The sequence below is a fragment of the Streptomyces sp. NPDC102274 genome (genome assembly GCF_044766385.1).
Taxonomy (GTDB): Bacteria; Actinomycetota; Actinomycetes; order Streptomycetales; family Streptomycetaceae; genus Streptomyces.
Genome location: NZ_JBIWLW010000011.1, coordinates 115344 through 173014, shown reverse-complemented (window position 1 = coordinate 173014; position 57671 = coordinate 115344). Strand labels below are relative to the sequence as shown.

Annotated in this window: 47 protein-coding genes (2 of these 47 cut by a window edge); 28 read left to right on the top strand and 19 right to left on the bottom strand. The window is 70.5% G+C overall.

Annotation, left to right across the window (positions count from 1 at the left end):
• Positions 1-1628, bottom strand: partial view of a BTAD domain-containing putative transcriptional regulator gene (locus ACIRQP_RS17735; protein ID WP_403890406.1) — the 5' portion only. The gene continues 403 nt to the left of window position 1, outside the view; the window shows 1628 of its 2031 coding nt (coding positions 1-1628); the start codon lies at positions 1626-1628; its stop codon lies off the left edge, out of view.
• 155 nt (positions 1629-1783) lie between these two features.
• On the opposite strand from ACIRQP_RS17735, the gene ACIRQP_RS17730 reads away from it, so the two are divergent.
• Positions 1784-2662, top strand: coding sequence for an alpha/beta fold hydrolase (locus ACIRQP_RS17730; RefSeq protein WP_403890403.1), 879 nt, complete (start codon positions 1784-1786; stop codon positions 2660-2662).
• Positions 2663-2817: 155 nt separating this feature from the next.
• On the opposite strand, the gene ACIRQP_RS17725 is transcribed toward ACIRQP_RS17730, so the two are convergent.
• Positions 2818-3606 (bottom strand): SAM-dependent methyltransferase, encoded by a 789-nt coding sequence (locus ACIRQP_RS17725; protein ID WP_403890401.1) that lies wholly within the window; start codon positions 3604-3606, stop codon positions 2818-2820.
• A 486-nt stretch (positions 3607-4092) separates the two neighbouring features.
• Between ACIRQP_RS17725 and ACIRQP_RS17720 the strand changes: the two genes are divergently transcribed.
• Complete coding sequence (locus tag ACIRQP_RS17720; RefSeq protein WP_403890399.1) at positions 4093-5457, top strand: hypothetical protein; 1365 nt, start codon at positions 4093-4095, stop codon at positions 5455-5457.
• A 234-nt stretch (positions 5458-5691) separates the two neighbouring features.
• Positions 5692-6381, top strand: coding sequence for an HAD family hydrolase (locus tag ACIRQP_RS17715; protein WP_403890396.1), 690 nt, complete (start codon positions 5692-5694; stop codon positions 6379-6381).
• Positions 6382-6548: 167 nt separating this feature from the next.
• Here ACIRQP_RS17715 and ACIRQP_RS17710 read toward each other — a convergent pair whose 3' ends face one another.
• Both ACIRQP_RS17710 and ACIRQP_RS17705 read right to left on the bottom strand, forming a co-directional pair.
• Positions 6549-7466 (bottom strand): ArsR/SmtB family transcription factor, encoded by a 918-nt coding sequence (locus ACIRQP_RS17710; protein ID WP_403890393.1) that lies wholly within the window; start codon positions 7464-7466, stop codon positions 6549-6551.
• A 72-nt stretch (positions 7467-7538) separates the two neighbouring features.
• Positions 7539-7802 carry a hypothetical protein gene (locus tag ACIRQP_RS17705; RefSeq protein WP_403890390.1) on the bottom strand — a complete coding sequence of 88 codons (264 nt, stop codon included), beginning with the start codon at positions 7800-7802 and terminating at the stop codon, positions 7539-7541.
• 236 nt (positions 7803-8038) lie between these two features.
• Here ACIRQP_RS17705 and ACIRQP_RS17700 point away from each other — a divergent pair, with 236 nt between their 5' ends.
• Positions 8039-8863: a thioesterase II family protein gene (locus ACIRQP_RS17700; protein WP_403890388.1), complete on the top strand. Its 825-nt coding sequence runs from the start codon at positions 8039-8041 to the stop codon at positions 8861-8863.
• Here the strand turns inward: ACIRQP_RS17700 and ACIRQP_RS17695 are convergent.
• A complete protein-coding gene (locus ACIRQP_RS17695; RefSeq protein WP_403890670.1) occupies positions 8829-9485 on the bottom strand; it encodes an ATP-binding cassette domain-containing protein in 657 nt (218 codons plus the stop codon). The two genes, ACIRQP_RS17700 and ACIRQP_RS17695, sit on opposite strands and share 35 nt — an antisense overlap.
• Before the next feature lie 591 nt (positions 9486-10076).
• Between ACIRQP_RS17695 and ACIRQP_RS17690 the strand changes: the two genes are divergently transcribed.
• The 6 genes from ACIRQP_RS17690 to ACIRQP_RS17665 all read left to right on the top strand — a co-directional run bounded on the left by ACIRQP_RS17690 (position 10077) and on the right by ACIRQP_RS17665 (position 18546).
• On the top strand, positions 10077-11246 hold the full coding sequence (locus ACIRQP_RS17690; RefSeq protein ID WP_403890385.1) for a LacI family DNA-binding transcriptional regulator: 1170 nt from the start codon (positions 10077-10079) through the stop codon (positions 11244-11246).
• A complete protein-coding gene (locus ACIRQP_RS17685; RefSeq protein WP_403890382.1) occupies positions 11243-12805 on the top strand; it encodes a sugar ABC transporter ATP-binding protein in 1563 nt (520 codons plus the stop codon). The genes ACIRQP_RS17690 and ACIRQP_RS17685 overlap by 4 nt, the downstream gene beginning before the upstream one ends.
• Positions 12795-14771, top strand: a complete 1977-nt coding sequence (locus ACIRQP_RS17680) for a substrate-binding domain-containing protein (protein WP_403890379.1) — start codon at positions 12795-12797, stop codon at positions 14769-14771. Before ACIRQP_RS17685 ends, ACIRQP_RS17680 begins: the two co-directional genes overlap by 11 nt.
• Before the next feature lie 75 nt (positions 14772-14846).
• Positions 14847-15842: a ribokinase gene (locus ACIRQP_RS17675; RefSeq protein WP_403890668.1), complete on the top strand. Its 996-nt coding sequence runs from the start codon at positions 14847-14849 to the stop codon at positions 15840-15842.
• Positions 15839-16225 carry a D-ribose pyranase gene (gene rbsD / locus ACIRQP_RS17670; protein WP_403890376.1) on the top strand — a complete coding sequence of 129 codons (387 nt, stop codon included), beginning with the start codon at positions 15839-15841 and terminating at the stop codon, positions 16223-16225. Before ACIRQP_RS17675 ends, rbsD begins: the two co-directional genes overlap by 4 nt.
• Before the next feature lie 101 nt (positions 16226-16326).
• Positions 16327-18546, top strand: a complete 2220-nt coding sequence (locus ACIRQP_RS17665) for an NADP-dependent isocitrate dehydrogenase (protein WP_403890374.1) — start codon at positions 16327-16329, stop codon at positions 18544-18546.
• Between the two features lie 171 nt (positions 18547-18717).
• Here ACIRQP_RS17665 and ACIRQP_RS17660 read toward each other — a convergent pair whose 3' ends face one another.
• Positions 18718-19719, bottom strand: a complete 1002-nt coding sequence (locus ACIRQP_RS17660) for a hypothetical protein (RefSeq protein ID WP_403890371.1) — start codon at positions 19717-19719, stop codon at positions 18718-18720.
• Positions 19720-19901: 182 nt separating this feature from the next.
• Between ACIRQP_RS17660 and ACIRQP_RS17655 the strand changes: the two genes are divergently transcribed.
• A complete protein-coding gene (locus ACIRQP_RS17655; RefSeq protein ID WP_403890368.1) occupies positions 19902-20192 on the top strand; it encodes a heavy-metal-associated domain-containing protein in 291 nt (96 codons plus the stop codon).
• A 151-nt stretch (positions 20193-20343) separates the two neighbouring features.
• On the opposite strand, the gene ACIRQP_RS17650 is transcribed toward ACIRQP_RS17655, so the two are convergent.
• The 5 genes from ACIRQP_RS17650 to ACIRQP_RS17630 all read right to left on the bottom strand — a co-directional run bounded on the left by ACIRQP_RS17650 (position 20344) and on the right by ACIRQP_RS17630 (position 26941).
• A complete protein-coding gene (locus ACIRQP_RS17650) occupies positions 20344-22059 on the bottom strand; it encodes a hypothetical protein (RefSeq protein ID WP_403890365.1) in 1716 nt (571 codons plus the stop codon).
• A gap of 64 nt (positions 22060-22123) precedes the next feature.
• The gene (locus tag ACIRQP_RS17645; RefSeq protein ID WP_403890363.1) at positions 22124-23944 is read right to left on the bottom strand and encodes a flavin-containing monooxygenase; all 1821 of its coding nucleotides are present in this window, start codon (positions 23942-23944) and stop codon (positions 22124-22126) included.
• 133 nt (positions 23945-24077) lie between these two features.
• Complete coding sequence (locus ACIRQP_RS17640; RefSeq protein ID WP_403890360.1) at positions 24078-25319, bottom strand: cytochrome P450; 1242 nt, start codon at positions 25317-25319, stop codon at positions 24078-24080.
• 271 nt (positions 25320-25590) lie between these two features.
• Positions 25591-26319, bottom strand: a complete 729-nt coding sequence (locus tag ACIRQP_RS17635) for a response regulator transcription factor (RefSeq protein ID WP_403890665.1) — start codon at positions 26317-26319, stop codon at positions 25591-25593.
• 106 nt (positions 26320-26425) lie between these two features.
• Entirely contained in the window at positions 26426-26941 is a 516-nt protein-coding gene (locus tag ACIRQP_RS17630) for a MarR family winged helix-turn-helix transcriptional regulator (RefSeq protein ID WP_403890357.1), read from the bottom strand.
• A gap of 156 nt (positions 26942-27097) precedes the next feature.
• On the opposite strand from ACIRQP_RS17630, the gene ACIRQP_RS17625 reads away from it, so the two are divergent.
• Positions 27098-27862 (top strand): SDR family NAD(P)-dependent oxidoreductase, encoded by a 765-nt coding sequence (locus ACIRQP_RS17625; protein WP_403890355.1) that lies wholly within the window; start codon positions 27098-27100, stop codon positions 27860-27862.
• 116 nt (positions 27863-27978) lie between these two features.
• Here the strand turns inward: ACIRQP_RS17625 and ACIRQP_RS17620 are convergent, their stop codons facing one another.
• Positions 27979-28416: a nitroreductase/quinone reductase family protein gene (locus tag ACIRQP_RS17620; protein WP_403890352.1), complete on the bottom strand. Its 438-nt coding sequence runs from the start codon at positions 28414-28416 to the stop codon at positions 27979-27981.
• 322 nt (positions 28417-28738) lie between these two features.
• On the opposite strand from ACIRQP_RS17620, the gene ACIRQP_RS17615 reads away from it, so the two are divergent.
• Positions 28739-31759, top strand: coding sequence for a family 16 glycoside hydrolase (locus ACIRQP_RS17615; protein ID WP_403890350.1), 3021 nt, complete (start codon positions 28739-28741; stop codon positions 31757-31759).
• Positions 31760-31876: 117 nt separating this feature from the next.
• Here the strand turns inward: ACIRQP_RS17615 and ACIRQP_RS17610 are convergent, their stop codons facing one another.
• Positions 31877-33076, bottom strand: coding sequence for an ROK family protein (locus ACIRQP_RS17610; RefSeq protein WP_403890347.1), 1200 nt, complete (start codon positions 33074-33076; stop codon positions 31877-31879).
• 165 nt (positions 33077-33241) lie between these two features.
• On the opposite strand from ACIRQP_RS17610, the gene ACIRQP_RS17605 reads away from it, so the two are divergent.
• From ACIRQP_RS17605 to ACIRQP_RS17580, 6 genes are read left to right on the top strand one after another with little or no spacing between them, the layout of a single operon-like run.
• The gene (locus ACIRQP_RS17605; protein WP_403890344.1) at positions 33242-34732 is read left to right on the top strand and encodes a sugar ABC transporter ATP-binding protein; all 1491 of its coding nucleotides are present in this window, start codon (positions 33242-33244) and stop codon (positions 34730-34732) included.
• A gap of 20 nt (positions 34733-34752) precedes the next feature.
• Positions 34753-35745, top strand: coding sequence for an ABC transporter permease (locus tag ACIRQP_RS17600; RefSeq protein WP_403890662.1), 993 nt, complete (start codon positions 34753-34755; stop codon positions 35743-35745).
• Entirely contained in the window at positions 35742-36749 is a 1008-nt protein-coding gene (locus tag ACIRQP_RS17595; RefSeq protein ID WP_403890341.1) for an ABC transporter permease, read from the top strand. Before ACIRQP_RS17600 ends, ACIRQP_RS17595 begins: the two co-directional genes overlap by 4 nt.
• A complete protein-coding gene (locus ACIRQP_RS17590; protein WP_403890338.1) occupies positions 36746-37987 on the top strand; it encodes an ABC transporter substrate-binding protein in 1242 nt (413 codons plus the stop codon). The genes ACIRQP_RS17595 and ACIRQP_RS17590 overlap by 4 nt, the downstream gene beginning before the upstream one ends.
• Positions 37984-38850 carry a sugar phosphate isomerase/epimerase family protein gene (locus ACIRQP_RS17585; RefSeq protein ID WP_403890335.1) on the top strand — a complete coding sequence of 289 codons (867 nt, stop codon included), beginning with the start codon at positions 37984-37986 and terminating at the stop codon, positions 38848-38850. The genes ACIRQP_RS17590 and ACIRQP_RS17585 overlap by 4 nt, the downstream gene beginning before the upstream one ends.
• Before the next feature lie 56 nt (positions 38851-38906).
• The gene (locus ACIRQP_RS17580; RefSeq protein ID WP_403890332.1) at positions 38907-42026 is read left to right on the top strand and encodes a ThuA domain-containing protein; all 3120 of its coding nucleotides are present in this window, start codon (positions 38907-38909) and stop codon (positions 42024-42026) included.
• 380 nt (positions 42027-42406) lie between these two features.
• Here ACIRQP_RS17580 and ACIRQP_RS17575 read toward each other — a convergent pair whose 3' ends face one another.
• Positions 42407-42877: a GNAT family N-acetyltransferase gene (locus ACIRQP_RS17575; RefSeq protein WP_403890329.1), complete on the bottom strand. Its 471-nt coding sequence runs from the start codon at positions 42875-42877 to the stop codon at positions 42407-42409.
• 114 nt (positions 42878-42991) lie between these two features.
• Here ACIRQP_RS17575 and ACIRQP_RS17570 point away from each other — a divergent pair, with 114 nt between their 5' ends.
• Together ACIRQP_RS17570 and ACIRQP_RS17565 are read left to right on the top strand one after the other, a co-directional pair.
• Positions 42992-43168, top strand: coding sequence for a hypothetical protein (locus ACIRQP_RS17570; protein ID WP_403890326.1), 177 nt, complete (start codon positions 42992-42994; stop codon positions 43166-43168).
• Positions 43165-44118, top strand: coding sequence for an HAAS signaling domain-containing protein (locus tag ACIRQP_RS17565; RefSeq protein WP_403890323.1), 954 nt, complete (start codon positions 43165-43167; stop codon positions 44116-44118). Before ACIRQP_RS17570 ends, ACIRQP_RS17565 begins: the two co-directional genes overlap by 4 nt.
• A 79-nt stretch (positions 44119-44197) precedes the next feature.
• On the opposite strand, the gene ACIRQP_RS17560 is transcribed toward ACIRQP_RS17565, so the two are convergent.
• Entirely contained in the window at positions 44198-44881 is a 684-nt protein-coding gene (locus ACIRQP_RS17560) for a hypothetical protein (protein ID WP_403890321.1), read from the bottom strand.
• 182 nt (positions 44882-45063) lie between these two features.
• On the bottom strand, positions 45064-45486 hold the full coding sequence (locus ACIRQP_RS17555) for a YjbQ family protein (RefSeq protein WP_403890319.1): 423 nt from the start codon (positions 45484-45486) through the stop codon (positions 45064-45066).
• A gap of 90 nt (positions 45487-45576) precedes the next feature.
• Between ACIRQP_RS17555 and ACIRQP_RS17550 the strand changes: the two genes are divergently transcribed.
• The 3 genes from ACIRQP_RS17550 (at position 45577) to ACIRQP_RS17540 (ending at position 48158) form a co-directional block, all read left to right on the top strand.
• Complete coding sequence (locus tag ACIRQP_RS17550) at positions 45577-45660, top strand: putative leader peptide (RefSeq protein ID WP_349817350.1); 84 nt, start codon at positions 45577-45579, stop codon at positions 45658-45660.
• A 134-nt stretch (positions 45661-45794) separates the two neighbouring features.
• Entirely contained in the window at positions 45795-47003 is a 1209-nt protein-coding gene (locus tag ACIRQP_RS17545; RefSeq protein WP_403890316.1) for an LLM class flavin-dependent oxidoreductase, read from the top strand.
• An 81-nt stretch (positions 47004-47084) separates the two neighbouring features.
• The gene (locus ACIRQP_RS17540) at positions 47085-48158 is read left to right on the top strand and encodes an NAD(P)-binding domain-containing protein (RefSeq protein ID WP_403890659.1); all 1074 of its coding nucleotides are present in this window, start codon (positions 47085-47087) and stop codon (positions 48156-48158) included.
• Between the two features lie 51 nt (positions 48159-48209).
• Here ACIRQP_RS17540 and mltG read toward each other — a convergent pair whose 3' ends face one another.
• Positions 48210-49046 (bottom strand): endolytic transglycosylase MltG, encoded by an 837-nt coding sequence (mltG, locus tag ACIRQP_RS17535; protein WP_403890314.1) that lies wholly within the window; start codon positions 49044-49046, stop codon positions 48210-48212.
• Positions 49047-49300: 254 nt separating this feature from the next.
• Positions 49301-51142, bottom strand: a complete 1842-nt coding sequence (locus ACIRQP_RS17530; RefSeq protein ID WP_403890311.1) for an ABC transporter ATP-binding protein — start codon at positions 51140-51142, stop codon at positions 49301-49303.
• Positions 51143-51268: 126 nt separating this feature from the next.
• Between ACIRQP_RS17530 and ACIRQP_RS17525 the strand changes: the two genes are divergently transcribed.
• The 4 genes from ACIRQP_RS17525 (at position 51269) to ACIRQP_RS17510 (ending at position 57124) form a co-directional block, all read left to right on the top strand.
• Positions 51269-51712 (top strand): MarR family winged helix-turn-helix transcriptional regulator, encoded by a 444-nt coding sequence (locus ACIRQP_RS17525; RefSeq protein WP_403890308.1) that lies wholly within the window; start codon positions 51269-51271, stop codon positions 51710-51712.
• 147 nt (positions 51713-51859) lie between these two features.
• Positions 51860-53338, top strand: a complete 1479-nt coding sequence (locus tag ACIRQP_RS17520; protein WP_403890304.1) for a Gfo/Idh/MocA family protein — start codon at positions 51860-51862, stop codon at positions 53336-53338.
• 187 nt (positions 53339-53525) lie between these two features.
• Complete coding sequence (locus ACIRQP_RS17515) at positions 53526-55346, top strand: ABC transporter transmembrane domain-containing protein (protein ID WP_403890301.1); 1821 nt, start codon at positions 53526-53528, stop codon at positions 55344-55346.
• Positions 55343-57124 (top strand): ABC transporter ATP-binding protein, encoded by a 1782-nt coding sequence (locus ACIRQP_RS17510; protein ID WP_403890299.1) that lies wholly within the window; start codon positions 55343-55345, stop codon positions 57122-57124. Before ACIRQP_RS17515 ends, ACIRQP_RS17510 begins: the two co-directional genes overlap by 4 nt.
• A 118-nt stretch (positions 57125-57242) precedes the next feature.
• On the opposite strand, the gene ACIRQP_RS17505 is transcribed toward ACIRQP_RS17510, so the two are convergent.
• Positions 57243-57671, bottom strand: the 3' end of a protein-coding gene (locus ACIRQP_RS17505; protein WP_403890296.1) for an MFS transporter. Its footprint extends 1176 nt past the window's final position; the window shows 429 of its 1605 coding nt (coding positions 1177-1605); its start codon lies beyond the right edge, outside the window; its stop codon occupies positions 57243-57245.

The window sequence follows — 57671 nt, the reverse complement described above, 5'->3', positions numbered from 1 at the left end:
ATGCCGGCTCCGTCGAGGCGCGCCGCGGCGTCCCGATAGGCCGCCTCCACCTCGGCCGTCGGCGCCCGGCCGGTCTCGGCGAGCCGCAGCGCGCGGTACCACTGGGTGAAGACGCCCACGAGCGGCAGCTCATGGCGCTCGGCCAGCCGGTCGGCTGCGGCGGCGTGCCCGTCGGCTCCCGGGAAGTCGGCGAGCGCGCCACGCGCCTGGAGGCGGATGAGGTGTCCGAGGACCTCGTAGGTGACCAGATCGTGGCGGGCGGCCAGCGCGACCAGTTCGGCGCCGATTTCGTCCCGGCGCGGGGCCAGACCCGCGCGGTGGAAGGTCTGCATGAACACGCCGTTGAGCGCGAAGGCCAGCAGTGCGGGATCGTCCAGGCGGCGTGCGATCAGCTCCGCCTGCCGGGCGGCCCGGAGGCCGCGTACCGTGCGGGTGCTCCCCGCTCGACGAGGGGCATGGGGCGGGGTGCCGCGCGACTCCAGCGCGATCGTGGTGAGCAGCCGGGCCCGCGCCCCCTCGTGGCCGCCAGGAGGGAGCGCGGTCAGGGTGCGCTCGGCCGCGGCCACGACGGTCGCCGACTGCTCCGGGTCGTCCGCGCGCGTCCAGATCGCGGGGACGTCGTACGCGCCGATCACCCGGGCGGTCAGGGCCGGGTCGCCCAGCTCCTCCGCCGCCGCGATGGCCGCCATCCGGTGCAGGCGGGCCGCCTCCAGGCCACCGCCCCCGGTCACCGCGAGACCGCGCAGCAGGCCCACCGTCGACTCCAGGCGGGCACGGGCACCGGAGGCGACGGTACGGTCGTAGGCGGCTGCCGCCCGCGCCCACACCTGTCCCGCCGCCCCGTCCCCGGGGCCGCCCGGCCCGGCCGAGGGGGCGAGGTGAGGGGCGTGGGCGAGGATGTCCGCTTCCAGACGGCGCAGCCCCGGGCCCGGGTCCACGCCCAGCTGCTCCACCAGAAGCGCGCGTGCCCGGCGTAGCACCGCGAGCGCGTCGCCCTGTCGGCCGGTCCGGTAGAGCGCGAGTGCCAGCAGCCGCCAGGCGTCCTCGCGCCAAGGGTGTTCGGCGACATGCGCGTCCAGATCCGGCACCGCCTCGGCCGCCAGTCCCAGGGACAACAGGGCCTCGGCCCGCCGCTCGACGGCGTGCAGCCGCAGCTCGGCCAGCCGGGAGCGCTCGGCGCGGGCCCAGGCCGCGTCGGCGAACTCCGCGTACGCGGGCCCTCGCCACCACCCCAGCGCCTCTTCCAGCCGCGCCAGCGCGTCCCTGGGCGGCAGCGTCGCGGCGGCGGTCACCGCCCGCTCGAAGCGCCAGGCGTCCACCCCGTCCGAATCCGCGCGCAGCGCGTACCCCGGCCCCTCCGTGACCAGCAGCCGGGCCGGGGTACGGGGCGGGCGCTCCGGCTCCAGCGCGCGGCGCAGCGCGGCCACGAAGGTGCGTACGGCCCCCACCGCGCCCGGGGGCGGATCCGCCCACAGATCCTCGACCAGGCGGGTGACCGGGACGACGCGGCGGCGGGCGACGATCAGCCGGGCCAGCACCGCGCGGTGCCGCGGCCCCTTCAGCGCGATCGCGCCCCCGGCACCGTCCCAGGCCGTCACCGGCCCCAGCACCCCGAACCGGACCCGCACCCGTGACCACTCCTTCTCCCGGGCGTGGCTTCGCCCCCGACCACGCTATAGCGCGCTGATCGGATGCTCATTCGCGCCCGGCAGGCTGAAGGCACCTGTTCACACCGGTCGACCGAGTCAACGCGGCCGACCGGATCACGGAAAGAGGCGGAACCATGACGCCTGCCATCGCCGGCTTCGACTACCGGCGCGTTCCCGTCGCCGACGGCGTGTCACTGAACGCGGCCGTCGCGGGCACGGGCCGTCCGGTCGTGCTGCTGCACGGCTTCCCCCAGACCCATCTGATGTGGCGGCACGTCGCCGCCGACCTCGCGGCCGACCACACCGTGATCTGCCCCGACCTGCGCGGCTACGGTGCCAGCGACAAACCGGCCGAGGCCGGCGGCGCCACCTACTCCAAGCGCACCATGGCCGCCGACATCGTCGCCCTCGCCCGCGAGCTGGGGCATGAGCGCTTCGCGCTGGCCGGGCACGACCGGGGCGCGCTGGTCGCCTTCCGCGCCGCACTCGACCACCCCTCGGTGATCACCCACCTGGCCTGCCTCGATGTGCTGCCGACCCTGGACATGTGGGAGGTGATGCACGGCACCACCGCGGCCGTCGGCTTCCACCTCTATCTGATGGCCCAGCCGCCGGGCCTGCCCGAGCAGATGATCACCGCCTGCGCGGACGCCTTCTTCGGCCACTTCCTGGACAGCTGGACCAAGGACCCGCGGGCGATCCCCGCTGACATCCGCGCCGCGTATCTGGACGCCTGCCGCGCCGCGGTGCCCTCGATCGTCGCCGACTACCGCGCCTCCGCGGGCGCCGACGTCGACCACGACCGTGCGGACCGGGACGCGGGCAACCGGCTGCGGATGCCGGTCGCCGCCCTCCAGCAGGACTGGGGCGCGGCCCTCGGCTACGACGCCCAGGCCCTGTGGCGGGCGTGGGCCGCCGATCTGCGCCATGTCTCCGTCACCTACGGCCACTTCATGGCCGAGGAAGCCCCCGCCGACATCGCCGAGGCCCTGCGCGACCTGCTCGCCCGCTGAGGAGGCGAGGGCCGGGACGACGGCGCCCTCGGCCGGGCGGCGAGATGCCGTCGACGAGCGGGGGCACGGGGGCACGGGGCCGCCGAAGGGTGCCGCCGGAAAACGGTGCCGCCGTGCCCGGCTGCCGACTGCCGGGCACGGCGGGCACGGCGGCGCTACCGCACGCGCGCCACTCCGACGTAGAAGCCGCTCTCCTCGCGCTCCGGCGCCGCCGTGTCCCGGTACCACTCGGGCGCCCTGACCAGGCCCGGGTCCAGGAGGTCGGTCCCCTCGAAGAACCGCTCCACCTCGGCACGGTTGCGGGGGCACAGGGAGATGCCGCCCTTCCGGTACGTCCCGGTGACTTTGCTCGCCTGCTCGGGATCGAGGAAATCGGCGGTGCCGTGCGACACGATCAGGACGCTGCCGGAGGGGAGCGCGTCCACCAGGGTGCGGGCGATGCCGTACGGGTCGTCCTCGTCCGGGACGAAGTGCAGCAGCGCGATGAGCGACAGGGCCACGGGACGGCTGAAATCCAGGAACGCACGGGCGTGTTCGAGGATCTCCTCCGGCCGGCGGACATCCGCCTCCAGGTAGTCGGTGGCCCCCTGCGGACCGCTGACGAGCAGAGCCTCCGCGTGGCGTAGAACAATCGGGTCGTTGTCGGTGTAGACGATCCGGGACGCCGGGACGATCCCCTGCACGACCTGGTGCAGATTCGGTTCGGTGGGGATACCCGTACCGATGTCGAGGTACTGATCGATACCCTCGCGAGCCGCCCAGGCTACCGCGCGGTGCATGAACTCCCGGTTGATCTGGGCGCCGCGCTGCGCGCCCGAAGCCAGTTTCTCCGCCATCTCACGGTCGACGGGGTAGTGGTCCTTGCCACCAAGAAAATAGTCATAGACACGAGCCGGGTGCGGCTTACTCGTGTCGATTTGGGGCTTGGGCCTGCCGACCGTCACGGGGACGCTCCTGTATGAGGGGTGGCGGAGATAGGGACGGATGGTGCGGTACCCGCGCGTGTGTGCGGGCGAACTGACAGCCTATGGGACGAAGTTGGCGGCTCTCCATCGCGATATACCTTTGTGCGGGGCGAGTTGGCTGGTCCCGCTCGGCCCCCGCCCGGCGACTCACCCCGACGGCCGGCCGGAACCGCGGCGTCAGCCGGGCACAGATCGCGGCGGCGTGGCTGAGGTACGACCCTGTTGTCGTCGCACCCCTGGTGGCCAGGATCGGCATCGGGCCGGCCGGCTCCTGACAGACGGGAGACCGGCGGACGGGGGCCGAACTCCCGGCACACAATCACACCGGCCTCAACCACTCCGGGTCCACCGCACAACCACTCCGAAGAGTGATCGCGCGTCGGTTATCGCCGTCCCCGAGGTTTCACCCGGGGTGAGTACTGCCAGAGATCAGGTGACTACTTACCGTAGAGACGAGGAACAGTGTTGGCCCGGAACAAGGACGACGGCTCCCACACCCTGCTGAGCATGCTGCACAACTCGCTGACCGACACGCGCAGGGAGCTGCGGGCGTCCCTCGCCGAGGGGTTCGACCGGCTCCGGATGGCGGGCGACGAGGCGCACCGGGCCACCCAGGAGGCCATCGCCTCCGGGCTGAATGAGCTGCGTACGGAGCTCCGGGAGACGAGGGAGGGCCTGGCGCGCGGCAGGGACGAGCTGGGGCAGACCGTCGAGACCGCGGTGGAGATCCTGCAGGACGAGGTCCAGCAGGTGAAGGAGGCGGTCGAGGGTCTCCGCCCCGGGTCGGCCGGTGACCCGTCCCTGCCCTTCGGGACGCCCGGCGGACCATTGTTGCCGCCCGGGGCGCCGGGTGTGGCCGGTATGCCCGGGGTTCCGGGTATGCCGAGCGTTCCCAGCCAGCGCGAGGAGGACGACGCCCGGACCGTACTCTCGGGGCCGCCCGAGCCGTCGGCAGCGCCCGAGCTCTCACCCGAGCTGTCGCCCGAATCTTCGCCGCCGCCCGAGCACGGAGCGCTGTCCGAGCCTTCGGTACTCCCCGGGAGCATCCTGTCGGAGGGGTCCTGGCCAGGGCTGACGGAACGGGTGACGCCCTCACTCCTGGGCGTGCTGCGCCAGGAGTTCGGCCCGTTGCTGGAGCACCTCGAAGAGACCCGTGGCGAGCTGGCGGCGGTCCGTGCGGACATCACCGCGCTGACCTCCCGCATGGACGACGCGGAGGAGTCGCGGCACACGGACCGGGACCCCGCGCGACAGGTAGCGCCCATGAATCCCGTGATTCCCGCGCATCCCGCGCATCCCGCGACTTCAGCGAACCCCGCGACTTCAGCGATCTCCGTGACCCCCGTGACCCCCGTGACCGAGGAGCACGGTGAGCTGCTGAAGCGCGCCGCCCGGGTGTCGTCGGCGTCCCTGGTCTGCCACCGCGACATCTGGGAGTTCATCACCGGCCAGGCGGGCCGTCACTCCCACTTCCGGATGCCTCCGCGGATCACCGACCGGGGCGACGACCGGATCGCCGCCGCGCTGTCCGGCCGCTCGCTGATCGCCGTGCTGATCTCCCTGTTCACCACCGGGCAGACCACGGACGCGGGTGATGGTGACTGGGCGCTGGCCACCACCCTGTACGAACGCATCGGCACCGGTCTGGACACCCTCGCCGCCACGGGCGCCACCGTCACCATCACGCTGGACGACCGTGACCCCGGCGGCGGAGACGGCGACGCCGACGGCAGCGGCGGCGGCGGCAGCGAAGTGACCGAGGGGATCAGCTTGCCTTCGCCCTCGTCGCCCGAAGGCCCCGGGCTGATGGCCCAGGCCGGTCCCACGTAACGGGGCCATTGGTACAGGCGCGGGCCGTACACCGCCGACGGCAGCGGGCCGGCGGCGGACGACGACGATGGACGCACACGACACCCGCATCCTGGGGACCGTCCGGGGGACGCTCCAGGCCGGACGGACTGGCTGGAACGCGAGAGAGTGATCACCGGCTGCTGCCGCTGGTCGAGTCGGTGGGCCGGGCCGTCGGTGAGCGACGCCGACGGAGCGCTTGGCATGCTGGAGCGTATGAGCACTTCCCCAACACTTGCGGTCATCTTCGATCTCGACGGAACACTCATCGACAGCGAGCCCCATTACTACGAGGCCGGACGGCTGCTCCTGGCCCAGTACGGAGTGTCCGGCTACAGCTGGGAGCACCACAGCCGGTTCATCGGGATCGGCACCCGCGAGACGCTGGAGGCGCTGCGCGCGGAGTACGGGATCGACGTGCCGGTGGACACCCTGCTCGCCGAGAAGAACCGGCTCTATCTGGAGCGGGTGCGCACCTCGACGGAGGCGTTCCCGCAGATGCGGAAGCTGGTGGAACGGCTGCACACCGAGGGCGTACCCATGGCCGTGGCGTCCGGATCGTCCGGGGTTGCCATCGATCTGGCGCTCGCCGTCACCGGACTCGACGGGTATTTCGCCACGACTGTTTCGGCCGAGGAGGTCGCGCGCGGCAAGCCGGAGCCGGATGTCTTCCTGGAGGCGGCGCGTCGGCTGGGAGCCGAACCCGCCCGCTGCGTGGTGCTTGAGGACGCCTCGCCCGGTGTGACGGCCGCGCGGGCCGCCGGGATGCGATGTGTCGCGGTCCCCTGTGCCCCCGCGCCCGGCGCGCCGCTCGATCCGGCGTTCGGTACGGCGGGGCTGCTCTTCCCCGGCGGACAGAGCGAGTTCACGGCGCAGGCCGCGTACGCGTGGATCGTCGGGGAGTAAGGCCCGCTGACCCCACTGCCTTCGCCGACTCCGCTGATTCCGCTGGTCCCACTGCCTTCGCCGACTCCGCTGGTCCTGCTGGTCCTGCTGGTCCCGTTGATCGCCTGGCGGACTGCGCGCCGTCGGCCGACGCACCGAACCGGCACCACCGACCCGGGCCTCGGGTCTCAGCTCCGGTCCGCCATATCGCCGTTGAGCAGCGCGACGCCGAGCGGGGTGATGGTGTGCTGCACCTTGTTGAAGGTACGCAGGGTGGTGATCAGACCGGCCGTGCGCAGGACCGAAGTGTGCTGGCTGGCCGCCGCCGAGGAGATCCCGACGCTCTCGCCGACCTCGGTGGTGGTGCAGCTGCTGGTGACGGCCTCCAGGACCGACGCGCGCGTACGCCCCACCAGCGCGTGCAGGGCGTGGTCGGTGCCGCCCTTGGATTCCCACAGCGAGTCGGCCCATTCGGGGTTGGCCCGGGTGGGGTAGATCAACGTCACCGGGCGCCCGTCGGATCCGCCGCCGGAGAGCACCGGGGGCCGACCCGCGAGGAAGAGTGAGGGCGCCAGCGCGAGGCCGCCCGACTCCAGCTTCAAGTCGTCGCCGTTCCCCGGGACTTCGAGGATCGGGGCGTCCCAGCGGATGGCCGGATGGAGGGTGGAGAGCAGTTTGCCGACTCCGTCACTGAGCATGATCTGACCGCGCGCGGTGCGATCGGCGTGCAGCCGTTTGGAGATGGCTTTCCAGTACGGGGCTATCGCGATGCGGTGGAACTCCTCGAGATCCTGGACGACCTGGGGTCTCTCCCGGGAGTCGGACAGCTCCACGAGGCCGCCGTCCTCCGTGGCGCTACGCGCGTCAAGTCCCAGCCTTCGCACTACTTGGTCGATGTCCGGGATGGGACGGACCACTTGGGCGAGCCTCACCAGGGCGCGGATATTGCCGGAGTTGCCCAGCTTCTTGCGCCATGGCTTGAACACCGGTCCGCCGCCGCCCAGGCTCAGTTCCTCCAGGGCGAAGAGAGACTCGCGTACTTGATCGACCTGCGGAAGAACTCTGGTTTGCGACAGGCTCTCAGGCGTAAAATATATGCGACGCATACTCCCCCGCAGGATGCGTGCGCACTGTCGACCCGGACTCGGATTCACCGGCGACGAGCCGCTCCCACCGTTTCAACTCGCAAGTGCCGTCTCCGGGTCCTTCGAGTCGGAGAAGTTCAGGGACTTGGCGAGGATCTTCTCGCACGCGTCTCCGCGGCTCTTGGCGTTCTCCGGCCCTTCGCACGCGGCCATACCGAGCACCGCCGGTACGACGACGAGAGCGGCGAGCACCGCCCTGACCGTGGTCCGCCGCGGTCCGCGCCGCCGCCGCTCCGGGCCGGGGTCACGACCGGCGCGCGTGCCGCCGATGGCTGTCCTCTGGGCTGTGTCCGCCATGGAAGTGCTCCCACTCGTGCCCGTCGTATCGCGGTCGAGCCGCGCCGTCTGCCTCCATCGTGTCGGTCGCCAGGGTTCAGGTCAGTACACCGCGTACCCGGACCGGGGTGGGACCTGCACCACCATCACGGGTTCAGCGCGCCGCGTGGACGCCCTGACCCCCGTCCCCAGCAGGGAAGTTACGTCCAGGCTTAAAGGCGTGCCGCAACGCCGCCCGGCGGTGGGACCATGCGGCCATGTCCCGGCCCCGACCCCATCCAGACCCCGGCGAAGGTGACTTATCGTGTCTCAGAACCGACCTTCCGCACCTCGGCGCGCACCACGCTGGGTGGTGTCCTCCACCGCGGCCCGCGGCGGAGCTACGACTCTTCTGCTTCCCGTACGCCGGCGGCGGCTCCAGCATCTTCCGGTCCTGGGCAGGCCACTTGGACGGGAGTGTGGAGGTGTGTCCGGTACTGCTCCCCGGCCGTGAGGAGCGGTACAGCGAGCCGCCGCTCACCCGGGTGACGGATCTGGTGCCGCTGCTGGCCGACCGGCTGGCCGGCTGGTTCGACAAGCCGTTCGCGTTCTTCGGCCACAGCATGGGCGGAGAGATCGCGTTCGCGCTCGCCGACTATCTGTGCGCGCGGGGGCCGGTACGCCCCGGACATGTCTTCGTCTCGGGATGCGTACCGCTCCCGGGCCCCGTCCAGCGGCATACGCTGCCCGACCCCGAACTGCTGTCGGAGATACGGGAGATGAACGGAGCTCCGGCGGAGTTCCTGAACACCCCCGAGCTGATCGAACTGATGCTGCCCACACTGCGGGCGGACTTCACCCTGGCGGAGACCGCGCTGCCGGACCCCGCCGCGGTGCTTCCGGTGCCGCTGACCGCCTTCGCCGGTACGGACGATCCGGAAGCCGGTCCACGGCAGGTCAAGGCGTGGTCGCGCCATGCCGGCGGGCCGTTCGAGATGCACGAGCTGGCGGGCGATCACTTCTTCCTGCATGACGCGGGCCCGCTGCTGGACATCGTCGGACGGGTGCTCAGCTCGGGCTCGGGTCGGCGCAACCCGGGCTGAGGTCCGCACAGTCCTGGCCCGGGTCCGTACAGTCCCGGCCCGGGTCCACATAGTCCCGGCCCGGGTCCGGGCAGCTACGGCCGGAGCGCTCCAGACAGTCGCTGATCACCTCGGGACCGGCCCCGGCGACCATGTCGACGACGCCCCCGTCCCGCAGGAACACCACGGCGTCGGCGCACGCGGCCACCGCCGGCGCCGAGGTCGACATCACCGCCGCGACGCCATGCCCCAGCACGGCCTGGCGCAGCGCCACGCAGGACTCCTCCGACGCCTCGTCGGCGAGCAGCAGACGCGGCCCGAGCGCGACCGCCGCCGCGACGGAGCCCGCCCCGCCGGGCTCGGGCACCCAGGACACCAGCGGACGGCTCCCGTCCCCGCTCCCGGGCCCGCGCCGCACCACACCGGAGGATGGCTGGATCTCTCCGGAAAGACACTTCAGCAGCGTGGTCTTACCGGGGCTGCCCTCGCCCATTACCGCGAGAAACACCCCTTCTCTCACGACCAGACTGACATTCCGCAAGGCATAAACGACCCGGGGTCTCGTGTCGTAAACCTTCGTAACGTTTTCGAGGGCGACAACTTCGGACACGCGTTCGGCTGATGGACTCGAATCCACGTGCATCATCGAAACTCTCCCCTTTATCGCGCTATCACGGAGAAATGAACCGCCCCCCGCACCCGCCCGCCGGCGCATCACATGCAGCGAAGGTACCGAGGGCGAGCAAGCCGGAACAGGGGGGTCCACAAGCGAATTGAGGGTACAGCTAACCCACCCAAGGACGTAGTGCGGGCACCCGTGACAGCGTGAAGGAGTCGAATTACCGGCACTATCAGCCACGCGCCATTCCCCACTCAACCTTTCACCCCGCGCGACACGTCTGAGAAAAGCCCCCCATACCGCGATGTGCTCGCCGCCCACGGGGAGCGGCCGACCGCTCGCCCGGATCGGCCGACCGTACGCGGCACCGGTGAGTGACCGGTCACAGGGCAGGGCATACGGGACGGCCGGAGCACACCGGACGCCGGGAACACGCACCGGACGGCGGGAACGCACCGGACGGCACGAGCGCGCCGGACCGCGGGGCACCGCACAAGCCCATCGCGTACTGATCATTACGATCCGGTATCGGGGTACCCCCAAGGTCTTGCCTTCCGCTCGTGTAATCGATTCCAATCCTCCGTGTAATCGATTCCACGAGGAGGTGTGCCGACGATGGCGGGTATCAAGGATGTCGCGGCCGAGGCAGGCGTGTCCGTCGCCACGGTGTCGCGGGTACTCAACGACCATCCGTCGGTCAGCCCCGCGTCCCGCGCCCGGGTGCTCGCCGCCGTCGCGGCGCTGGACTACCGGCCCAACGCCGTGGCCCGTTCCCTGCGCACCGACCAGACCCGCACGCTGGGCCTGGTCATCAGCGATGTACTCAATCCTTACTTCACCTCGCTGGCCCGCGCGGTCGAGGAGGAAGCACGGACGCTCGGGTACAGCGTGATCATCGGAAACGCCGACGAACGGCCCGAGTTGCAGGACCACCACGTCCGCACGCTGCTCGACCGTCGGATCGACGGGCTGCTGGTGTCACCCACCGACCGGGGTTCGCCGCTGATACTCGACGCGGTACGTGCCGCGACCCCGATCGTCTTCGTCGACCGGTGGATCCCGGGCGTCGAGGTACCCGTCGTACGGTCCGACGGCCGCGCCGCCGTACGCGATCTGGTCACCCATCTGCTGGGGATCGGCCATCGCAGGCTCGCGATCATCGCGGGCCCGGCGACCACCACCACCGGCAGCGAACGCGTCGACGCCTTCCGTACGGCGCTGGGCGAGCACGGGGTCGCGCTGCCCGACGCGTACATCGGCCAGGGCGACTTCCAGGCCGAGAGCGGACGCCGGGCCGCCGAGCGCTTCCTCGATCTGCCCGAGCCTCCCGACGCCGTGTTCGCGGCGGACAATCTGATGGCCCTCGGCGCGCTCGACGCGATCCGTGCCCGGGGTCTGAGCGTCCCGGAGGACATCGCGCTCGCGGCCTTCGACGACATCCCGTGGTTCGTGCACACGGATCCGCCGATCACGGCCATCGCGCAGCCGACGGACGAACTGGGCCGGGCCGCCGTGCGCGCGCTGGTCGAGCGCATCGCCGGCCGGGTCCCGCCGTCCGTCACACTCCCCGCCCGGCTGGTCGTACGCCGCTCCTGCGGCGCGGAGTTCCCGCCGTCCCCCCGGCACCCGGCCCCCTCGGAGCGCGCACCGTCAGCGCATAGCCCGTCAGCACATGGTCCGTCACCGCACAGCCCCCCACCACACAGCCCCCCACCACATATCCCGTCAACGCACAGCCCCTCACCACACAGCCCGTCAGCACGAACACGAAGGAGCAACCCGTGAGTCACCCGGACGAGTTGCTGCGTGTCGAAGGGATACGCAAGACCTTTCCCGGCGTGGTCGCGCTCGACAGCGTCGACTTCGATCTGCGCCGCGGCGAAGTGCATGTCCTGCTCGGCGAGAACGGCGCCGGCAAGAGCACTCTCATCAAGATGCTCTCCGGTGCCTACCGTCCGGACGCCGGCCGCGTGCTCGTCGGCGGGCAGGAGGTCCGTATCCATGACGCGCAGGACGCGGAACGGCTGGGAATCGCCACCATCTACCAGGAGTTCAACCTGGTCCCCGACCTGACGGTGGCCGAGAACATCTTCCTGGGCCGTCAGCCACGCCGCTTCGGCCTGGTCGACCGCGGGAAGATGGAGTCGGACGCGGCCAAACTGCTGGAGCGCGTCGGAGTCACCACCCCGCCGCACACCAAAGTACGTGAACTCGGCATCGCCCGGCTCCAGATGGTCGAGATCGCCAAGGCGCTCAGCCTGGACGCCCGGGTGCTGGTCATGGACGAGCCGACCGCCGTGCTGACCTCCGAGGAGGTCGACAAGCTCTTCCGGATCGTTCGCGCGCTGCGCGAGGACGGCGTGGGCATCGTCTTCATCACCCACCATCTGGAGGAGGTCGCGGCGCTCGGTGACCGTGTCACCGTCCTGCGCGACGGCCGCAGCGTCGGGCAGGTGCCCGCGTCAACCCCCGCGGACGAGCTCGTACGCCTCATGGTGGGCCGCGACATCGACCAGCAGTATCCGCGCCGTGCCGCGGAGACCGGCACCGCTCTGCTGTCCGTCACCGGACTGACCAGGGAGGGCGTCTTCCGCGATGTGGGTTTCGAGGTGCGCGCCGGTGAGGTCGTCGGTATCGCCGGGCTGGTGGGCGCGGGCCGTACGGAGGTCGTTCGCGCGGTCTTCGGCGCGGACCACTACGACACGGGCTCGGTACGGGTGGCGGGCGCCGCGCTGCCGCGCCATGACGTGAGCGCGGCGATGGCCGCCGGGATCGGGCTGGTGCCGGAGGACCGCAAGGGCCAGGGCCTGCTGCTCGACGCGTCCGTGGAGGAGAACCTCGGTCTGGTCACCCTGCGTTCGGCGACCCGCGCCGGGCTGGTGGACCGCGCGTCACAACGCACGGCCGCCGCCCGGATCGCCGGGCAGCTCGGCGTCCGGATGGCGGGGCTCGACCAGCGGGTACGCACCCTGTCCGGCGGCAACCAGCAGAAGGTCGTCATCGGCAAATGGCTGCTGGCCGAGGTCAAGGTGCTGATCCTCGACGAGCCGACGCGCGGTATCGACGTCGGCGCGAAGGTCGAGATCTATGAACTCGTCAACGAACTCACCGCCGCCGGTCACGCCGTGCTGATGGTCTCCAGCGATCTACCGGAGGTGCTGGGCATGAGCGACCGGGTGCTGGTGATGGCCGAGGGTCGGATCGCCGGTGAACTCACGGCGGACGAAGCGACACAGGACGCGGTGATGGCGCTGGCCGTCGGCGCCGCGCACCCATCCGGACCGGAACCCGGGACCGACGTGGACGACGAGGAAGAAGGGGTGGAGGGCTCCCGTGGCCACTGACACGCTCAAGAACAAGACAGATGGCGGTGGCGGAGGCGGAGGCGCCCTGGCGATCCGCCGGCTCCTGCTCGACAATGGCGCGCTGAGCGCCCTGGTCGTTCTGGTGGTGGCGATGTCGCTGCTGTCGGGCGACTTCCTGACCACCCAGAACCTGCTCAACGTCGGTGTGCAGGCGGCCGTGACCGCGATCCTCGCGTTCGGTGTCACGTTCGTCATCGTCACCGCGGGCATCGACCTCTCGGTCGGCTCGGTGGCGGCGCTCTCGGCGACGGTCCTGGCCTGGTCGGCGACGTCGGAGGGGGTGCCGGTGTGGCTGGCCGTCGTGCTCGCCGTGGGCACCGGCATCGCGTGCGGGCTCGTCAACGGGGCGCTCGTCTCGTACGGCAAACTCCCGCCGTTCATCGCCACGCTGGCGATGCTCTCGGTGGGCCGCGGCCTGTCCCTGGTGATCTCGCAGGGCAGCCCGATCGCCTTCCCCGGCTCCGTCTCGCGGATCGGGGACACGCTCGGCGGCTGGCTGCCGGTACCGGTCCTCGTGATGGTGGCGATGGGGCTGATCACGGCGCTGATCCTGGCCCGTACGTATCTGGGCCGCTCGATGTACGCGATCGGCGGCAACGAGGAGGCGGCACGGCTGTCCGGGCTGCGCGTCAAGCGGCAGAAGGTCGCCGTCTACGCGCTGTCGGGACTGTTCGCCGCCGTCGCCGGTATCGTCCTGGCCTCCCGGCTCTCCTCGGCGCAGCCGCAGGCCGCGCAGGGGTACGAACTCGACGCCATCGCCGCGGTCGTGATCGGCGGTGCCAGCCTGGCGGGCGGTGTCGGCAAGGCGTCCGGCACGCTCATCGGCGCGCTGATCCTGGCGGTGCTGCGCAACGGCCTCAACCTGCTGTCGGTGTCGGCGTTCTGGCAGCAGGTCGTCATCGGTGTCGTCATCGCGCTCGCGGTGCTGCTCGACACGGCGCGCTCCCGGGCCGGGGCGTCGGCCTCACCCGCCGGTGCGTCCGGTACGGGGGGCGCGGGCGGCTCGGGCCGTAAGGGCGCGAGAGCGGTGAAGTACACCGTCGCCGCGGTGCTGGTGGCCGCCGTCATCGGCGGTGTCTCCTTCTGGAACAACGGCTCCTCCGGCGGCGGGACCAAACTGGGGCTCTCCCTCTCCACTCTCAACAACCCCTTCTTCGTCCAGCTGAAGGCGGGCGCGGAGGCCGAGGCGAAGGCCAAGGGCGTCGATCTCACCGTCACCGACGCGCAGAACGACGCCTCCCAACAGGCCAACCAGATACAGAACTTCACCAGCGGGGCCATGTCGTCGGTGATCATCAACCCGGTCGACTCGGACGCGGCGGGACCGTCCGTACGCGCCGCCGACAAGGCCGGCATCCCGGTGATCGCCGCCGACCGCGGTGTCAACAAGGCGGACATCGCCACGCTGGTGGCCTCCGACAACGTCGCGGGCGGCAAGCAGGCGGCGAAGACGCTCGCGGAGAAGCTCGGTGGCGAGGGACAGATCGTGATCCTCCAGGGCACGGCGGGCACCTCGGCCAGCCGTGAACGTGGTCAGGGCTTCGCCGAGGGCATCAAGGCGTACCCCGGCATCAAGATCGTCGCACGGCAGCCGGCGGACTTCGACCGCACCAAGGGGCTCGATGTGATGACCAATATGCTCCAGGCGCACAGCGGGGTGAACGGGGTCTTCGCGGAGAATGACGAGATGGCGCTCGGGGCGATCAAGGCGCTGGGCTCCAAGGCGGGTACGTCGGTCCCGGTCGTCGGCTTCGACGGCACACCCGACGGCCTCAAGGCGGTGAAGGCGGGCACGCTCTACGCCTCGGTGGCCCAGCAGCCCGCGGAACTGGGCCGGCTCGCCGTGCTCAACGCCATCAAGGCCGCGCAGGGCGACGGGATCGCCTCGATGGTGAAGGTGCCGGTCAAGGTGGTCACGGCGAAGAACGTCGCCGACTTCTCCTGACCGCTCCACGGCCTCAGCAGCTCGACGGCCTCCAGGGAAAGAGACGAAGAGACAGTGATGGACGAAGAGACAGGGATGTACGACTACGACCTGCTGGTCGTGGGGTCGGCCAACGCCGATCTGGTGATCGGTGTCGAGCGGCGTCCCGGCGCCGGTGAGACCGTGCTCGGCTCGGACCTGTCCGTCCATCCGGGCGGCAAGGGCGCGAACCAGGCGGTCGCCGCCGCCCGCCTCGGAGCCCGTACGGCGCTGCTGGCCCGGGTCGGCGACGACGCGCATGGGCGTCTCCTGCTCGACTCGCAGCGATCGGCGGGCGTCGACACGGCGGGGGTGCTGTCCGGCGGTGCGCCCACCGGGGTCGCCCTGATCACGGTCGATCCGTCCGGGGACAACAGCATCGTGGTGTCGCCGGGCGCCAACGCCCGGCTGTCCCCGGCGGACATCCGGGACGCGGCGGGTCTGCTGCGGGCCTCGCGGGTGGTCTCGGCGCAGCTGGAGATTCCGCTGGAGACGGTCGAGGAGGTGGTGGCGGGGATGGCGCCGGGCAGCCGGTTCGTACTGAACCCCTCTCCCCCGGTGCCTCTGCCCGTCGGGATCCTGGCGGCGTGCGACCCCCTGATCGTGAACGAGCACGAGGCGCGGGTGGTGCTCGGGGCGTCGGTGGGTGACGACCCGGAGGAGTGGGCGAGGGCGCTGCTCGCGCTGGGGCCACGCTCGGTGGTGATCACGCTGGGCGCGCGGGGCGCGCTGGTGGCGGACGACCGTACGGCGGAGCTCGTGCCGTCCGTACGGGTGCGCGCTGTGGACACCACGGGGGCCGGCGACGCGTTCACCGCGGCGCTGGCCTGGCGGCTCGGTGCCGGCGAGAGCCTGGCTGTGGCCGCCGCCTACGCGGCGCGGGTGGGCGCGGCGGCGGTGACCAGGGAGGGAGCGCAGGTGTCGTTCCCGACGGCGGCGGAGGTGGCGGCGCTCGCCGGAGCGGCCCCTGGGCCGCGGGCGGTCGCGGCGGAACACCACGTCACCGCTCCGGTGCGGACGGTGTCCGGTCCGGGCCGGGGCGTGGCCGAGTGAAGAGGTCCGGGATCCTGAATCGTCATCTCGCGGGCGCCCTGGCCGAGCTGGGCCACGGGGACGGTGTTCTGGTCTGCGATGTGGGGATGCCCCTGCCCGTGGGTCCGCGTGTGGTGGATCTGGCGTTCCGGGCCGGGGTGCCGCGGTTCGCCGAGGTGCTGGAAGGTCTGCTGGCAGAGCTGGTCGTGGAGGGCGCGACGGCGGCCCAGGAGGTCCGTGAGGCGAATCCGGAGGCGGCGCGGCTGCTGGCGGCGCTGCCCGGTCTCGGTTTCGTCCCGCACGTGGAGCTGAAGGAGCTGTCGGCGGGCGCGCGCCTGATCGTGCGCACCGGGGAGGCGCGGCCGTACGCGAATGTGCTGTTGCGCTGCGGCGTGTTCTTCTGAGCCACACCGTGTGTGTTCAGTGGCAGGCCCCGTCTCGACAGGGGCCGGCCACGAGATATCTTGATGTCGAGCAATGTTGCAGACGTGGAGCGGAGCACCCGGTGACTGACTCGACCATCATCTACACACACACCGACGAGGCCCCGGCCTTGGCGACGTATTCCTTCTTGCCCGTGGTCGAGGCGTATGCCTCGACGGCGGGGGTCACCGTGGAGAGTCGTGACATCTCTCTGGCGGGACGGATCATCGCGGGCTTCCCCGAGCGTCTTGAGGAGAGCCAACGCATCGATGACGCGCTCGCCGAGCTGGGTGAGCTGGCCAGGACACCCGGTGCGAACATCATCAAGCTGCCGAACATCTCGGCCTCGATCCCGCAGCTGAAGGCGGCGATCGCCGAGCTCCAGCAGCAGGGCTACGCGCTGCCCGACTACCCGGACGACCCGAAGACCGACGAGGACCGCGACGTCCGCGCGCGCTACGACAAGGTCAAGGGCAGCGCCGTCAACCCGGTCCTGCGCGAGGGCAACTCCGACCGCCGCGCCCCCGCGTCGGTCAAGAACTACGCCAAGGCGCACCCGCACCGTATGGGCGCGTGGACGGCCGACTCGAAGACGAACGTCGCGCACATGGACGCCGACGACTTCCGGTCCAGCGAGAAGTCCACGGTCATCGCCGAGCCGGGCTCGCTCCGTATCGAGCTGGCCGGTGACGACGGCAGCACGACGGTCCTGCGCGAGTCGGTGCCCGTGCTCGCGGGGGAGGTCGTGGACGCGTCGGTGATGCGGGTGGCGGCGCTGCGCGAGTTCCTCAGGGCCCAGATCGGCCGTGCCAAGGCCGAGGACGTGCTGTTCTCGGTGCATCTGAAGGCCACGATGATGAAGGTCTCCGACCCGATCATCTTCGGTCATGTCGTACGGGCCTTCTTCCCGAAGACGTTCGCCGAGTACGGCGAGGCGCTCGCCGCGGCCGGTCTGACCCCCAACGACGGCCTCGGTGGCATCCTGGGCGGGCTGGACTCGCTGCCCGACGGCGCGGCGGTCAAGGCGTCCTTCGAGGCCGAGCTCGCCGACGGCCCCGCGCTGGCGATGGTCGACTCCGACCGCGGCATCACGAATCTGCACGTACCGAGCGATGTCATCGTCGACGCCTCCATGCCGGCCATGATCCGCACTTCCGGTCACATGTGGGGGCCCGACGGCCAGGAGGCCGACACCCTCGCGGTCATCCCCGACAGCAGCTACGCCGGCATCTACCAGGTGGTCATCGACGACTGCCGCGCGCACGGCGCGTACGACCCGTCGACGATGGGCTCGGTGTCGAACGTCGGTCTGATGGCGCAGAAGGCCGAGGAGTACGGCAGCCACGACAAGACCTTCGAGATCCCCACCACCGGCACGGTGCGTGTCCTCGACGGCTCCGGCGATGTCGTGCTGGAGCACGTGGTGAGCGCGGGCGACATCTGGCGCATGTGCCAGGCCAAGGACCTGCCGATCCGGGACTGGGTCAAGCTCGCCGTGACCCGCGCCCGCGCGACCGGCGACCCGGCGGTGTTCTGGCTGGACGAGGGCCGCGCGCACGACGCGAACCTCATCGCGAAGGTCAGGACCTACCTCGCCGAGCACGACACCGAGGGCCTGCGGATCGAGATCATGCCGCCGGTCGAGGCGACCGCGTTCTCCCTGGAGCGCATCCGCCGGGGCGAGGACACGATCTCGGTCACCGGCAACGTGCTGCGCGACTATCTGACCGACCTGTTCCCGATCCTCGAACTCGGCACGAGCGCCAAGATGCTCTCCGTCGTCCCGCTCATGAACGGCGGCGGGCTGTTCGAGACCGGTGCCGGCGGCTCCGCGCCCAAGCACGTGCAGCAGCTCGTCAAGGAGAACTACCTGCGCTGGGACAGCCTGGGCGAGTTCCTCGCGCTCGCGGTCAGCTTCGAGCACCTCGCGCAGACGACGGACAACGCGCGCGCCCAGGTGCTCGCCGACACCCTCGACCGCGCCACGGCCACCTTCCTCAACGAGGACAAGTCGCCCAGCCGCCGGCTCGGTGGCATCGACAACCGCGGCAGCCACTTCTACCTGGCGCTCTACTGGGCGCAGGAGCTCGCGAGGCAGACCGACGACGGTCGGCTCGCGGAGGCGTTCGCGCCCCTCGCCAAGACGCTGGCCGAGCAGGAGAGCACCATCGTCGACGAGCTGATCGCGGTACAGGGCGAGCCGGCCGACATCGGCGGCTACTACCAGCCCGACCCGGCCAAGGCCGCGGCCGTGATGCGTCCTTCGGCCACGTTCACCCAGGCCCTCGCGCTTCTCGGCTGACGGCTCCCACGGGCACGGGGATGGTCCGCCCCGCGTGACCGGGGCACCGCGGGCGCCGCGGCCCCGCACCCGAACTCCCCTTGTCCGCCCACCGGTTCCGCCCCGTCCGACATCTCTGTCGGCTGGGGCGGTTCCGTCTTCGCCGCGGCGGTCCGCCGGGACGCACCGGCCTCAGTGCTCGTGGCCGTCGGCCTCTCCCCCGGCGGGCGATCCGGTCGGCTCCGCGTCCCCGGCGTCCCCGGTGGCGGGGGCGGTTCCGGCGGGTGCGGTTCCTGCGGTGACGGTGAAGGCGGCGGTGCGGACCGTTCCGTTGTGCTTGAAGTCGAGGAAGAGACGGTAGGTGCCGGCGCTGGGTGCGGTGGCGGTGAAGGACACGTCGGGGCCGGGTTCGGTCTCGCCGTCGCCGGGCGCGCCGTTGGGGTGGACATGCAGGTACGCCAGGTCGCCGGAGCGCAGGGCGACCAGATGGCCGTAGGCACCGAGGTACGGCTGGAGGTCGGTGACCGGCCGGCCGGCCCTGGTGACCTTCAGGTTCAGTTCGCCGGCCGTCCCCGGGCGCAGTGGGCCGGTGAGTGTGACGGTGTAGCCGTCGACCGTGGCTGTGGACGAGGGGGCGGGGACCGGGGCGGGCCGGTAGTCGCCCGCGACGGCGAGGTCCGCGCCGAGCGTGAGGTTCTTCGCTCCCTTGGCGGCGGGTGTGAAGTCCGCGAAGAGGCGGTAGCCGCCGGCGGCGGGGAGGTTCGCCGGTGTGCTCCAGGTGCCGTCGGCCGCCCGGGTGGGGTGCAGATGCCGGTAGGTGGCCAGGTCCTGTGAGGCGAGTATCAGATGCAGTTCCTTGTCGTGCTCGCGTTGGAAGGCGGTGACCTGACGCCCCGAGCTGTCGCGGATGGCGAAGCGCAGTTCGGTGATGCGGGCCGCGGGGACGCGGGGCGTCCTGAGGTCGAGGGTGTAGCCGCCCTCCGAGACCTGCAACCCGCCCGCCGGCGCGTCATGACCACCCTGCGAGGCCTCCCCTGCCCCGTCTCCCCCGTCGGGCGCACCCGCGTGTTCCGCGTGCGCCGCGGGCTCCGGGTCCGTCGAGACCGGCGTGACCACGGTCCCGACTCCGTACGCCGCACCGAAGGAAGCGGCGAGCGCGGTGGTGTACGCGGTGATCCTCATCGCGGTGTTCATGGTGCTCTCCTCTGATCGTCCGGCGTTGGTCCCGCTGACCGACTACGCCCAGCATATACCCCTAGGGGGTATGCACAAACCCGCGTCGCCCCTTGCCATGGATACGGGGTGGGGGTATACATGAGCAGGTCAGTCACGATACCCCTCCTGGGTATCGAACGATCTGCCCTCCGGGAGGAACCATGTCCGATTGCTGTACGCCTGACGGCAGTTGCTCGACCAGCACGGCGCAGAACGGCACGACCGTTGTCGCCGACAGCCACACGGTTGTCTATGAGGTCGCCGGAATGACCTGTGGCCACTGCGAGTCCACGCTCACCAAGGCCATCGGCGACCTGGACGGCGTCCTGAGCGTCGACGTGGACGTCGCCGCCGGCCGTGTCGGCGTCACCACCGGCGGCGAGCCCGACGGCGCCGAGATCGCGAAGGTGGTCGCCGACGCCGGTTACGAGGTCACCGGCCGGGCCGTCTGACCTTCCGCACACGCTGCCGGGCCCGTGGGCGGACGGCCGACCGACGGGCCCGTCGGCGGCGGGTGCGGGAGTGGCTCCCCGCCGCGAAGCGCGGCCGACCCGCCCGGTGGATGCCGGACGACCTCGCGGCCCCCGACAGACCCCGGTACGCCTAGGGGGTATTGCCCTCAAGGGCGATACGGGAGAGTCGCAGCACGCTCCCCTCGCCGTTGGCCGAGAGGAAGAGGGAGCCGTCCGGGCCGAGGGCCAGGCCGGCGAACTGGTTGGGCGGGCCCGGGACTCCGGGCACCGGGTGGCGGGCCGGGTGGGTGGGGCGAGTGGTGCCGGGGGGCAGGCCGACCGCGAGGTTCTCGGCGTCGATCCGGCTCTCCCCCGTGACGAGCGATATCGCCCGCAGTCGCCGGTGCGCCGTCTCCACCGTGAACAGTTCGTCGTCGCGGACGACCAGGCCCTGCGGCGCACCGAGCCCGTCCGCGACGGTGACCGCTTCGCCGTCCTCGAGCCGTAGCACCGCCCCGAGCCGGTCGTCGCTGACGTAACAGCGCCGCTCTCCGTCGAAGGCCACGTCCACGGGGTGCACGAGCCCCGAGGCGAGCACGGTGACCGTGTCGGACTCGTCGATCCGCAGGATCCGGCCGCCGCCCGTTTCGGCGACCACGAGCGAGCCGTCCTGCGCGACCGCGATACCGGTGGGCTCGCTCAGTCCGGTCGCCCGTACCCTCGTGGTCTTCCCTACGGGGTCGTAGGTACGGACGTCGCCGAGCTGCGAGGTGAGGTGCAGGACCCCGTCATCCGCGGTGACGCCATGGACGAAGATCAGCAGATCGTGTGTGACGATGCCGCCGGACTCGTTCGCGTTCCCGTTGCCGTTCGCGTTGTCGGTCCCGTTCTCGTTCCCGTTGCCGTTCGCGGTCCCGTTCACCTTCCCGTTCGCGCCCTCTTCGGGGCCCGCCGGGCTCGCCACGCGGTAGTGGTCGGCCGCGTACACCGTGCCGCCGAGATCGACCGTCACGCCGAAGGGACCGTCGAGCCCGCGCGGCACGATCTCCCGGATCCGGCCGTCGTGGTGCATCTCCGTGACCCCGCCGCTCGCGTAGCTGGAGACGAACATCCGGTTCTCGTCGTCGAACGCCGCGTTGTCCAGCCCCACGACACCGGTGACGACGATCGACCGCACTCCGGTACGGAGATCGATACGGGTCACGATGCCCGCCACACCGCGCGACAGCACCACCAGAACACCGCCTCGGTCGAACCGGACCGCGACCGGGTCGTCCACGTCCTCCGCGACCAGCTCGGGCACACCGCCGTCGGGGGATATCCGCCACACCTCGTTGGCGATCATGTGCGGGTAGTAGAGCAGACCGTCCGGACCGAGCTGCATCGCGTTGCCCCAGGCCAGTCCGTCCGTGAGCACCGCCGGATCGCCACCGTCGGGGAACAGCTCCATCAGACGGCCGTTGCTTCGCATCTCGTTGACGAAGAGGCGATTTCCCACGCAGGTAATGCCGTTGGGCAACTTCAGCGCGTCGGAGACCAGGGTGAACTCACCGGCGGGGTCCCGGCGCCACACCCTGCCCGGTGTCAGGTCGGTGATGTACATCGAACCGTCCGCACCGAAGGCGAGATCGTCCGGCGCCTGGACCGGGCTGTCCATCGGCACCACCACGTCGACGTCCCCCGAGGCGGGATCCACGGCGCTGATCTGTCCGGCGATGAACTGCGCCACATACAACCGCCCGTCGGGCCCGAAGGTGACGCCGTTCGAACCCCACAGCCGGTTCGGCGGGTTCAGCCTCGTCGTGTTCCACCGCTCGCTCGTGGTGTGCCACCGGCCGGTGTCGTCGAATCGGCTGGGCTGCCTCATCGCTCCCCCTCTGTTGAAGGTGTTGTCACGGGAACCGGAATCCGAACCGGCTTGGCCCGCCCGGTCACTGGATGATCGCCTCGTTCATGTCACCGTCCGTGCGCCAGCGTGTGATCAGTTCGTAGAACTCGATCGGGCCGCCGCCGTACGACTCGCTCCGCTTGCTCGGCTTGCCCTCGTTGTTGATGTAGCCCGGGGTGCATTCGGCGAAAAACGCATGCGTGTCCGGCGCCCTGTCCCGGATCGTGGCGACCCAGGCGGCCTGTGCCTCGGCGGTCGGCTCGATGTACCGGGCCTGGCGTTTGCCCGCCTCGGCGACGATCTCGGCGACATGGGTCGCCTGCTCGTCGAGGACATGGACGAAATTCACGGAGACCGCGTTCTGGAGAGCGCCGAGGTGGAAGAAGTTGGGGAAGCCATGGCTGTAGAAACCGTGGAGCGTCCTCGGACCGTCCTTCCATGACTCGGCCAGCGTGACACCGTCCCGGCCGTGCACGTTGAGTCCGGCCCGCTCGGCCGGCGGACCGCCGATGTTGAAACCGGTCGCGAAGATGACGCAGTCGACCTCGTACTCGACACCGCCGACCACAAGAGCGTTCTCGGTGATGCGTTCGACGCCGCGGCCGGCCGTGTCGACCAGCGTGACATTGGGCCGGTTGAACGTGGGCAGGTAGGTGTCGCTGAACGTGGGGCGCTTGCACATGTAGCGGTACCAGGGCTTGAGCGCCTCGGCCGTCGCCCGGTTCTCGATGACGGTGTCCACCCGGGCGCGTATCTCGTTCATCTTCTTGAAGTCGGCCAACTCGGCCATGAGACCGCGCTGTTCGGGTGGCAGGGTGTCGCCGCTCGCGCTCGGCAGGAGGCTCTGGAGCAGCCGGGCGCTGGTGGTCCAGCCGTCGGACACCAGGTCCTCGTCCGCGCCGCCGCCGGAGACCTGCGCGAGGAAGTTGTCCCGGCGGCGCCGCTGCCAGCCAGGGGTCAGCGCCCCGGCCCACTCGGGGTCCGTGGGGCGGTTGTCACGGATGTCGACCGAGGACGGCGTGCGCTGGAACACATAGAGATGCTTGGCATCACGCCCCACGTGCGGCACACACTGGATGGCGGTCGCGCCGGTACCGATGATGGCGACACGCTTGTCGGCGAGCTTGTGCAGATCGCCGTCCGCGTCACCGCCGGTGTACGCGTAGTCCCAGCGGCTCGTGTGGAACGTGTGCCCCTGGAAGGTCTCGATGCCCGGGATGCCGGGGAGTTTCGGCCGGCTGAACGGTCCGCTGGAGACCACCACGTAGCGCGCCCTCATACGGTCGCCGCGGTCGGTACGAATGGTCCACTCGAACTCGGCCTCGTCCCAACGGAGTTCGGTCACCTCGGTCTGGAAGCAGGCATCACGGTACAGCTCGAACTGCCGCCCGATCGCCCGCGCGTGCTGCCTGATCTCCTCCCCCGGCGCGTACTTCCACTTCGGTACATGGCCGACCTCTTCGAGCATCGGCATATAGATGTACGACTCGATGTCGCAGTGGATCCCCGGATACCGGTTCCAGTACCACGTTCCGCCGAAGTCCCCGGCCTTCTCGATCACCCGGATGTCCCGCACGCCCGCCTGGCGCAGCCGGGCGCCGGCGAGGAGGCCGCCGAACCCGCCACCGATGATCGCGACCTCGACCCGGTCGTCGTGGGGCGCCCGGTCGGGCACGGGGTCCGCGTACGGATCGTCCACGTAATAGCCGAACTCTCCTGTGGTGCTGCGGTATTGCTTGCTGCCGTCGGGGCGGATCCGGCGGTCGCGCTCGGCCCGGTAGCGGGCGCGCAGGGCGTCCGGGTCGAATCCGAGCGCCTCCGGGTCCGGCTGGGGGCCGGCGGATGACGTGCGGGGGGTGGGCATGCGTGTCCTCTCAGGGCTTCTTGGATCACTGCCGCGACGCCACGTCGCCACGTCGCCATGCCGTCATGCCGTCGTGCCGTCGTGCCGTCCGTGAGTCGCTTCATGTCGGTTCGTCGGTCGGCGACCGCGTGGCTCACCAGGTAACGGGCAGTGAGCGCACGCCGTAGGTGGTCCCGCTCTCCTCGAACTCGATCCGGTCGAACGCGGTGGCCAGACGCAGGGTGGGAATGCGCCGGTAGAGCGTGCCGTAGACGACCTGGAGTTCCACCCGGGCGAGCGACTGGCCCAGGCACTGGTGGGGGCCGAAGCCGAACGCGTTGTGCAGACGGGCATTGCGGGTGAGGTCCAGCCGATCGGCCTCGGGGAAGGCCGTGGAGTCCCAGTTGGCGGCGGAGATCTCCACCACGACCCCCTCCCCCGCGCGGATGACCTGGCCGCCGATCTCGATGTCCTCGCGGGCGACCCGGCGCAGGCCGGAGTGGACGATGGAGAGATAGCGCAGCAGTTCCTCCACCGCGCCCGCGACGACCTTCGGGTCCTCGGTGTCCCGCAACACGGCGAGTTGTTCGGGGTTTTCCAGCAGGGCGAGAGTGCCGAGGCTGATCATGGTCGCGGTCGTCTCGTGTCCCGCGATGAGCATCGCGACGCCCATGTGGACCGCTTCGCTCCGTGTCATCTCGCCGGCCGTGACCCGGGCGGCCATCTCGGACATCGCGTCCCCGCCGGGAGCGGCGAGCTTCTCGGTGAGCAGCTCGTCCAGGTACCCGGAGAGCGCGCCGCTCGCCGCACGCGCCTCTTCCGGCGGCGCGTCGCGGTCGAGGGCGATATTGCTGTTGCGCTGGAAGAACTCGTGGTCCTCGTACCGCACTCCGAGCAGGTCGCTGATCACCAGCGACGGCACGGGCAGCGCCAGTGCGGTGAGGAGGTCGGCGGGCTTCGGTCCGGCCAGCAGGTCGTCGATCAGATCGTCGACGATCTTCTGAATGGCGGGGCGCAGGGCCTCGGCCCGTTTGAGGAGGAGCGGACGGTTGACCATCCGGCGCAGCCGGGTGTGCTCGGGGGCGTCCGTGTTGGTGATGAGCTTCGGGGTGACCTTCGCGATGTCCGCCCGGTACGCGCTCACATGCGGAAAGGCTCCGAACTTGTCGTCGTTGCCGAGGCGGGGATCGGTGAGGATGGCCCGCTGGTGGGCGTGTCCGGTGATGAGCCAGGGCGTGCTGCCGTCCCAGATCCTGACCTTCGTGATCGGTGTCTCGTCACGGAGCTCCGCAAGGCCGGGGGGCGGGGCGAACGGGCAGCCGGCCGCCCTGGGCATCGGGAACTCCGGGACCGGCCGGGCCGCGTCGGCCGCGGTATCGGTCAGTGTGTCGGCCATGTCACTCCTCGGTGGGGGCTCCGCCGGGGCGGAGTGCGGGGAACGGTGGCGGGACGCCTCTATGTACACACATGCAACCGGAGTGGACTGACACCATCCGGTCAATTACCTGACAGCAAGCTGACGTGAGGCCGATCACACGCTCAGGTCTCTCACGGGACCGGGCCGGTCAACGGCGGGTCGGCAAGCGGCCTGTCGGTCGGTCAGCAGCCGGTCGGTGGGTCAGCGGCCCGTCGGTCAGCAGCTGGTCGGTCAGGGGCCGGTCGGCCGGTCAGCGGCCGAGCAGGTAGCCGAAACCCCTGCGGGTATGGATCAGTTGCGGTTCCTCCTGGTCGACCTTGTGCCGGAGGCGGGAGACGAGCTTCTCGATGGCGTTGTCGGCGCGGCCGTCGCCCCAGACGTGACGGCAGATCTGTTCCTTCGAGAGGACCTGATCGGCGTTGACCAGCAGATGACGCAGCAGCCGGTACTCCGCGGGCGTGAGATCGAGCGCCCGTGGCCCGCGCCACGCCTGGCAGGTGGCGTCGCTCAGGACGAGGTCGCCGTAGCACGGCCCCCGCCGTACAGAACCGCGCCCGCGGCCACGCCCGCGCAGTAACACCTGTGCCCTGGCGAGGACTTCGGCGATACGGAACGGCATGGTGACGTAGTCCTCCTGGCCCGCCCCCAGTTCGGGCAGGAGGCTGTCCAGGTACTCGCACACGGTCAGGTAGAGCACCGCTGGGCGGTCGGTGACGGGGCGGCCCGCGCGGGCGAGAGCGTTCAGGTCGGGCAGCGTCGTGTCGAGGACCACCAGGTCGAACCGGTGTCCCACGATCCGCGCCAGGCCCTCGGCGCCGGTAGGCGCCGTCGCGACCCGATAACCCGCCAGTTCCAGAGTCGTCGTGAGCAGTTCCGAGATTTCCTGATCACCGACGATGACCAGGACATGCTGCCCGTCCCCACGAACCGCCGACGGTTTCTCGCCAACGCTCCGGCGCACCTCGCTCACACCCCGCATCTCGTTCACCCCGCACATCCCGTATATGGAAGGACCACTTCGCGTAAGGCTCACGCTTCACGTCCGAACGGCGGTGTTGGGGCCCCGGGCGCCCAGGGCCGTGCCCTCAGGCGGGGCGCTCGGTAGTGATGACGGCATCGCTGTCGGCGTAGCCGAGGAAGTCGTCGACCATCCGGTGGAACAGGGCGGCGAGCTGCTGGAGGTCCTGCGGCGACCAGTCCGCCAGGGCCGCCCGCATCCCCCGGCGGCTCGCGTCGCGGATGCGGTCGATCGCCCGCCGTCCGACCGGGGTGAGCTGGATACGCTGGGCACGACCGTCTTCCGGGTCCGGGACGCGGGTCACGTACCCCGACTTCTCCAACTGCTGTACCTTCCGGGTGACATGGGATGCCTCCACGGCCAGCCGGTTCGCCAGCTCGCTGGGGCGCTGGGGTTCGGTGTCGGCGATCTGCCGCAGCAGCGCCACGGCGGCGCGGTCCAGTGACACCCCGGCCTGGCTCATGAGGCGGTCGTGCGGCCGGACCCTGCTGGACAGATAGGCGACGCGGCTCAGCGCCCGCTCGATCTCGATCACATCGGCCGAGGCCGCGGCCGTAGCAACTGCTGGCGGTGGCTTGGGCATCCATACACTTTAGCATCTATTTGCCTGACTCAAGCAACTTCACATTCACTTGCTTGACTCAAGTAACTCACACATGCTTGCCTGACTCAAGTAATCCACTGTCCGCGGTGTCGGCGGGGTCGCACGACACAGCCGCATACGGCGTAGGGAGTGCCCATGAGCAGCACCGGTTTCGAGGGACGCAGCGTCGTTGTCACCGGAGCGGGATCGGGAATCGGCAGGGCCGCGGCGCTGCGATTCGCCGCGGAGGGCGCGAACGTACTGGTCACGGATCTCAACCGGGAGACCGCCCACCGGACGGTCGAGGCGGTGAGGACCGCGGGAGGCGTCGCCCGCGCGGTCGTCGGCGATCTCAGCGAGCAGCGGGTGGTGGACGAGATAGTCGCCACGGCCACGGATGCGTACGGCGGCCTGGACGTCCTGGTGAACAACGCAGGCATCATGGACCGGATGTCGGCCCTCGCGGACACCGAGGACGCCGAATGGGAGCGCGTCATCCGGGTCAATCTGACGGCGCCCTTCATGCTGACCCGCGCCGCGCTGCCGCACATGCTGGACCGGGGCCGCGGGGCGATCGTCTTCACGGCGTCCGAGGCCGCCCTGCGCGGCAGCGCGGCCGGCGCCGCCTACACGGCCGCCAAACACGGTATCGCCGGCCTGACGAAGTCCCTCGCCGTGATGTACCGGAACAACGGAATCCGCGCCAACGCCATCGCCCCCGGCGCGACCGCGACCAATATCCGGGTCGACGTCGCGGCGGAGGCACACGGCCCGAGCGTGATCGGCCCCTATATCGCTCTCTCCGGCAGAGTGGCCGACGCCGGGGAGCAGGCCGCCGCCATCCTTTTCCTCGCGTCGGACGCCGCCGGCAACATCAACGGCACTGTCCTGCCCGTCGACAACGGCTGGTCAGCCGTCTGAAGCCGGAAAGGCCGACGGGCCGGAAACGCCGGGGAGCCGGGGAGCCGGAGAGCCGGAGAGCCGGAAAGCCGCGCCTCGTACGACCGCCCCTGCGCCCAGTGCCCCTGTCACGCCGGTCACGTCAGCGGGGCCAGGGAAAAGACAGGGTGGCGGACCGCTTCGGCGGCGAACTCCTCATCAGTCGACTCGGCCGTCACATCGAAGTACGGGCGCGTGATGGGCACCTCCCGCAGATACTGCCGAAGAACCGGCACGCTCTCCTTCGGTCCCAGCTCGACAACTCGCAGCGTCTCCGATGTGCCACCTCGGCTGATACTCACCTGTCCGGCCACTCGCGCGTTGTGCACCCAGTTGGTCACCCCGTACGCGGCCACCAGCCGGCGCCGGCCACCGGACTCCATCACATCGACCGGGTTGGACAGAGCCCGGCCCGTTTTCCTGCCTCGCACGGTCAGGATGTACCGGTAGCTCTTGCCCCTGCCCAGGCGCGTCATCAACTGGAATACACGGTTGACCGCGCGCGTGCCCGTTCCCACCCGATACGTCTTCGCCATTGCGCCGCTCCTCACCGCAGTCCGGCACGCTCCACTCGCGCGGGCCCCTCCCCCAGTGTCGCAGCCCGCGCCCCTGCGACATCGGGAGCGCCACCGACGAAGCGTGCGCCTGCCTCAACTATCGGCCAGTTCTTCCTTGTTGAGGACAAAGTATGGACGGTGTGGGGCGCTGTCCCTACCCTGGGCGTCGTTCTCGCGCGGAACTCCGCGTGAAACACGGCGTAACTCCGCCGTCGAACCGCCGGTACGTGTACGAACTCCACTCCGCGGGCGCGGGGCCGCCCCGGTCCCCGCCCACTCGCAGCCCCCAGCAGGAGGACGAGTGCAGCCACACAAGTACCAGAGCCCCCGCCCCAGTCGACGCAGATCACGGACCCTCACCGGGTTCCTCCTCGCCGCCCTCGTCACCGGAGGTCTCGTGGCGCCCGCGGTCGGCGCGGAGGCGAGGGCCGCCGCGGAACTGCCGCCCCAGGAACCCGGCGTCACCCTCCGTGTCTTCGACGTCCAGACTCCACTCAGCGAACTCTGCGACCTGAAGCCGGCCCAGACCCCCAACGTCGACAAGCTGATCCCCACGGTCGACTGGTCCTCCACCGAGGGCTTCGGCTTCACGGACAACTTCATGTCGCAGATCATCGGCAACATTGATGTCCCCGCCGACGGGGCCTACACCTTCCGACTGATCAGCGACGACGGCTCCCGTCTCCTCATCGGGGACCAGCGGGTCATCGACCACGACGGACTGCACGGCGCCGAACCCAAGGACGGCGAGATCACCCTCACCTCCGGTTACCACGCGCTCCGCGTCGACCACTTCGACCGCGGCGGTGGCCAGCAGGTGACCCTCCAGTGGAAGCCTCCGGGCGCCACCGACTTCACGCTCGTCCCGAACTCCGTCCTCAGCACCGACGCCGGAGTGGTCCGCGTCACCGCCCCCGGGCGCAAGGAGTGCGAGGGCAGCTTCGACACCCCCGGTGACGGCCTCCCGCTGACATCCGTCCACCCCGGATACACCCTCACCGACCTGCGCCCCGAAGGCTTCGAGCCGCAGGTCTCCGCCATGGACTGGCTGCCGGACGGCCGGCTCGCCGTGACCACGTGGGGCGGCAGCGACAACACCGTGGGAGAGGCGTACATCCTCGATCACGTCACGGGTGACACCGGACCGGAGAAGGTCACGTACAAGAAGATCGCCGACGGGCTGAAAGAGCCGATGGGCATCAAGTACGTCGACGGCAAGCTGTATGTGTCGGAGAAGCACCAGCTGACCGAGTTGTCCGACACCAACGGCGACGACGTCACCGACACGACCCGCAAGGTCGCGTCCTGGCCGTACGGAGGCAACTTCCACGAATTCGCCTTCGGACTGCTCTACAAGGACGGGGACTTCTACCTGAATCTCTCGGTCGCCATCAACTACGGCGGTGCGACGACCGATCCGCAGCCGGCCGCGAACCGCGGCACCACCATCAAGGTCAACAAGGAGACCGGGAAGGTCACTTATCTCGCGGGCGGTCTCCGGACCCCGAACGGGATCGGGTGGGGCCCGGAGGGTGATCTCTTCGTCAACGACAACCAGGGCGGCTGGCTGCCCGCCTCGAAGCTCGTTCATGTGAAGCAGGGCCGGTTCTTCAACCACTACACCAACCCCGACGGCCCGTTCGACGACCGCGCGGTCACCAAGCCGGTGCTCTGGCTGCCGCAGAACGAGATCGCGAACTCCCCCAGCACACCGATGCTGGTCGAGCAGGGGACCTTCGCCGGTCAGATGCTCTTCGGTGACGTCACCTACGGCGGACTGCAACGCGCCGATCTGGAGAAGGTGGACGGCGAGTACCAGGGCGCGGTGTTCCGCCACACGCAGGGCCTGGAGGCGGGCATCACCCGGATCAGTACCGGACCGGACGGTGCGATCTACGCGGGCGGCCTCGGCGCCGACGGAAACTGGGGACAGGAAGGGAAGCTCCGCTTCGGCCTCCAGAAACTCACCCCGAACGGCACGAACGCCTTCGACATCAAGACCATGCGCGCCACCAGCGACGGCTTCGAACTCACCTACACGAAACCGCTGTCGGAGGAGACCGCCGCCAACCTGGCGACCGGCTACTCCGTGGAGCAGTGGCGCTACGTACCCACACCGGCGTACGGCGGCCCCAAGGTGGACGAGGAGAGCCTGTCCGTCGCGTCCGCCCGGATCTCCGAGGACCGCCGTACGGTCCGGCTCACCATCCCCGGGCTGAAGACCGACCGGGTGGTGCACGTACGCTCACCGCGCCCGTTCGCCTCGGCCGACGGCGAGCAGCTGTGGTCCACCGAGGCCTGGTACACCCTGAACGCGCGGCCCGGCCCCGAGGCGCCCGTCACGTCGTACGACGCCGAGTCCGCGCGGCTCTCCGGCGGCGCGGACATCGACACCGAGCACGCCGGCTACACGGGCGGCGGCTTCGTCGACGGTTTCGGCACCCAGGGCGCCACCGCCACCTTCGAGGTCGAGGTCCCCGCCAAGGGCACCTACGACGTGGGCCTGCGTTACGCCAACGGCCCCAACCCGTTCGACGGCCCCAAAACCATCGGCGCGAGCGTCAACGGTGGGCAGGCACGGCAGATCAGCCTCCCCGCCACCGGCGCCTGGAGTCGCTGGTCCACCCAGACCGAGCGGTTCGCCCTGCGCAAGGGACGTAACACCATCACCTACACCTACCGGCCCGAGGACACCGGCCATGCCAATCTCGACATGATCGAGGTGCGCAGACCCGGCAGCCGCATCGACCTGTTCTCCGGCGGCAGCATCTCCACCGCCTGGCAGCACACCGACGGCCGCGGCGTCGAATGGCCCCGCACCCCGGAGAACTCCGTCGAAGTGTGCTGTGGCGACATCCGCACGAAGCAGTCCTTCGGCGACTTCAGACTTCACGCCGAGTTCCGGGTGCCTCAGCTGCCGCCGGACGTCACCGGGCAGGATCGCGGCAACAGTGGTATCTACCTCCAGGAGCGGTACGAGATCCAGATCCTGGACTCGTTCGGTGTGGAGAGACTCGCCGCGAACGAGGCCGGTTCGATCTACAACAAGGTGGCCGCGGACCTGAACGCCGCCACCGCGCCCGAGACCTGGCAGACATACGACATCACCTTCCGCGCGGCCCGTTTCGACGCCGAGGGGAAGAAGACCGAGGACGCCAGGATCACGCTTCTGTGGAACGGCATCAAGGTCCACGACAACGTGGCCGTGGACGGCCCGACGGGCAGCGGCGACGCGGAATCGGCCGCGGCGGGAGCGATCCGGCTCCAGGACCACGGCAATAAGGTCCGCTTCAGGAACGTGTGGATCGAGCCACTGGGCTGATCTCCGCACGGCGCTACTCCACGCGGTACGCCGACAGGACTCCGACGCCTCCCCCGGCCGGAAACGACCGGGGGAGGCGCCGGGTCCGGATCGCCGGAATCAACCGGAATCGACCGGTCAGGCCATCGCCCGCGCCAGCCGGCGGTCCACCTGGGAGGGCGACATGGCGTGCTCGGTCGCCAGGATCCCCGCCCCGATGACCGCGGCGTTCTCGCCCGTACGGCTCGGCTCGATCCGCAGCACACGTGTGGCCAGCGGATGCGAGCGCCGGTACACCGCTTCCCTTACCCCGGCGAGGAGTTGATCGTGTACGGCGGCCAGGGCGCCGCCGAGCACGACCGTGTCCGGATTGAAGAAGTTGACCAAGCCCGCCAGGACCTCGCCGACCGCCCGGCCCGCCTCACGCACCATGCGTACGGCGTCCCGGTTGCCGGACGCCACCAGCCGCACCACATCGCTGCCCGACGCCGCGTCCAGCCCCAGACCGGCCAGTTTCGCCGCGAGCGCCGCCCCGCCCGCCACCGCCTCCAGACACCCGGTGTTGCCGCACCGGCACGACTCCCCCTGATCCCCGACCCGGATGTGTCCGATGTCCCCGGCGCTGCCCTGAGCGCCGCGGTGGAGCCGGCCGTCGGCCACGATGCCGCAGCCGATGCCCGTACCGACCTTGATGTAGAGGAGGTAGCGGGTGTCGGGAAACGCACGACGCTGCTCGGCCAGCGCCATCACGTTCACATCGTTGTCGACCAGCGCCCGCACCCCGAAGCGCGAGGCGAAGAACTCCGGGATCGGATACTGGTGCCAGCCCGGCATGATCGGCGGATCGATGGGGCGGCCGGTCGAGAACTCGACGGGTCCCGGCACCCCGACGCCGATCGAGCGCAGCGTCCGCGGATCCTGTCCCGTCTCCTTCAGCAGCGCCTGCAGCGCCCGCTCCACCCTGCGCAGTACCGATTCCGGACCGTCCGCGATCGACAGTGGCTCCTTGTGCGTGGCCAGCATCGCTCCACCGATGTCCGTCAGAGCCACGGCGCAGTGTGAGGCGCCGAGATCCACACCGGCCACCAGATGCCCGGCGGTGCGCAGTTGGAGCCGGCGCGGCGGTCGGCCTCCGGTCGAGTCGCCGGGGGCGGGGGCCGATTCGTCGACCAAGCCGTGTGCGATCAGCGCGTCCACCCGCTGGGAGACCGTGGAGCGGGCCAGTCCGGTGATCCGCGCGATGTCCGCGCGCGTCGCCACAGCTCCGGAACTGATCAGCGCCAGCACCTCGCCCGGCGTGTGGGTGGCGGAACCGCTGTGATCCGACGGCGCAGGCATGACAGTCACCCTAGGCACGACTTCCGCTGCTCACAAGGCGTTATATGTTCGCCGGTCGACACAAGTTTCGGTCAACTCGCCGAAAATCAAGGCCTCTTGGACTCTTGACAGGTCAAAGATGAGTCACGACTCTGCACAACAGACCGCTGACCGAGGAGCCGGCTGATGCTGACGATGCAGGGCGTGTCCAAGAGCTTCCTGGGGGTGCGTGTGCTCCATGACGTGGAGCTCGACCTCGAACGGGGTGAAGTCCATGCTCTGGTGGGCGAGAACGGCGCCGGCAAGTCCACCTTGATGAAGATTCTCGCCGGCGAGCACATCCCCGACGCCGGCACCATCACGATCGACGGCACCGCGCACACCTTCACCCACCCGGCGCAGGCGCAGGCCGCCGGAATCGGCATCATCCACCAGGAGTTCGCGCTCCTTCCCCACCGCACCGTCGCCGAGAACGTCTTCCTCGGCCGTGAACCGGTCCGCCGCGGACTCGTGGACCGCGGGGCCATGGAGCGCCGTACCGGTGAACTCCTGGCCGGGATCGACGAAACCGGCATCACCCCGCGCACCCTGGTCCGGGAGCTGTCCGTGGCGCGTCAGCAGACCGTCGAGATCGCCAAGGCCCTCGCCTCCGACGTCCGTGTCCTCGTGATGGACGAACCCACCGCGCCCCTCGCCGACCACGAGAGCGAACTCCTCGCGGCGCTCGTGCGCCGGCTCGCCGCGCGCGGCCTCGGCATTCTCTATATCTCGCACCGCCTCCCCGAGATCTTCGCCCTCTCGCAGCGCGTCACCGTCCTCAAGGACGGCCGCCGCGTCACCACCCTGCGCACCGCCGAGACCGACGCGGACGAGGTGGTCCGTGGCATGGTCGGGCGGGAGCTGACCGCCTATTACCCGCCGCGTGCCCGCCCGGCGGAGATCGGGGCGGAGCGGCTCACGGTCACCGGCGGCGGCAACGCTCGTATTCATGACATGAACCTGACATTGTGGGCGGGAGAGGTCGTCGGCGTCGCCGGCCTCCAGGGATCGGGACGTACGTCACTGGCGCGCGCCCTGTTCGGTGCGGCCCCCTTCACCACGGGCACCATGACCGTCGGCGGCAGACCGCTGCGCCCCCGCCGTCCGCGCCAGGCCATCCGCGCCGGCATCGCGCTGGTCACCGAGGACCGCAAGACGGAGGGTCTCGCGCTGCACCAGTCGGTGCGGGACAACGCGCTGCTCGTCACCCGGGCCGTCGCCCCGCGCGGCGGGCCGCCGACAGGCAGGGAGATCACGGCGCTCCTGGAGCGCGTGCGTCTCCAGGCGCGTGGCGAGGACCAGCGGACGCTGTATCTCTCGGGCGGCAACCAACAGAAGGTCGTCATCGCCAAATGGCTCGCGGCCCGGCCCCAGGTGCTCCTGTTCGACGAGCCGACCCGCGGCGTCGACGTCGGCGCCAAGGCCGCCATCCACACCCTCGTACGTGAACTCGCCCGTGAAGGACTCGCCGTACTGATCATCTCCTCGGAACTCCCCGAGCTGATCGGTATGAGCGACCGGATCCTCGTGATGTCCGAGGGCCGTCTCGTGGGCGAACTGCCCGCCGGCGCCGAGGAGGAGAGCATCATGCGACTCGCCACCAGCGGGCGCCGGGGCGGACAGGAGGAGGCCGCGTGACCGCGACCGATCGCGGACCGATCGCCCGGCCCCGGGCCGGCGTCCGCCTCCGTGGGGTCCGGCTCGGCGATCCCGTCGTCGGTGTCTGGCTCGCGGCACTGACCGTCACTCTCCTCGGCTGGATCGTCGTCGCCGCCCGGGGCGGGGATTTCCTCACCACCACCAACGTGGTCGCGATCCTGCAGAACAGCGTCGCGCTCGGCCTCGTCGCCGTCGGCCAGTCCGCCGTCATCCTCACCGGCTCCCTGGATCTGTCGGTCGCCTATCTCATCAGCCTCGGCACGCTCGTCGCCGCCGAGACCATGGCGAGCGGCGGTGTGGTGACGGCCGTGATCGCCGTTCTCGCGCTGTCGGCCGCGGTCGGGCTCGCCAACGGACTCATCGTCACCGGCCTGAAGGTCAACGCGTTCATCGCGACGCTGGGCACGGCGTTCATCCTGCGCGGCTGGATCGAGGACAACTACACCGGCCCCGCCGGGAAGGTACCGGCCTCCTTCCAGCACCTCGGCTATGACCGCGTCGGTCCGGTGCCCGTCTCCGTGTTCCTCCTCGCGGCGGTGGCCGCCGCGGTGTGGTTCCTCACCCGCCGTACCCGCCTGGGCCATCACATGTACGCGACCGGGGGCGACGAGCACGCCGCCAGGCTCTCGGGCGTCCGGACCCGCCGTACCGTCGTCATCGCACACGTCATCTGCTCGCTGTGCGTCGGTGCGGCCGCGCTGTTCCTCGCGGCGCGCCTCGGCGCGGGAGCGCCCTGGGCGGGTACGGAGGCCCGCTACGACCTGGAGTCCATCGCCGCGGTGGTCCTCGGCGGCACCGCGCTGGCCGGTGGTCGCGGCGGGGTGGCGGGGACCCTCGGCGGTGTCCTCGTCCTCGCCGTTCTCGACAGTGTCTTCAACCAGCTGGCCGTCGACCCGTTCTTCAAGAACGTGGTCCGCGGTGTCGTCATCATCGCGGCCGTCGCCGTGTACGCCAGGCCCCGCCGTGCCGCGAAGGGAAGGCCGACCGCATGACCACGGCAACCGTCACCCGCCACGGCAAGCGCGTCGTACGGGCACTGGGCACCAGCACCCCCGTCTTCGTGCTGCTCGCCGTACTGCTCGCCGCGCTGGCCCTCACCGATCCGGGGTTCTACGAACCCGACCGCCTCCTCTCCTTCGTCAAGCGCGCCGCGCCTCTCGTGATCCTCGCCGCCGGTCAGTATCTGGTCATCGTCTGCGGGGAGTTCGACCTCTCCGTAGGGGCGATCGTCACGGCGGGTGTCGTGGTCGCCGCCGAGCTGTACGGCTCGTTCCCCGGTGCCCCCTGGGCGCTGGTGACCGCCCTGCTGCTCCTCGCGGGCGGGGTCGCCGGACTCGTCAGCGGGCTGATCACCACCGCCCTGCGGGTGCCGTCGTTCATCACCACCCTCGGCATGATGCTGATCCTCGAAGGCGCGGTGTTCTTCTGGACCGGCGGCTCCCCGCAGGGCGCACTGCCGACCGCCTTCCGCCAGCTCGGGCGCGGCGCCGCGTTCGGCTGGCTGCCCTGGGCGGTGATCGTCTGCCTTGTCGTCGGCGCCGCCGCCGTCCTGCTGATGCGCTCGGACTTCGGCCGTACGCTCGTCGCCACCGGCGACAGCGAACGCGCCGCGGCCCTCGCCGGTGTGCGGGTCCCCCGGGCCCGGATCATCGCCTTCGTCCTCTCCGGGGTCGCCGCGGCGATCGCCGCCGTCCTTGTCGGCGGCTTCTCGGGCGTCTCGGCCCAGGCGGGCAGGGGCTACGAGTTCGAGGCCATCACGGCCGTGGTGCTCGGCGGTGTGGTCCTGGGCGGCGGCCGGGGCTCCGTCGTCGCCGCCATGGCCGGCGCCTTCTCCCTGCAGGCGCTGTTCACCCTGCTCAACCTCCAGGGCGTCTCCGGCGCGCTGGAGTCCACCGTCCAAGGATGCATCGTCATCGCCGCCGTCGGCCTGGGAGCCGCCGACTGGTCCCGGCTGCGCCGCCGACGTAAAAACCCCTCGGGAGGACAAGCCTCATGACAGCGATCCGCCCCCCGCGCAGAAGTCCGCTCCGCGGCCGCGCCCTCACCTCGGCCGCCGCACTGCTCGCGGTGGGTCTCCTCGCGTCCTGTACGAGCGACACGCCACCGGACTCCCCGGCCGCGCCCGGCAGCGCCTCCGCCACGGCGGACGACTCCGGCAGCGGCAAGCAGTCGGAGTTCTTCGAACAGGCCGAGTACGAGCGTCAGTTGGCCCTCGCCAAGGAACAGCCACAGGGCCCCGCGGGCAAACCGTGGGAACAGATGCTCAGCCCCGAGCTCACCGACACCACCCAGTACAGGACGCGGAAGGCGGGCGGTCTGCACCTCTGCTTCTCCAACGCCGGTGTCTTCAACCCCTGGCGCCAGGTCGGCCTGAAGAACATGACGGCGGAGGTCGAACTGCACAAGGAGATCGGCGAGTTCACCGTGCTCGACGCGCAGGGCAAGGACGACAAGCAGATCTCCGACATCCAGGAGCTCACCGGCAAGGGCTGCGACGCGCTGATCGTCTCCCCGAACACCACCGCCACGCTCACCCCCGCGGTCGAGCAGGCCTGCGCCAAGGTGCCGGTCATCGTCTTCGACCGCGGTGTGGAGACGGACTGCGCGGTCACCTTCATCAATCCGGTCGGAGGCTATGGATACGGGGCGGTCGCCGCCGACTTCCTCGTCGAGAAGGTCAAGCCCAAGGGCAAGATCCTCGCCCTGCGCATCTCGCCCGGTGTGGACGTGCTGGAGACCCGCTGGTCGGCCGCGAAGGTCGCCTTCGACAAGAGCGGACTCGACGTCGTGGACGTCAAGTTCACCGATGGTGACCCGGCCAAGGCCAAATCGGTCGTCGCCGACGCGCTGACCCGGCACGGCTCCATCGACGGCGTGTGGATGGACTCCGGTGCGACGGCCGTCGCCGCGGTGGAGGCGTTCGAGGACGCGGGTCAGGACGTACCGCCGATCACCGGCGAGGACCAGCAGGACTTCCTCCAGGCGTGGAAGGACAAGAACCTCACCGCGTTCGCCCCGACGTACCCGACCTTCCAGTGGCGTACCCCGGTCATCGCCGCTCTGAGGATCCTTCAGGGGCAGCAGGTCCCCAAGGAGTGGAAGCTCCCGCAGCCCTCCATCACCCAGGACACCCTCGACGAGTACCTCAAGCCTGGGATGCCGCCCCTGCACTACGCGATGTGCGGCTGCGCCGATCTGCCCGGATACCCCGAGGACTGGGGAGGCAAGGGATGACGCGGTTCCCGCTCGGCGCCAATCCGTGGATCTGGCACTCCCCCGTCGGGACCGACGCCCTGGCCGAGGTGCTTCCCAGGCTGGCCGGCTGGGGTTTCGACTGCGTCGAGCTACCGCTGGAGCGGGCGGAGGACTGGGAGCCGGCGGCCACCGCCAAGCTGCTGGACACGACCGGACTCGCCCCGGCGGCCGTGATCGCGGTCATGCCGCCCGACCGGAACCTCGTACGGACCGATCCGGGCACCGTACGGGCCACCCAAGACTATCTGCTGCGGTGCGTCGACGCGGCGCACACGGTGGCGGCCCCCGTCGTGGCGGGCCCGGTGTACACCGCCGTCGGACGCACCTGGCGCATGAGCGCCGGGGAACGGGCCGCCGCCTACGCGGAGTTCAGGGAGAACATCGCGCCCGTGGCCGACCACGCGCGCGCGGCGGGGGTACGGATCGGGGTCGAGCCGCTCAACCGGTACGAGACCGGTCTGCTCAACACCGTCGGCCAGACCCTCACGGCCCTGGAGGGCCTCGACGCGTCGGTCATCGGCGTCGCCCTCGACACCTACCACCAGAACATCGAGGAGCGCACTCTGCCCGGTGCCGTCCATGAGGCCGGCTCCCGCATCGTCCACGTCCAGGTGTGTGCCAACGACCGCGGCACCCCCGGTGCCGACCATCTCGACTGGGCCGGGTTTCTCACCGCCCTGGACGGGCGCGGCTACCGGGGCTCCCTGTGCATCGAGTCGTTCACCGCGCACAACAACGCGATCGCCGTCGCCGCGTCCGTGTGGCGCCCTCTCGCCCCCACCCAGGACGGGATCGCCACCGACGGCCTCGCCTTCCTCCGCCAGGCGCTCGGCACTCCTTGATCACCCCTTGATCGGTACCGCACCCGCACACCGAACTCCCTCAGAGAGGAACGGTCATGAGCCGTCATACTCGCGGCATAAGAAGGGCGGTCGTCGCCGCGGCAAGCGCGTTATTGCTCGGGTTCGCCGCGCTTCCCGCCGCCGCCACCGCCGCGACCAGTGAGGAACCCGCCTTCCGTGCCCTGCTCTTCACCCGCGCCGTGGGATACGTCCACGGATCCATCCCCGCGGGTATCAAGATGTTCGAGGAAGAGGCGGCCGAGAACAACTTCGAGATCGTCCAGACCGCCGACCCGGCCGTATTCGACGACGAGAAGCTGAAGGACTTCGACGCCATCGTCATGCTGCAGAACTCCGGCATGGTCTGGGACACCGACGCACAGCGCGACGCGATGGAGACATACGTACGGAACGGTGGGGGCGTCGTCGCCCTCCACAACACCCTCGACATGGGCGTCGAGGAGCAGTTCCCGTGGTGGGACGAGACCATCAACGGCGGCGTCCACATGCCGGCCCACTCACCCGGTGTGCTCCAGGGAACGGCCAAGGTCGCCGACCGCGTCCACCCCTCCACCAAGGGCCTGCCCGAGCGCTGGGAGCGCCCGGAGGAGTGGTACAACTTCGACCGCAATCCCCGCGGCGACGTGCACGTCCTGGTCACCGCGGACGAGACGACATACGACCCGGGCGGCTCCGCGATGGGCGCCGACCACCCCATCTCCTGGTGCCGCACCACCCAGGGCGGCAAGGTCTGGGCCACCGCGATGGGCCATGACACCCCGGCGTACAGCGAGGCGTACTTCCGGGACCATGTCATCGGCGGACTGAAGTGGGCCGCGGGCACCGAGGCGGGTGACTGCGGCGGCACCGTCTGGAGCGGCTACGAGAAGGTCACCCTCGACGACAACACCGCCGACCCGATGGAGCTCGACGTCGCCAAGGACGGCCGTGTCTTCTACGTCCAGCGTGGCGGCGAGGTCAACATCTTCGACCCCGAGGCACACTCCACCGTCACCGCGGGCAAGCTCGACGTCTACACCGGCGGCGAGGACGGCCTGATCGGCATGGAACTCGACCCGAACTTCGCCGACAACGGCTGGATCTACCTGTACCACGCCCCCGCCGGAGCCACCCAGGACATCAACCGTCTCTCCCGCTTCACCATCAAGGGCGACACACTCGACCCGGCCAGCGAGAAGAAGCTTCTCGACGTTCCCGCCTACCGGGACCGCACCTTCCCGGAACCCGGACACACCGGCGGCGCCGTCGAGTTCGGCCCGGACGGCACGCTCTATCTCAGTGTCGGCGACGACGTACCGCCCAACCTCGACCCCAACTGGCAGGGGTACGCGCCGATCGACTGGCGTCCGGGCAAGGAGATGCTCGACGCCGCGCGCACCGCCGGCAACACCAACGACCTGCGGGGCAAGATCCTGCGCATCAAGCCCACCAAGAGCGGCGGCTACACCATCCCCAAGGGGAACCTCTTCAAGCCGGGCACCAAGAAGACCCGCCCCGAGATCTTCGCGATGGGCTTCCGCAACCCGTTCCGCTTCACCGTCGACCCGAAGACCGGCTACGTCCATGTGTCCGACTACGGTCCGGACCGCGGAGCCCCCACCACCGACAGAGGGCCGGAGGGCCTCGTCGAGTACAACGTCATCAAGAAGGCGGGCAACTTCGGCTGGCCGTTCTGCCACGGCAACAACCAGGCGTACGCCCCCTACAACCCGGACACCCAGGAAGTCGGCGCCAAGTTCGACTGCGCGAACCCGACGAACCCCTCCCCCAACAACACCGGGCTCACCGACCTGCCGGACCTGACCCAGCCGGAGATCTGGTACGGGTACGACACCTCCGAGGAGTTCCCCGAGATGGGCTCCGGCGGCTCAGCCCCGATGAGCGGCCCGGTCTACCGCTACGACAGTGAGAACCCTTCCACGACGAAGTTCCCCGCCTACTTCGACGGAGCCGGCTTCTTCTACGAGTGGGCGCGCAACTACGTCAAGGAGATCCGGTTCGACCAGGACGCGAAGCTCCTCAAGATCAACGACTTCCTGTCCTCGGTGAACTTCAACAAGCCGATGGACATGACCTTCGGCCCCGACGGCTCGCTGTACGTCCTCGAATGGGGCAGTTCCTTCGGCGGCGGCAACAACGACTCGGGCCTGTACCGCGTCGACTACGCCCAGGGGCAGCGCATCCCGGTCGCCAAAGCGTCGGCCTCCGTCACGAACGGGGCCCTGCCGCTCGACATCGCCTTCTCCGGCGAGGGCAGCACGGACCCGGACGGCGACGCGCTGACCTACGCGTGGGACTTCGACGGAAACGGCACGTACGACTCCACCGAGGCGGCCCCCACCCACACGTACGCCACGGCGGGGGACTTCACCGCCCAGCTCAAGGTCACCGACTCGACCGGTAAGTCGGGCTACGCCAACATCCCCATCACCGCGGGCAACACCGCCCCGAAGGTGACCATCGACTTCCCGGTGAACGGCAAACTCATCACGTTCGGCGACAAGATTCCGTACAAGGTCACGGTCACCGATCCGGAGGACGGACCGATCGACTGCTCCAAGGTCACCGTCAACCCGGCCCTCGGCCATGACGACCACGAGCACCCGACCACCGACATCCCGGGCTGCGAGGGCACCGTCGACACCGGTGACCTGGGCGGCCACCCCGAAGGCGCGGACCTGACCTACGTACTCAACGCGAAGTACACCGACGAGGGGGCCCCGGGAGCCTCCACGCTCACCGGCTACGGCCGGTCCGTACTCCAGCCCCGACACAAGCAGGCGGAGTACCACGACGCGCAGTCCGGCACGCGCGTGGTCTCGCAGGCCGGCGCCGAGAACGGCAAGCGTATCGGTGACGTCAGCGACGGCGACTGGATCGCCTTCGATCCGATGAGCGTCGAGGGCATCAGCGGCGTCAGCTACGCGCTGTCGTCCCCGTACGGCGTCGGCGCGATCGAACTCCGGGCGGACTCACCCGACGGGGAGCTCCTCGCCACCACCCCCGTCCCCAACACCGGAGGCTGGGACACCTACCGGTCCACCCCGGCCGTCCCGGTCGAGGCGCTCGCGGGCACCCACCGGCTGTATCTGGTCTTCACCTCACCGCAGGACAACGCGTTCGATGTGGACGCGGTGGAGTTCATCAGCCCGTAGCCCCTGACAGCGATACGGCACGTGCCGCGCGCCCGGTGACTCCACCGGGCGCGCGGCGCGCTTACGCGCGGCGCTCGTGGCCGCCGGCATCGCAAGGCGGAGGATCGGCGTTGTGGATGGCCCGGCCGTACGAGGACGATCCGACAACGCGGCGAGGTGCCGTGCCAGGCGTCGCAGGCCCACGAAGATCGACCGGACAGGCCCTAGGGCGTGTCTGACAAATCCATCCTGGCTCACGGCGTCTGGCACGCGCGCTCGCTGCGTTGTCGGGCCCGTCCACGTAGCTCCGCTACGAGGACGACCCTCCGCCTTGCGATCGCACGCACCAGACGCCGTGAGCCCCGCCCTCCGGGCGGACGGCGCTATTTATCAGACACGCCCTAGCCCAACTCCAGCTCCCCGACCTTCTCGCCCTCGCTCATCTCCCCGGTCGGCCGGAATCCGAGCCCCAAGTAGAAACCCTCGGGGCCGTCCCCGCCCGGGTGCCAGGTGGTGGTCATGCGGGTGCCGCCGCGGCGGCGGATTTCGGCGGCCACGGACTCGACCGCGAAGCGGCCATAGCCGCGGCCCTGTTCGCCGGCCGCGATGTTGAGCCGCCACAGCCCCGAGCGGATGTCGGTGCCCGTGCCGTCACCCGCGAAGTCGATGTCGAGGAAGGCCATGAGAAAGCCGACGGGCCGATCACCCTCGAAGATGATGCGGGGCCATGCCACGTCTGGGTACACGTACGCCTCGGCGAGGGATTTCACGACCGGCGCGACCAAGTGCTCCTGGTCGGGGCGAACCCTCAGGCCGATCGCGACGTCAATGTTGGCGGCAGTAACCGGTGCCAACCGGAGCGTGATCGTCATGCGAAAACCGTAAGCCGACGGTCAATCAGTTTTTTCGGCGCCTCACCCCTCCCGCATGGGACCGGACCCACCTCGACTCCCTGCCGTTCCTCGGCTTGCTCGACGTCATGGGTCTTGAGCCGCTTGCCCGAGCGTCGGCCGGCCCACAGGACCACGTGGAACACCGACGACTCCGGGCCGCGCAAGTTCTATCGAGTCAGCCCCGACGGCGCTCTGGTCCGCACCGGACTGCTGCGCGAGTGGCAGACTCTCGGCGCCTCGATATCACGACTGACCCAGGGGGACCGTTGAGTAAGTCGCATGCGTCCGGCACCGGCACGCTGACCGACCGTTACGTGGCGGAGGTCGTCCGGCGCATCCCGGCCGACCAGCGCGGCGACGTGGCCGATGAGCTGCGCGCCACGATCGCTGACACCGTCGAGGCCCGCGGCCCGGCCGACGCGGAGGCCGCCGAGCGCGAGGTGCTCACCGAGATGGGCGACCCGATCCGGCTCGCCGCCCAGTACGCGGACCGGCCGCTCGCACTGATCGGGCCCGGACTCTACCCGACGTACATACGGCTCCTCACGGTCTTGCTGTCCACCGTGCTGCCGGTGGTCACCGCCCTGAGCGCGGTGCTCGGCGTCCTGGACGGCCAGGGGTCCGCAGAGGTGATCGGCGGGGCCGTCGGGACAGTGCTCTCCGTCGGCGCCCAGATGGTCGCCTGGCTCACCGTGGTGTTCGCCCTGATCGAGCGGTCCGGCAAGCGGTCCGGCACGGTCGGCGGGGCCTGGACGCCCGACGACCTGCCGGAGCTCCGCGCGCCGAAGAAGCGCGGCGCGGCGGCCTGCACCGGGATGGCGTGGCACGCGCTGCTGATCGCCCTGATCGTCTGGCAGCACACGGCGCAGCCGTACCGGACCGACGACGGCATACGCCTCGACGTGCTCGACCCGGGCCTGTGGTCGGGCTGGATCTGGCCGATCCTGGCCGGACTCGTCGGCCTCGTGACGCTCGACGCGATCCGGGTGGTGCGGGTGTGGACGCGTACGTCGGCGGTCTGGAGCCTCGCTGCCGAGGCGGCCTTCGCGCTGCCGCTGGCGTGGGTCCTGCATCGGCAGGAGTTCTTCAACCCGGCCTTCCTGTCCGACGTCAACGGCGGCTGGCAGATCCCGGACTCGTTCCACACCGTAGTGGCAGTGGGGGTCCTGGCGGTGGGTGCGGGCGAGGTGGCGAAGCGCTTCCGCGAGGCGCGGGGCTGAATCCGCGGGGCTGAGTCCACGGGGTCAGGTGTCGGGGACGGAGCAGGCCTTACGCGAGCGGGTATGGCCGGCCACCTGATCAACAGCCCGGCTCTCGGTCGTGATAGCCGAGTTCGAGGTAGCGGGTGCGGGTGCTCCAGGATCCGAGGTCGGGCGTGTCGGCCAGGACATCGTGCCAGGGCTGGGCGCCGGGAGCCGCCGCCTCGCCGGAAGCCGCCGCCTTGCCGGGAGCCGCCTCGCCGGAAGCCGCCTTACCGGGAGCCGCCTTACCGGAGGGGTTCCCCTCGTCGTGCGCGGGCAGCGGACAGCCGGGGCGCCCGGCCCAGAGCCGCACTCCCGACCGCGCCTCGGACTCGCGGACCGGCTCCCACCAGCCCACCGAGAACATGCCGGCGAGCTGGTGCATGGCGATGAAGCTGGCCACACCGCCCTCGGGGTCCGTGCGGTCCGGGCGCTCGGTGAGGGCGTGCCACAGGATGTACATGTTCGGTAGCCGCACCTCGGGCTGGAAGCGGTACACGAGCCGCTCCAGCCTGATCGAGCCGATGCGCGGCAGCTGTACCCGGGTGAGCGGGACGACCTCGCGCTCGCCGCCGGTCCAGGTCAGCGTCTCGTTGCGGCCCAGGTAGCCGGGCTCGCCGAAGACCGTCACGTGGAGGCGTTCCCTGCGATCAGGCCGGCGGTTGTGCAGCAGGCCCGCGCCGGCGACGGCGCCGCCCACGGAGGCCAGGCCCGCCAGGAGGATTCTGGTCTTGCGCTTCATCGGGACAGGGCACCTCGCTTCTGGCGGGACGGGCGCCTCCATCATGCGCCACCGACGGCCCGCTGATCTACCGTCAGGCCCGGTGCGGAGGAGGACCTCCATGGGGCCCCGCATCCCGCCGCCCGCGTCGCTGCCCGGCCCGACCAGCCCCCTTCCCCAGGGCCTGGCGGGGACGATCTTGCTCAGCCCAAGAAGCTCAGCCGAACCTGACGGTTGACATTGGAGATGTTGGTGTCGACCAGACACACGGACTGCCAGGTCCCCAGTTCCAGGCGTCCGCCGATCACCGGCAGCGTCGCGTGCGGGGGTACCAGGGCGGGGAGGACATGGTCCCTGCCGTGGCCCGGGGTGCCGTGGCGGTGGCGCCAGCGGTTGTCGGCGGGCAGGAGGGTCTGGAGCGCGGCGAGCAGGTCGTCGTCGCTGCCGGCGCCGGTCTCGATGATGGCCACGCCGGCGGTCGCGTGCGGTACGAAGATATTCAGCAGGCCGTCCCGGCCCGCCGCGCCGGCCCGGAGGAATTCCTCGCAGGCATGGGTCAGATCGGTCACCGCCTCATGGGTGCCGGTGGTGACGTTCAGGGTCCTGGTGGTGAATGCGTCGGGCATGTCTCCATCTTCCCGCCCGCCCCGGGATCGCGCGTCCGCCTGCCGAGACACCATTGACCGGATCCGGAAACGCTCACTACGTTTCGAGGCATGTTGCGTTCAGCTCTGCTCACCACGCGCGGTCACATCGACCTGCTGCGGGTGGCGTCCGCCGCGTGTCGTCGCGGCTGCTGACCTCTTTCTCCCCTCGGGGCCCTTTCCTTCCCCTTCGCCCCGCTTCTCTCGTCGCCCCGGTCGGCGTGTCCCGCTGACCGTATGCCGCCGTACCCCTGCGCGTCGGCGCGCAGCTATGGAAAGGCCACTTCCCGATGAGCATTCATCTCCACTGGTTCCTGCCGACCGGAGGCGACGGACGTACGCTCGTGGACCGGCACGCGTACACCGACGGCGGCATCAAGCGCTCCCGGGTCACGCCGGTGAGCGGTGTCAGGGCCCCGGACATCGACTATCTGGCGCAGATCGCCAAGGCCGCCGAGCATCTGGGCTTCGAGGCGGTACTGACGCCGACGGGCACCTGGTGCGAGGACGCCTGGCTGACGACGGTGGCGCTCGCGCAGCAGACCGAGCGGCTGAAGTTCCTGGTGGCCTTCCGCCCGGGGCTGATCTCACCGGTGCTCGCCGCGCAGATGGCGGCCACGTACCAGCGCGTCACCCGGGGCAGGCTGCTGCTCAATGTGGTGACCGGTGGTGACTCGACCGAGCAGCGCCGCTTCGGCGATCATCTCGACCACGACCGCCGTTACGCCAGGACCGCGGAGTTCCTCTCGGTGATCCGGGGCGTCTGGAGCGGGCGGCCGTACGACTTCGACGGTGAGCACTACCAGGTGGAGGGCGGGCTGACGGCGCTGCCGCCCGACCCGCTGCCGGAGATCTTCTTCGGTGGTTCGTCCGCGGCGGCGGGACCGGTCGCGGCCGAGCACGCGGATGTCTATCTGACCTGGGGCGAGCCACCGGCCCAGGTGAAGGAGAAGATCGACTGGATCCGCGGTCTCGCGGAGGAGCGGGGCCGTACGGTCCGCTTCGGCATCCGGATGCACACCATCTCGCGGGACACCGCCAAGGACGCCTGGGCCACGGCGAACCGGCTGCTGGACGATCTCGATCCCGAGACGGTCGCGGCGGCCCAGCAGGCGCTGGGCAAGAGCGAGTCGGTGGGCCAGCAGCGGATGATCGCCCTGCACGGCGGGTCGCGCGACCGGCTGGAGATCGCGCCCAATCTGTGGGCCGGGGTGGGTCTGGTACGGGGCGGCGCGGGCACCGCGCTGGTGGGCAGCCACGCGGACGTGGCCGACCGGATCGAGGAGTACCACGAGCTGGGGATCGAACACTTCGTCCTGTCCGGCTACCCGCATCTGGAGGAGGCGTACTGGTTCGGGGAGGGCGTGACGCCTCAACTGGCCGCGCGCGGGCTCCTCGCGCACGTCCCGGCCTCACCGCTGCTGGGCGTGCCGGCGGCGAACGGCCGTCCGGCGTCCGCGCCCGGCGGCGCTCCGCTGCTGCTCTCCGGGGGCCGGTGAGAGCAACCGGGGCCGGACCGGCCGGCTCGGGGGAAGATTCCCGTCCCCGAGGCTGTTGGTAGAAACGTGAACGACTTTGGGGTGCGGGACATCGATGTGGTGGTCGTCGGCGCCGGACAGGCTGGTCTGTCCGGCGCCTACCATCTGCGGCGGTCGGGTCTGGAACCCGACCGCGACTTCGTCGTACTGGACCATGCCCCACGGCCCGGCGGTGCCTGGCAGTTCCGCTGGCCCTCGCTGACATACGGCAAGGTGCACGGCATGCACTCGCTCCCCGGCATGGAGCTGACCACCGCGGCGAGCGACGACGGCCGGCCCTCCTCGGAGGTCATCGGGGCGTACTTCACGGCGTACGAGCGGCGCTTCGGCCTCCGGGTCCACCGGCCCGTGGACGTACGGGCGGTACGCGAGGGCGACGGCGGCCGGCTGCTGGTGGAGACGTCCGAGGGCAGCTGGTCGGCCCGGGGGCTGATCAGCGCCACCGGGACCTGGGACCGGCCCTTCTGGCCGCGCTACCCCGGCCAGGAGACCTTCCGGGGGCGGCAGTTGCACACCGCGCACTATCCGGGGCCCGACGAGTTCGCCGGGCTTCGGGTGGTCGTGGTGGGCGGCGGGGCCTCCGGCACCCAGCATCTGATGGAGATCGCGGAGGTGGCGGCGGACACCACCTGGGTGACGCGCCGGCCGCCCGTCTTCCGCGAGGGCCCGTTCGGCGAGGAGCAGGGGCGGGCGGCCGTCGCGCTCGTCGACGAGCGGGTACGGCGGGGACTGCCGCCGAGGAGTGTGGTGTCGGTCACCGGGCTGCCGGTCAACGAGGCGATCAGGCGGGCCCGCGAGACGGGGGTACTCGACCGGCTGCCGATGTTCGACCGGATCACCCCCGACGGCGTGGCCTGGGACGACGGGCGGACGGTGGAGGCCGATGTGATTCTCTGGGCGACCGGGTTCCGGCCGTCCGTCAGCCATCTGGCACCGCTCGGGCTGCGTGAGCCGGGCGGCGGTATCCGGGTCGAGGGGACACGCGCCGTACGGGACGAACGGGTCCATCTCGTGGGGTACGGGCCCTCGGCCTCGACGATCGGCGCCAACCGGGCCGGACGGGCGGCCGTACGCGAGATCAGGCAGCTGCTGGCGCGCGAACCGGCCGTGGCCTGACAGCACGGAACCCCGGGGCCGCACGAGCCCCGGGGCCGGGTGGCGAAACGATCAGTTCGAGCCGTTCGCGGCTTTGCGGATCTGGTTGAACTCCTCGACGTTGCGCCGCTGTTCGGCGTATTTGTTGGTGAAGCGGGTGTCCCCGGGCCGCACGGTGACGAAGTACAGCCAGTCCCCGCTCGCGGGGTTGAGCACCGCGTTCATCGCTTCCTCCCCCGGGTTGCCGATCGGCGTGGGCGGCAGCCCCTTGCGCCCATAGGTGTTGTACGGGCTCTTGATCTTCGTATCCGCGTGGCTGGTGTTCAGCGTCGTACGGTTCAGCGCGTAATTCAGCGTCGAATCCATCTGGAGCGGCATGCCCAGCGACAGCCGGTTGTGCACGACTCTGGCGACCTTCCCCATGTCCGCCGTCGAATCCGCCTCCGCCTGCACGATGCTGGCGATGATGACGGCCTGATAGGTCGACATCCCGGCGCGCTGCGCCCCGGCGCTGATACGGCCCGCCCCGAACCGCTGGTTGGCGGTGTTGACCATATAGCTCAGCAGATTGGCCGGGGTCGTCGCGGAGCCGACCGGATAGGTGGCCGGGAAGAGGAAGCCCTCGGGGTTGCCCTTGGCGGCCTCGGGCAGCCGCAGCCGCGCGGTGCCCGCCGCCTTGCGGGTGGTACCGGCGGACAGGCCGAGCGCCTGGTCGACGGAGACATAGACGTCGGCGGCGCGCCGGCCCTCCGGAATGACCAGGGTGGTCCGCTTCTCGCCCTCGCTGTCCCCGGTCAGCAGGAGCACGGGAACCAGCACCATGGCGGCCACGACCAGGATCACGGTCAGCAGCAGGACCACCCGGCCACGGCGGGTCAGACGGGGTCTGTGCCCGGGGCTCTTCATCATGCGGGCACGCTAACCCGGAGTGATCGGCGAACCCGGCACTTCAGGCGCGCCGACACGGCCGACGCGGCAATACCATACGAACGGCATACGATCGGCCGCGAGCCACCCCTCCCCGGCGGCCGGACCGGACACGGAGCGTACACACTCCCGCTCACCGAGCGCCGTGCTGTCACACCCCGTCCCAGCGGTGCCGTCACCCACCGTCCCAGCGGTGCCGTCGCTCCCTGTCGCACGGGGGCGGCGGCACTGCCGTGTCACGGAGAGACCGACGCCAGTTCCTCGGCGGGCTGCTGCGTCGGCCGGCCGTCCCTGCGCACCAGGGCGGCATAGCGGCCGTCCTGCTCGATCAGCTCGTCATGGGTGCCCCGCTCCGCGATGGCGCCCGTGTCGAGGACCACGATCTGGTCCGCGTCCCGCACGGTCGAGAGCCGGTGCGCGATGGTGAGGGTGGTACGCCCCTCGGAGAGCGCGTCGATGGCCTGCTGCACCGCGTGTTCCGTACGGGTGTCCAGCGCGCTGGTGGCCTCGTCGAGGATCAGCACCGGCGGGTCCCGCAGGATGGTGCGGGCGATCGCGAGCCGCTGCTTCTCGCCGCCGGAGAACCGGTATCCGCGCTCACCGACCAGCGTCCCGTAGCCGTCGGGGAGCGAGCTGATGTGGTCGTGGATCTGGGCGGCTCTGGCGGCCGTCTCGATCTCCTCGTCGGTGGCTTCCGGCTTGGCGAAGCGCAGATTCTCCGCCACCGAGGCATGGAACAGATACGTCTCCTGCGAGACGACGCCGACGGCCCGCGCGAGCGTGTCGAAGTCCAGGTCGCGTACGTCGACGCCGTCGAGCAGGACCCGGCCGCCGGTCACGTCGTACAGCCGGGGTACGAGATAGCTCAAGGTGGACTTGCCGGAGCCGGTGGGGCCGACGACGGCGAGGCTGCCGCCGGACGGGACCGTCAGATCGATCCCCCGCAGCGTCTGGCGCCCCTTGTCGTCGTAACTGAAGTCGACGTCCTCGAACCGCACTTCACCGCGGATCGTGTCGAGCTTGACCGGCCGTTCCGGCTCGGTGATGTCGACGGGCAGATCGAGGTACTCGAAGATGCGCTGGAAGAGGGCGAGCGACGTCTGCATGTCCACGCCGGTGGAGAGCAGGCTCACGGCGGGCCGGAACAGGCCCTGTTGCAGCGAGACGAAGGCGACGAGCGTACCGATGGAGACGGCCGTGCCACCGGCGCCCAGCGCGATGCCCGCGGCCCAGTAGATCAGGGCGGGCATGGCGGCCATGACGATGCCGATGGTCGACATCCGCCACCGGCCCGCCATGTTGGAGCGCACCTCCAGGCCGACCAGCCGCTCGGACTCGTCGGCGAACGATGTGGTGAGCGAGTCGGCCCGTCCCATCGTGCGGCCGAGGAGGATGCCGCTCACCGAGAGCGATTCGGTGACGGTGGCGGCCATGGTCGCCATCTGCCGCTGGCGGTCCGTGGTGATCTTCTTGCGTTCGCGGCCCACGCGGCGGCTGATCCAGACGAACACCGGCAGCAGCACCATCGAGACGGCGGTGAGCCGCCAGTCCAGGGCGAGCATCGCGACGACCGAGGCGACGACGGCCGTGAGGTTGGAGACCAGAGAGGTCGCGGTGGAGGTGACGGTCGCCTGCATACCGCCGATGTCATTGGCGATACGGGACTGGACCTCGCCGGTCCTGGTCTTGGTGAAGAACGCGAGCGGCATGCGCTGGAGCCGGCCGTAGACGCCGGTGCGCAGATCGTGCATGACCCGCTGGCCGACCGTGGTCGAGATCAAGGTCTGGAGCACGCCGAAGACGCTGTTGACGACGGCCGTGAGGATCATGCCGAGGGCGAGCAGACTGAGCAGTCCGGTACGGCCCTGCGGTATGGCGGTGTCGAGTATCTCGCGCAGCATGAACGGCGACGCGACCGTGACCAGCGACGAAGCGCCGACGAGCAGCCCGACGATCGCGAGCCGGGCGCGGTAGGGACGGAAGAGGCCGAAGATGCGCCGCAGCTGGGCGGGCGGCTCCGGCTGCCCCGGATCATCGGGGCGGGACGAGGGTGTCCACGTCGAGCGTTCGGGTTTCATGGGCTCCTTCGAGGGCTGAGGGGCTGCGGCGGGGGCTCGCGGCTACGGGCGCATCCACGGGCCTCGCCGAGTCTAGCTCACTGTTACCTATGTTCACAATGACCATAGTCCTGATATTATTCCGCCATGAACTCCCCCGACGCCGACGGCCTGCTGGCGGAGCAGCTGCTACGGCTGACCCGCAGGCTCCACCGCATCCAGAAGCGGCAGTTGGAGCCGATCGGCATCACTCCCGCGCAGGCCCGGCTGCTGCGTACCGTCGCGTCCTACGACAAGCCGCCGCGGATGGCCGACCTGGCCCAGCGTCTCGAAGTGGTGCCCCGGGCCGTGACCTCCCTGGTCGACGGGTTGGAGGCGAGCGGCTCGGTGCGCCGCGCCCCCGATCCGACCAACCGGCGCGTGATCCGTATCGAGCTGACCGACACCGGCCGGGACACGCTGCGGGCCCTGCGCGTGGCCCGCCGGACGGCCGCGAAGGAAGTCCTGGCCCCGCTCGCGGCCGAGCAGCGCGAGGTTCTCGGCGGGCTGCTCTCGACGCTGGTCGAGGGCGGACCCGAGCGCCACTGCTGACCGCGGCGCGGAAGAAGTCCAACAGCCCGTTCCCAAGAGTCCAATCGGACCCTTGCGTATCACCTTGCGATCGCCCGCGTCGGCGGCCAAGGTCCTTTCCGAGGTTCACGCACCAGCCGCGCACGTCAACTCCCCCTTGGAGGGTCGATGCACGACGCAGCACAGGAGAACCCCGGTACAGAAGACACATCCCTCGGTGACGACAGAGCCCAGGGAGAGGTCAGCCGCCGCTCGGTTCTGCGGACCACGGCGGGTGTGGCGGGCGCCGGGCTCGGCCTCTCCGCGCTCGGCGGCGGCACCGCGGCCGCGGCCGGGCCCGCCGCGGCCGCCGGAGCCGCGGAATCCGCCGCGTCCGCCGGCTCCTCGGCGCCCCCGCGCACGGGCCGCACCATGGCCGGGGTCCCGTTCGATCGCCGCACGACGGTACGGGTCGGCATCATCGGCCTCGGCAACCGCGGCGGCGGCGTGATCGACCTCTTCCTCGCCGTCCCGGGCGTCCGCGTCGTCGCCCTCTGCGACCCGGTGAAGGCGAAGACCGAGAGCGCCGCGGCGAAGGTGGTGAGCGCCGGTCAGCCCGCACCCGCCGTCTACACCAACGGCGAGGACGACTACGAGAATCTCTGCGCCCTCGGAGATCTCGACTTCGTCTATGTGGCCACGCCCTGGGACTTCCACTTCGAGATGGCCAAGTCGGCGATGCTGAACGGCAAGCACGTCGGGGTGGAGTGTCCGATCGCCATGCGCCTCGACGAGCTGTGGCAGCTCGTCGATCTCTCCGAACGCACCCGGCGGCACTGCATGCAGCTGGAGAACTGCTGTTACGGGAAGAACGAGATGCGGGTCCTGCGCATGGCCCACGCGGGCAAGTTCGGTGAGCTGCTGCACGGCGCGGGCGCCTACAACCACGATCTGCGCGGGCTGATGTTCGACCCCGACTACTACGAGGGGCCCTGGCGCCGGCTCTGGCACACCCGGCTGCGCGGCGATCTCTACCCCAACCACGGCTTCGGCCCGGTCGCCAACTACATGGACATCAACCGGGGCGACCGCGCCGTCTCCATCACCAGCGTCGGCACGCCCGCGCTCGGGCTCGCCGAGTACCGCGCCGCCCATATGCCGCCCGGCGACCCGAGCTGGAAGGAGACGTACATCGAGAGCGACCGGACCATCAGTCTGGTCAGGACGGCGAAGGGCCGGGTCATCCGGCTGGAGCACGATGTGTCGACGCCACATCCGTACAGCAGGATCAACAGTCTCGGCGGCACCAAAGGTGTGTTCGAGGACTATCCGGAGCGCATCTACATCGAGCCGGACCACACCGATGACTCCTGGGGTGATTTCGGGAAGTACGCCGACTGGGACCACTGGCTCTGGAAGGAGCACGCCAATCCGCCCGGTGGCCATGGCGGGATGGACTACATCATGGTCTTCCGGCTGATGCAGTGCGTCCGGCTGGGCCTCGTGCCCGACTTCGACGTGTACGACGCGGCGACCTGGACCGCGCCGGTGCCGCTCAGCCACGCGTCGCTCAAGGCGAACGGGGCCCCGCAGCAGATCCCCGACTTCACACGCGGCGAGTGGCGCAAGGCCCGTGCGGGGGTGGACTCCGGCAGACCCGAGGAGTGATCCGAACCCCGTGGGTGCGGGGCCGTACGGCGCGTGACGTACGGCCCCCGCACCCGTCCGGCCCACCGCCTCCGGGCCCCCTCCCGCTGGCTCGTTCTGGCTCATTTCGCGGAAAACCCATTGCCCCGGGCACTCCGATGAGGCGAACCTTGCACGGTTTGGGCCACTCCACGAGTCATGGGACATCATGCAGATTCGCGACCTTCCGTATCCCGATCCAGGGATTCCCGATGCCAGGTCGGGCCCCCGGTTCCTGCTGTGGCTCGGACGCAGTCAACTGGGCGGACAGATCAAGGCCGTGTGCTGGGGCCTGCTGCACTTCACGGGCATCGGCGGGCTCTCGGTGGGCGCCGGGCTCGCCGTCCAGGCGGTGATCGACCGCTCCGGCGGCCGGCTCGCGTTCGCCGGCGGCTTCATCGCGCTGTGCGGCGCCGCCATCGCGATCGGCGACACCATGCTGCACCGCACCGCCGTCACCAACTGGATCACCGCCGCCGCGCGCCTCCAGCAGCTGCTGGCGCGCAGGACCGCACAGCTCGGCGCGGCGCTGACCCGCCGGGTCGCCGCCGGTGAGGTCGTCGCGGTCTCCACCGGCGACGTCGAGAAGATCGGCTGGTTCGTGGAGGCGCTCTCGCGCTTCCTCGCCGCCTTCATCGCGATCGTGCTGACCTGTGTCGGACTGGTGCTGTACCTGCCGGAGCTGGGGACGCTGGTCGCGATCGGCGTGCCGGTGCTCGCCCTCGCCGTACTGCCGCTGCTCCCCCGCGCCGCCCAACGGGCCGACGTCCAGCGCGAGAAGGCGGGCAAGGCCACCGAACTGGCCTCGGACACCGTCGCCGGACTGCGGGTGCTGCGGGGCATCGGCGGCGAGGAGCTGTTCCTCGGCCGCTACCGAGCCGCCTCGCAGGAGGTGCGCGAGGCCGCCGTGCGCAGCGCCCGTATGTGGTCGCTGATCTCGGCGATCCAGGTACTGCTGCCGGGCATCATGCTGATCTCGGTCATCTGGTACGGAGCCGGGCTCGTGCTGGACGGCAGGATCGAGGTCGGCGGTCTGGTGACCGTCTACAGCGCGGTGACGCTGCTGCTCTTCCCGCTGCGGCACTTCGAGGAGATCGCCATGGCGTACTCCTTCTCCCGGCCCTCGGCGAAGCGCGCGGCCCGGGTGCTCTCGCTGCGGCGGAGCGCGTTCGAGGACGAGCGCGGCGGGCTGGACGACGCCCGGCCGACGGGGGATCTGTACGACCCCGCCACCGGACTCCGCGCCCCGTCCGGGCTGCTGACCGCCGTGGTGTGCGGAGATCCGGACGCGGCGGGGCGGCTCGCCGAGCGCCTCGGGGGCCATCCCGCCGGCGAGGAGAGGGGCGCGTCCGTGCTGCTCGGCGGGGTGGCACTGGACGATCTCCCGCTGGACGCGGCGCGGGCCAGCGTCCTCGTACAGGACAAGGACCCGGTGCTGTTGTCGGGGACGCTCAGGGAACTGCTGGACATCCCGGCCTCCGGCGCGGTCGATCCGGAGAAGGCGCTGGCCGCGGCCCAGTGCGGCGATGTACTCGACGCGCTCGTCCAGGCGTCGGTGGACGGCAGCGGCGACCCGACGCGGTCCAGGATCACCGAGCGCGGCCGGTCGCTCTCCGGCGGCCAGCGCCAGCGGCTGGCGCTCGCCCGTTCGCTGGTGACCGACCCGGAGGTGCTGGTGCTCGACGAGCCGACCTCCGCCGTGGACTCGCATACGGAGGCCCGGATCGCGCGGAGCGTGAAGGAGCTGCGGGCCGGCCGTACGACGGTGGTGTTCGCGTCCTCGCCGCTGCTGCTCGACCACGCGGACCGCGTGGTGTTCATCCATGAGGGCCAGGTCTCCGCGGTCGGTCTCCACCGCGAGCTGGTACGGAACGAACCCGGCTACCGGGCGGTCGTCACCCGCGAGCCCGAAGACGAGCGCGGCGAACAGAGACAGATCATGGAGCCGGCGTCAGCGCGGGCACGGGAAGAGATCGAGGAATCAGCATGATCGGCGTGGCCCCTCCGGCGTACGACCCGGCGGCGCCGGAGTCGGCGACGACCCTGCCGGTCGGGACGCCCGCGACCGTACGCGCCTATGTGGTCGAGCTGCTGCGCCGGCACCGCGGACCGTTCATCCTGCTGATCTCGGTCAACACGGTCTCCGTGATCGCCTCGATGGTCGGCCCGTATCTGCTCGGCGACATCGTCGAGAAGCTCTCCGACGGCGCGCGCGAGCTGCGTCTTGAGCGCACCGCCGCGCTGTTCGCGATCGCGCTGGTCGTCCAGACCGTCTTCGTACGGATGATGCGGCTGCGCGCGGCGATGCTCGGCGAGAAGATGCTCGCGGATCTGCGGGAGGACTTCCTCGTCAGATCCGTCGGGCTGCCGCCCGGTGTGCTGGAGCGGGCGGGGACCGGCGATCTGCTGTCCCGGATCACCACCGACATCGACCGGCTGGCGAACGCGATGCGCGAGGCCGTGCCCCAGCTCGCGATCGGCCTCGTCTGGGCGGGGCTGCTGCTCGGCGCGCTGACCTTGACCGCGCCGCCACTGGCGCTCGCGGTGCTGCTCGCGGTGCCGCTGCTGGTCGTCGGCTGCCGCTGGTACTTCAAGCGCGCGCCCTCCGCGTACCGTTCGGAGGCCGCCGGATACGCGGCCGTCGCGGCCATGCTCGCCGAGACCGTCGACGCGGGACGGACCGTGGAGGCGCACCGCCTCGGCGGGCGCCGGGTGGAGCTGTCGGAGCGGCGGATCAAGGAGTGGACGGCCTGGGAGAGGTACACGCTCTGGCTGCGCTCCGTGCTGTTCCCCGTCATCAACCTCACCCATACGACGATCTTCCTGGCCGTGCTGGTGATCGGCGGGGTCTTCGTCCTCCAGGACTGGATCACCGTCGGGCAGCTGACGACGGGCGCGCTGCTCGCCCAGATGCTGGTGGATCCGGTCGGCATCATCCTGCGCTGGTACGACGAACTCCAGATCGCGCAGGTCTCCATCGCCCGGCTGGTGGGCGTACGGGACATCGAGCCGGACACGGGCGACGCGACGGTGGTCCCCGACGGGCGGGACGTCAGCGCCGACAAGGTGCACTTCGGCTACCGCGAGGGCGTCGACGTACTGCACCGGGTGACGCTGGACGTCAGTCCGGGCACCCGCGTCGCGCTGGTCGGTCCGTCCGGCGCCGGGAAGTCGACGCTGGGTCGGCTGCTCGCGGGCATCTACGGTCCGCGCATTGGCCGGATCACGCTGGGCGGCGCCGAGTTGTCCAAGATGCCCGCCGAGCGGGTACGGGAGCAGGTCGCCCTGGTCAACCAGGAACACCATGTGTTCGTGGGCGCGCTGCGCGACAATCTGCTGCTGGCACGCACGGGCGCGGAGGACGCCGAGCTGTGGGCCGCGCTGGCCGCGGTCGACGCGGACGGCTGGGCGCGGGCGCTGGACGACGGCCTGGACACCGAGGTCGGTTCCGGCGGTACGGCGCTCACACCGGCCCAGGCCCAGCAGATCGCGCTGGCCCGGCTGGTGCTCGCGGACCCGCACACGCTGGTGCTCGACGAGGCGACCTCGTTGCTGGACCCGCGCGCGGCCCGGCATCTGGAACGTTCACTGGCCCGCGTCCTGGACGGCCGTACGGTCGTGGCGATCGCCCACCGGCTGCACACCGCCCATGACGCGGATGTGATCGCGGTGGTCGAGGAGGGCCGGATCAGCGAGCTGGGCAGCCATGACGAGTTGGTGGCCGCGGACGGCGCGTACGCCGCGCTGTGGCGCTCCTGGCACGGATGACCGAGGGCGGAGGCGCCGCGCCTCCGCCCCCGGTCATCCGTGCGACAGGCGCCTGGGACAGCACGTGGTGCTGTCCCAGGCGCCTCACCGCCCCTCCGGGGACGGCACTCGAAGGGCGTCACGAAGCGACGGTGTCGGCGGCTTCCGCTTCGTCCGCCGGCGCGTGCGTGGGACGCAGCGGGCCCCGGGTGAGGATGTAGAGGAACAGGACGACCATGACAGCGACGCCCGCCCACATGGCCTGCTGCCAGCCGTCGACGAATGATTCCTGGGCGGCACGGATCAGCGCCCGCGCATGGGAACCCGCTCCATTCGCGGCCTCAAGGGCGTTCGCGACGCCTTCGCGGGCGGTATCGGCAGGGCCTTGGGGAACGCCGTCGAGCCGGGAGCCGATGGCGTCGCGGTAGCCGGAGGACAGGAGCGCGCCGAGCAGGGCGACGCCGAGCGCGGTGCCGAACTCCCGTGTGACGTCGTTGAGTGCGGAGGCGACGCCCTGGCGCTCACGCGGCAGGGTGCTGGTGATGGCCTCGGTCGAGGGCGTCATGGA

Bases quoted from the DNA above. Each gene is read 5' to 3' on its own strand.
- ACIRQP_RS17730 (WP_403890403.1), top strand. From the start codon at position 1,784: ATGACGCCTGCCATCGCCGGCTTCGACTACCGGCGCGTTCCCGTCGCC.
- ACIRQP_RS17715 (WP_403890396.1), top strand. From the start codon at position 5,692: ATGAGCACTTCCCCAACACTTGCGGTCATCTTCGATCTCGACGGAACA.
- ACIRQP_RS17710 (WP_403890393.1), bottom strand. From the start codon at position 7,466: ATGCGTCGCATATATTTTACGCCTGAGAGCCTGTCGCAAACCAGAGTT.
- ACIRQP_RS17705 (WP_403890390.1), bottom strand. From the start codon at position 7,802: ATGGCGGACACAGCCCAGAGGACAGCCATCGGCGGCACGCGCGCCGGT.
- ACIRQP_RS17700 (WP_403890388.1), top strand. From the start codon at position 8,039: ATGTCCCGGCCCCGACCCCATCCAGACCCCGGCGAAGGTGACTTATCG.
- ACIRQP_RS17695 (WP_403890670.1), bottom strand. From the start codon at position 9,485: ATGCACGTGGATTCGAGTCCATCAGCCGAACGCGTGTCCGAAGTTGTC.
- ACIRQP_RS17690 (WP_403890385.1), top strand. From the start codon at position 10,077: ATGGCGGGTATCAAGGATGTCGCGGCCGAGGCAGGCGTGTCCGTCGCC.
- ACIRQP_RS17675 (WP_403890668.1), top strand. From the start codon at position 14,847: ATGTACGACTACGACCTGCTGGTCGTGGGGTCGGCCAACGCCGATCTG.
- ACIRQP_RS17660 (WP_403890371.1), bottom strand. From the start codon at position 19,719: ATGAACACCGCGATGAGGATCACCGCGTACACCACCGCGCTCGCCGCT.
- ACIRQP_RS17655 (WP_403890368.1), top strand. From the start codon at position 19,902: ATGTCCGATTGCTGTACGCCTGACGGCAGTTGCTCGACCAGCACGGCG.
- ACIRQP_RS17650 (WP_403890365.1), bottom strand. From the start codon at position 22,059: ATGAGGCAGCCCAGCCGATTCGACGACACCGGCCGGTGGCACACCACG.
- ACIRQP_RS17645 (WP_403890363.1), bottom strand. From the start codon at position 23,944: ATGCCCACCCCCCGCACGTCATCCGCCGGCCCCCAGCCGGACCCGGAG.
- ACIRQP_RS17640 (WP_403890360.1), bottom strand. From the start codon at position 25,319: ATGGCCGACACACTGACCGATACCGCGGCCGACGCGGCCCGGCCGGTC.
- ACIRQP_RS17635 (WP_403890665.1), bottom strand. From the start codon at position 26,319: ATGCGGGGTGTGAGCGAGGTGCGCCGGAGCGTTGGCGAGAAACCGTCG.
- ACIRQP_RS17630 (WP_403890357.1), bottom strand. From the start codon at position 26,941: ATGCCCAAGCCACCGCCAGCAGTTGCTACGGCCGCGGCCTCGGCCGAT.
- ACIRQP_RS17625 (WP_403890355.1), top strand. From the start codon at position 27,098: ATGAGCAGCACCGGTTTCGAGGGACGCAGCGTCGTTGTCACCGGAGCG.
- ACIRQP_RS17620 (WP_403890352.1), bottom strand. From the start codon at position 28,416: ATGGCGAAGACGTATCGGGTGGGAACGGGCACGCGCGCGGTCAACCGT.
- ACIRQP_RS17610 (WP_403890347.1), bottom strand. From the start codon at position 33,076: ATGCCTGCGCCGTCGGATCACAGCGGTTCCGCCACCCACACGCCGGGC.
- ACIRQP_RS17605 (WP_403890344.1), top strand. From the start codon at position 33,242: ATGCTGACGATGCAGGGCGTGTCCAAGAGCTTCCTGGGGGTGCGTGTG.
- ACIRQP_RS17595 (WP_403890341.1), top strand. From the start codon at position 35,742: ATGACCACGGCAACCGTCACCCGCCACGGCAAGCGCGTCGTACGGGCA.
- ACIRQP_RS17590 (WP_403890338.1), top strand. From the start codon at position 36,746: ATGACAGCGATCCGCCCCCCGCGCAGAAGTCCGCTCCGCGGCCGCGCC.
- ACIRQP_RS17585 (WP_403890335.1), top strand. From the start codon at position 37,984: ATGACGCGGTTCCCGCTCGGCGCCAATCCGTGGATCTGGCACTCCCCC.
- ACIRQP_RS17580 (WP_403890332.1), top strand. From the start codon at position 38,907: ATGAGCCGTCATACTCGCGGCATAAGAAGGGCGGTCGTCGCCGCGGCA.
- ACIRQP_RS17575 (WP_403890329.1), bottom strand. From the start codon at position 42,877: ATGACGATCACGCTCCGGTTGGCACCGGTTACTGCCGCCAACATTGAC.
- ACIRQP_RS17560 (WP_403890321.1), bottom strand. From the start codon at position 44,881: ATGAAGCGCAAGACCAGAATCCTCCTGGCGGGCCTGGCCTCCGTGGGC.
- ACIRQP_RS17555 (WP_403890319.1), bottom strand. From the start codon at position 45,486: ATGCCCGACGCATTCACCACCAGGACCCTGAACGTCACCACCGGCACC.
- ACIRQP_RS17550 (WP_349817350.1), top strand. From the start codon at position 45,577: ATGTTGCGTTCAGCTCTGCTCACCACGCGCGGTCACATCGACCTGCTG.
- ACIRQP_RS17545 (WP_403890316.1), top strand. From the start codon at position 45,795: ATGAGCATTCATCTCCACTGGTTCCTGCCGACCGGAGGCGACGGACGT.
- mltG (WP_403890314.1), bottom strand. From the start codon at position 49,046: ATGATGAAGAGCCCCGGGCACAGACCCCGTCTGACCCGCCGTGGCCGG.
- ACIRQP_RS17530 (WP_403890311.1), bottom strand. From the start codon at position 51,142: ATGAAACCCGAACGCTCGACGTGGACACCCTCGTCCCGCCCCGATGAT.
- ACIRQP_RS17525 (WP_403890308.1), top strand. From the start codon at position 51,269: ATGAACTCCCCCGACGCCGACGGCCTGCTGGCGGAGCAGCTGCTACGG.
- ACIRQP_RS17520 (WP_403890304.1), top strand. From the start codon at position 51,860: ATGCACGACGCAGCACAGGAGAACCCCGGTACAGAAGACACATCCCTC.
- ACIRQP_RS17515 (WP_403890301.1), top strand. From the start codon at position 53,526: ATGCAGATTCGCGACCTTCCGTATCCCGATCCAGGGATTCCCGATGCC.
- ACIRQP_RS17510 (WP_403890299.1), top strand. From the start codon at position 55,343: ATGATCGGCGTGGCCCCTCCGGCGTACGACCCGGCGGCGCCGGAGTCG.